Annotated in this window: 40 protein-coding genes and 1 pseudogene; 17 read left to right on the forward strand and 24 right to left on the reverse strand. The window is 65.0% G+C overall.

Annotated features, from left to right (window positions below):
• The 5 genes and pseudogenes from AC3WT0_RS17975 to AC3WT0_RS17995 all read left to right on the forward strand — a co-directional run.
• A pseudogene (locus AC3WT0_RS17975) lies at window positions 1-174 on the forward strand (S-(hydroxymethyl)glutathione dehydrogenase); the annotation flags it as partial.
• Window position 175: 1 nt separating this feature from the next.
• Entirely contained in the window at window positions 176-1,039 is an 864-nt protein-coding gene (purU, locus tag AC3WT0_RS17980) for a formyltetrahydrofolate deformylase (protein ID WP_492754801.1), read from the forward strand.
• A gap of 8 nt (window positions 1,040-1,047) precedes the next feature.
• A complete protein-coding gene (gene fghA, locus AC3WT0_RS17985) occupies window positions 1,048-1,881 on the forward strand; it encodes an S-formylglutathione hydrolase (protein WP_492754802.1) in 834 nt (277 codons plus the stop codon).
• Window positions 1,878-3,104 (forward strand): NAD(P)/FAD-dependent oxidoreductase, encoded by a 1,227-nt coding sequence (locus tag AC3WT0_RS17990; RefSeq protein WP_492754803.1) that lies wholly within the window; start codon window positions 1,878-1,880, stop codon window positions 3,102-3,104. The genes fghA and AC3WT0_RS17990 overlap by 4 nt, the downstream gene beginning before the upstream one ends.
• A gap of 4 nt (window positions 3,105-3,108) precedes the next feature.
• Window positions 3,109-3,633, forward strand: coding sequence for a dimethylsulfonioproprionate lyase family protein (locus AC3WT0_RS17995; RefSeq protein ID WP_492754804.1), 525 nt, complete (start codon window positions 3,109-3,111; stop codon window positions 3,631-3,633).
• Here AC3WT0_RS17995 and AC3WT0_RS18000 read toward each other — a convergent pair.
• The 5 genes from AC3WT0_RS18000 to AC3WT0_RS18020 are packed head-to-tail and all read right to left on the reverse strand — an operon-like array spanning window position 3,630 to window position 9,579.
• Complete coding sequence (locus AC3WT0_RS18000; RefSeq protein ID WP_492754805.1) at window positions 3,630-4,133, reverse strand: hypothetical protein; 504 nt, start codon at window positions 4,131-4,133, stop codon at window positions 3,630-3,632. The two genes, AC3WT0_RS17995 and AC3WT0_RS18000, sit on opposite strands and share 4 nt — an antisense overlap.
• The gene (locus AC3WT0_RS18005; RefSeq protein WP_492754806.1) at window positions 4,126-6,936 is read right to left on the reverse strand and encodes an FAD-dependent oxidoreductase; all 2,811 of its coding nucleotides are present in this window, start codon (window positions 6,934-6,936) and stop codon (window positions 4,126-4,128) included. The genes AC3WT0_RS18000 and AC3WT0_RS18005 overlap by 8 nt, the downstream gene beginning before the upstream one ends.
• Entirely contained in the window at window positions 6,933-7,214 is a 282-nt protein-coding gene (locus tag AC3WT0_RS18010) for a sarcosine oxidase subunit delta (protein ID WP_492754807.1), read from the reverse strand. Before AC3WT0_RS18010 ends, AC3WT0_RS18005 begins: the two co-directional genes overlap by 4 nt.
• Window positions 7,214-8,473, reverse strand: a complete 1,260-nt coding sequence (locus tag AC3WT0_RS18015) for a sarcosine oxidase subunit beta family protein (protein WP_492754808.1) — start codon at window positions 8,471-8,473, stop codon at window positions 7,214-7,216. Before AC3WT0_RS18015 ends, AC3WT0_RS18010 begins: the two co-directional genes overlap by 1 nt.
• The gene (locus tag AC3WT0_RS18020) at window positions 8,470-9,579 is read right to left on the reverse strand and encodes an aromatic ring-hydroxylating oxygenase subunit alpha (protein WP_492754809.1); all 1,110 of its coding nucleotides are present in this window, start codon (window positions 9,577-9,579) and stop codon (window positions 8,470-8,472) included. Before AC3WT0_RS18020 ends, AC3WT0_RS18015 begins: the two co-directional genes overlap by 4 nt.
• A 125-nt stretch (window positions 9,580-9,704) precedes the next feature.
• Between AC3WT0_RS18020 and AC3WT0_RS18025 the strand changes: the two genes are divergently transcribed.
• The 6 genes from AC3WT0_RS18025 (at window position 9,705) to AC3WT0_RS18050 (ending at window position 18,230) form a co-directional block, all read left to right on the forward strand.
• Window positions 9,705-11,318 (forward strand): phytoene desaturase family protein, encoded by a 1,614-nt coding sequence (locus AC3WT0_RS18025; protein WP_492754810.1) that lies wholly within the window; start codon window positions 9,705-9,707, stop codon window positions 11,316-11,318.
• Window positions 11,318-12,763 (forward strand): APC family permease, encoded by a 1,446-nt coding sequence (locus tag AC3WT0_RS18030; protein WP_492754811.1) that lies wholly within the window; start codon window positions 11,318-11,320, stop codon window positions 12,761-12,763. The genes AC3WT0_RS18025 and AC3WT0_RS18030 overlap by 1 nt, the downstream gene beginning before the upstream one ends.
• A gap of 39 nt (window positions 12,764-12,802) precedes the next feature.
• Window positions 12,803-13,438, forward strand: coding sequence for a TetR/AcrR family transcriptional regulator (locus tag AC3WT0_RS18035; RefSeq protein WP_492754812.1), 636 nt, complete (start codon window positions 12,803-12,805; stop codon window positions 13,436-13,438).
• Between the two features lie 73 nt (window positions 13,439-13,511).
• The gene (locus AC3WT0_RS18040; RefSeq protein WP_492754813.1) at window positions 13,512-14,684 is read left to right on the forward strand and encodes an aromatic ring-hydroxylating oxygenase subunit alpha; all 1,173 of its coding nucleotides are present in this window, start codon (window positions 13,512-13,514) and stop codon (window positions 14,682-14,684) included.
• Window positions 14,681-16,291, forward strand: a complete 1,611-nt coding sequence (locus AC3WT0_RS18045; protein ID WP_492754814.1) for a phytoene desaturase family protein — start codon at window positions 14,681-14,683, stop codon at window positions 16,289-16,291. Before AC3WT0_RS18040 ends, AC3WT0_RS18045 begins: the two co-directional genes overlap by 4 nt.
• A gap of 52 nt (window positions 16,292-16,343) precedes the next feature.
• Window positions 16,344-18,230 carry a tetratricopeptide repeat-containing sulfotransferase family protein gene (locus AC3WT0_RS18050; protein WP_492754815.1) on the forward strand — a complete coding sequence of 629 codons (1,887 nt, stop codon included), beginning with the start codon at window positions 16,344-16,346 and terminating at the stop codon, window positions 18,228-18,230.
• A 95-nt stretch (window positions 18,231-18,325) separates the two neighbouring features.
• Here the strand turns inward: AC3WT0_RS18050 and AC3WT0_RS18055 are convergent, their stop codons facing one another.
• Window positions 18,326-20,485: a CocE/NonD family hydrolase gene (locus AC3WT0_RS18055; protein WP_492754816.1), complete on the reverse strand. Its 2,160-nt coding sequence runs from the start codon at window positions 20,483-20,485 to the stop codon at window positions 18,326-18,328.
• Window positions 20,486-20,558: 73 nt separating this feature from the next.
• A complete protein-coding gene (locus AC3WT0_RS18060; RefSeq protein ID WP_492754817.1) occupies window positions 20,559-21,464 on the reverse strand; it encodes a LysR substrate-binding domain-containing protein in 906 nt (301 codons plus the stop codon).
• Between the two features lie 105 nt (window positions 21,465-21,569).
• Between AC3WT0_RS18060 and AC3WT0_RS18065 the strand changes: the two genes are divergently transcribed.
• The 5 genes from AC3WT0_RS18065 to astD are packed head-to-tail and all read left to right on the forward strand — an operon-like array spanning window position 21,570 to window position 27,622.
• Window positions 21,570-22,577: a 2-oxoadipate dioxygenase/decarboxylase family protein gene (locus AC3WT0_RS18065; protein WP_492754818.1), complete on the forward strand. Its 1,008-nt coding sequence runs from the start codon at window positions 21,570-21,572 to the stop codon at window positions 22,575-22,577.
• Window positions 22,574-23,974, forward strand: coding sequence for an FAD-binding oxidoreductase (locus AC3WT0_RS18070; protein WP_492754819.1), 1,401 nt, complete (start codon window positions 22,574-22,576; stop codon window positions 23,972-23,974). Before AC3WT0_RS18065 ends, AC3WT0_RS18070 begins: the two co-directional genes overlap by 4 nt.
• Window positions 23,974-25,173 carry an aspartate aminotransferase family protein gene (locus tag AC3WT0_RS18075; RefSeq protein WP_492754820.1) on the forward strand — a complete coding sequence of 400 codons (1,200 nt, stop codon included), beginning with the start codon at window positions 23,974-23,976 and terminating at the stop codon, window positions 25,171-25,173. The genes AC3WT0_RS18070 and AC3WT0_RS18075 overlap by 1 nt, the downstream gene beginning before the upstream one ends.
• Window positions 25,173-26,180, forward strand: a complete 1,008-nt coding sequence (locus AC3WT0_RS18080) for an arginine N-succinyltransferase (protein ID WP_492754821.1) — start codon at window positions 25,173-25,175, stop codon at window positions 26,178-26,180. Before AC3WT0_RS18075 ends, AC3WT0_RS18080 begins: the two co-directional genes overlap by 1 nt.
• Entirely contained in the window at window positions 26,177-27,622 is a 1,446-nt protein-coding gene (gene astD / locus AC3WT0_RS18085; protein WP_492754822.1) for a succinylglutamate-semialdehyde dehydrogenase, read from the forward strand. Before AC3WT0_RS18080 ends, astD begins: the two co-directional genes overlap by 4 nt.
• On the opposite strand, the gene AC3WT0_RS18090 is transcribed toward astD, so the two are convergent.
• The 6 genes from AC3WT0_RS18090 to AC3WT0_RS18115 form a co-directional block, all read right to left on the reverse strand.
• Window positions 27,619-28,761 (reverse strand): alpha-hydroxy acid oxidase, encoded by a 1,143-nt coding sequence (locus AC3WT0_RS18090; protein ID WP_492754823.1) that lies wholly within the window; start codon window positions 28,759-28,761, stop codon window positions 27,619-27,621. The two genes, astD and AC3WT0_RS18090, sit on opposite strands and share 4 nt — an antisense overlap.
• A complete protein-coding gene (locus AC3WT0_RS18095) occupies window positions 28,746-29,426 on the reverse strand; it encodes a Fe2+-dependent dioxygenase (protein ID WP_492754824.1) in 681 nt (226 codons plus the stop codon). The genes AC3WT0_RS18090 and AC3WT0_RS18095 overlap by 16 nt, the downstream gene beginning before the upstream one ends.
• Before the next feature lie 79 nt (window positions 29,427-29,505).
• Complete coding sequence (locus tag AC3WT0_RS18100; protein ID WP_492754825.1) at window positions 29,506-31,905, reverse strand: TonB-dependent receptor; 2,400 nt, start codon at window positions 31,903-31,905, stop codon at window positions 29,506-29,508.
• A gap of 342 nt (window positions 31,906-32,247) precedes the next feature.
• A complete protein-coding gene (locus AC3WT0_RS18105; protein ID WP_492754826.1) occupies window positions 32,248-33,492 on the reverse strand; it encodes an adenosylmethionine--8-amino-7-oxononanoate transaminase in 1,245 nt (414 codons plus the stop codon).
• Window positions 33,489-34,112, reverse strand: a complete 624-nt coding sequence (gene bioD / locus AC3WT0_RS18110; RefSeq protein WP_492754827.1) for a dethiobiotin synthase — start codon at window positions 34,110-34,112, stop codon at window positions 33,489-33,491. Before bioD ends, AC3WT0_RS18105 begins: the two co-directional genes overlap by 4 nt.
• Window positions 34,112-35,251 (reverse strand): 8-amino-7-oxononanoate synthase, encoded by a 1,140-nt coding sequence (locus AC3WT0_RS18115; protein WP_492754839.1) that lies wholly within the window; start codon window positions 35,249-35,251, stop codon window positions 34,112-34,114. Before AC3WT0_RS18115 ends, bioD begins: the two co-directional genes overlap by 1 nt.
• Before the next feature lie 352 nt (window positions 35,252-35,603).
• Between AC3WT0_RS18115 and AC3WT0_RS18120 the strand changes: the two genes are divergently transcribed.
• Window positions 35,604-37,025, forward strand: coding sequence for a tyrosine-type recombinase/integrase (locus AC3WT0_RS18120; protein ID WP_492754828.1), 1,422 nt, complete (start codon window positions 35,604-35,606; stop codon window positions 37,023-37,025).
• A gap of 48 nt (window positions 37,026-37,073) precedes the next feature.
• On the opposite strand, the gene AC3WT0_RS18125 is transcribed toward AC3WT0_RS18120, so the two are convergent.
• The 11 genes from AC3WT0_RS18125 to AC3WT0_RS18175 form a co-directional block, all read right to left on the reverse strand.
• Window positions 37,074-37,817, reverse strand: a complete 744-nt coding sequence (locus AC3WT0_RS18125; protein WP_492754829.1) for an HAD-IIB family hydrolase — start codon at window positions 37,815-37,817, stop codon at window positions 37,074-37,076.
• A 170-nt stretch (window positions 37,818-37,987) separates the two neighbouring features.
• On the reverse strand, window positions 37,988-38,395 hold the full coding sequence (locus AC3WT0_RS18130; RefSeq protein WP_492754830.1) for a hypothetical protein: 408 nt from the start codon (window positions 38,393-38,395) through the stop codon (window positions 37,988-37,990).
• Between the two features lie 53 nt (window positions 38,396-38,448).
• The gene (locus AC3WT0_RS18135) at window positions 38,449-38,937 is read right to left on the reverse strand and encodes an SRPBCC family protein (protein ID WP_492754831.1); all 489 of its coding nucleotides are present in this window, start codon (window positions 38,935-38,937) and stop codon (window positions 38,449-38,451) included.
• A 21-nt stretch (window positions 38,938-38,958) separates the two neighbouring features.
• Window positions 38,959-39,258 carry a TFIIB-type zinc ribbon-containing protein gene (locus AC3WT0_RS18140; RefSeq protein ID WP_492754840.1) on the reverse strand — a complete coding sequence of 100 codons (300 nt, stop codon included), beginning with the start codon at window positions 39,256-39,258 and terminating at the stop codon, window positions 38,959-38,961.
• Window positions 39,259-39,296: 38 nt separating this feature from the next.
• On the reverse strand, window positions 39,297-40,235 hold the full coding sequence (locus tag AC3WT0_RS18145; RefSeq protein ID WP_492754832.1) for a cation diffusion facilitator family transporter: 939 nt from the start codon (window positions 40,233-40,235) through the stop codon (window positions 39,297-39,299).
• Between the two features lie 37 nt (window positions 40,236-40,272).
• Window positions 40,273-42,765, reverse strand: a complete 2,493-nt coding sequence (locus AC3WT0_RS18150) for a heavy metal translocating P-type ATPase (protein WP_492754833.1) — start codon at window positions 42,763-42,765, stop codon at window positions 40,273-40,275.
• Between the two features lie 206 nt (window positions 42,766-42,971).
• Window positions 42,972-43,442 (reverse strand): SRPBCC family protein, encoded by a 471-nt coding sequence (locus tag AC3WT0_RS18155; RefSeq protein WP_492754834.1) that lies wholly within the window; start codon window positions 43,440-43,442, stop codon window positions 42,972-42,974.
• Between the two features lie 126 nt (window positions 43,443-43,568).
• Window positions 43,569-43,913, reverse strand: coding sequence for a DUF190 domain-containing protein (locus AC3WT0_RS18160; protein WP_492754835.1), 345 nt, complete (start codon window positions 43,911-43,913; stop codon window positions 43,569-43,571).
• 11 nt (window positions 43,914-43,924) lie between these two features.
• Window positions 43,925-47,167, reverse strand: a complete 3,243-nt coding sequence (locus AC3WT0_RS18165) for an efflux RND transporter permease subunit (RefSeq protein ID WP_492754836.1) — start codon at window positions 47,165-47,167, stop codon at window positions 43,925-43,927.
• 3 nt (window positions 47,168-47,170) lie between these two features.
• Window positions 47,171-48,334, reverse strand: coding sequence for an efflux RND transporter periplasmic adaptor subunit (locus tag AC3WT0_RS18170; protein WP_492754837.1), 1,164 nt, complete (start codon window positions 48,332-48,334; stop codon window positions 47,171-47,173).
• A gap of 226 nt (window positions 48,335-48,560) precedes the next feature.
• On the reverse strand, window positions 48,561-49,871 hold the full coding sequence (locus AC3WT0_RS18175) for a TolC family protein (protein WP_492754838.1): 1,311 nt from the start codon (window positions 49,869-49,871) through the stop codon (window positions 48,561-48,563).
• Window positions 49,872-50,114: the final 243 nt, after the last annotated feature.

Genomic DNA, 50,114 nt, shown 5'->3' on the forward strand with positions numbered 1-50,114 from the left:
GCGTTCGGCGGCGCCAAGGGCCGCACCGACGTGCCGAAGATCGTCGACTGGTACATGAACGGCAAGATCGAGATCGATCCCATGATCACTCATGTCCTCACCCTCGACGAGATCAACAAGGGCTTCGATCTCATGCACAAGGGCGAATCCATCCGATCCGTCGTGGTGTATTGAGGTGCCGCACAGCGGGTGGACTCTAACGCTGTCCTGCGAGGACAGGGTCGGGATCGTCGCGGCGGTCACCGGCCGGCTCGCGGGGATCGACGGCTTCATCCTCGATAGCCAGCAATATGCCGACCTGGAGACCGGCCGCTTCTTCATGCGCATCACTTTTATGGGAACGGGCACGGAGTTCCCGGACAGCGAGGAGGGGCTGCGTGCGGTGCTCGCGCCGGTTGCCGAAAATTATGTGCTCGACTGGGACCTGTGCTGCATCGACCATCGGCCGCGCCTGCTGATCGCGGTGTCGAAGGGGTCGCACTGTCTGGCCGACCTGCTCCACCGCTGGCGGAGCGGGGTGCTGCCCGTCGACATCGTCGGGATCGTCGGCAATCACCGCGATCTCGAGCCGATCGCCAACTGGTATGGCGTGCCTTTCCATTATCTGCCGGTCAGCGCGACGACGCGGGACGCGCAGGAGCAGGCGATCATCGAACTGTTCGAGCGCGAGCGCGCCGAACTGCTGGTGCTCGCGCGCTATATGCAAATCCTGTCGCAGGAGCTGGTCGATGCGCTTGCCGGGCGCTGCATCAATATCCACCACAGCTTCCTGCCGAGCTTCAAGGGCGCCAAGCCTTATGAGCGTGCGCATGAGCGCGGGGTGAAGCTGATCGGCGCGACCGCGCATTTCGTGACCGGAGACCTCGACGAAGGCCCGATCATCGAGCAGGCGGTGGAGCGCGTCGATCATCGCGCGACGGCGGTTGACCTTGCGCGGATCGGCCGCGACATAGAGGCGCAAGTCTTGGCGCGCGCGGTCGGCTGGGTAGCCGAGCGCCGCGTTTTCCTGAATGGGCGACGGACCGTCGTCTTCCGATAGGTGACTGAATGGACGTGATTTCGACCAACCGGAGCCATGGCGGGGTTCAAGGCGTCTATCGCCATGCCTCGACTGCGACCGGGACGGATATGACATTCTCGGTGTTCGTGCCCGATCATGCGCCGGGCGCGGTTCTACCGGTCGTCTGGTATCTGTCGGGGCTTACCTGCACCCACGCCAATGTGACCGAGAAGGGCGAGTATCGCCGCGCCTGCGCCGAGCATGGCCTGATCTTCATCGCGCCTGATACGTCGCCGCGCGGCGACGACGTGCCTGACGACGAGGCCTATGATTTCGGCAAGGGCGCGGGCTTCTATGTCGACGCCACCCAGGCGCCCTATGGCCGCAACTACAGGATGTGGAGCTATGTGACCGACGAGCTTCCCGCGCTTGTCGCCGCCGAATTCCCCGTCGATATGGGGCGGCAGGGCATCACCGGCCATTCGATGGGCGGGCATGGCGCGCTGACCATCGGGCTCAGCTTTCCCGAGCGCTTCGCTTCGATCTCGGCTTTCTCGCCGATCGTCGCGCCTTCGCAGGTGCCTTGGGGCGAAAAGGCGTTGGGGCGTTATCTGGGCGATGATCGCACGGCGTGGCGGCGGCATGACGCCACTGCGCTGATCGAGGATGGGGCGCGCGCAAAGGCGCTGCTCGTCGATCAGGGCGAGGCGGACCAGTTCCTTGCCGAGCAGCTCCGTCCGCAACTGCTGGCCGATGCCTGCGCAAAGGCGGGTATCGATCTGACCTTGCGGCTGCAGCCGGGCTATGATCACAGCTATTATTTCATCTCGACCTTCATGGACGATCATCTGGCCTGGCACGCAGCGAGGCTGAAGGCATGAGCGAGCGCGCCGATATCGTCATCGTCGGCGCGGGGCATGGCGGCGCGCAGGCGGCGGTCGCGCTGCGGCAGGCCAAGTTCGCGGGCACGATCGCGATGGTCGGCGACGAACCCGAGCTGCCTTATGAGCGGCCGCCGCTCTCCAAGGATTATCTGTCGGGCGAGAAGGCGTTCGAGCGCATATTGATCCGCCAGCCGGCCTTCTGGGAAGAGCGGCAGGTGCGGATGATGTCGGGCCGGCGCGTGGTCGCGGTCGATCCGGCGGCGCACGAACTGAGCTTCGCGGACGGGGCGACGCTTGGCTATGGCAAGCTGATCTGGGCGACGGGGGGAAGTCCGCGTCACCTGAGCTGCGATGGGCATGATCTTGCCGGCGTCCATGCAGTGCGCACGCGCGCTGACGTGGACCGGATGATCGCCGAGCTTCCGACGGTCGAGCGGGTCGTCGTGGTCGGCGGCGGCTATATCGGGCTCGAAGCGGCGGCGGTGCTGCGCAAGTTCGGCAAGCAGGTAACGGTGTTGGAAGCGCTCGACAGGGTGCTGGCGCGCGTCGCGGGCGAGCCGCTTTCGCGCTTTTTCGAGGACGAGCATCGCGCGCATGGTGTCGATATGCGGCTGGGCGTCGCGGTCGAGGCGATCGAGGGCGATGGCGGGCGCGTGACCGGCGTCAGGCTCGGCGATGGCGAGGTGGTGCCGGCCGACATGGTGATCGTCGGCATCGGTATCGTGCCTGCGACCGAACCGCTGATCGCGGCGGGGGCAGAAGGGAGCAATGGCGTACTCGTCGACGCGCAATGCCGAACGTCGCTGCCCGACATCTATGCGATCGGCGACTGCGCCGCGCATGCCAATCGCTTTGCCGACGGCGCGGTGATCCGGCTGGAATCGGTGCAGAATGCCAATGATCAGGCGACGATCGCGGCCAAGTCGATCCTTGGCGAGGATGTCGCCTATGATGCGGTGCCGTGGTTCTGGTCGAACCAGTATGACATCCGCCTGCAGACCGTCGGGCTTTCGACCGGGCATAACAGCGCCGTGCTGCGCGGCGATCCGGCGACAAGGAGCTTTTCGCTCGTCTATCTGAAGCAGGGGCGCGTGATCGCGCTCGACTGCGTCAACGCGACCAAGGACTATGTCCAGGGCCGCAGGCTGGTCGTCGAAGGCCTGTCGCCCGACCCGTCGGCGCTGGCCGATGCGGCAACGCCGCTCAAGGAATTGAGCTGAGCCGATGGCGGCCGACCGTCAGGCGGCGCTTGCGGAGCTGCTGGACGGGGTGAGCCAAGCGGCCGCCAACGCGGCGCAACCCGAGGTGCGTCGGATGGCGGCGACCGTTCGCCTTGATGTGGGCGATATGCGCGACGACACATTTGCGTCGAGCGTCGCGCCGCTGTTGACAGGGCTTGAACAGGCAGGCGGCGTCGCGGCGGCCTTCGCCGCGCTGGCGCCCTGCCTCAAATGGTATCCAGGCGACGCCGGCTATGCGACGGCGGACATCGTCGGCGATGACGGCATCGCCGCCGGCGAACGGATTTGGTTCGGCGCGACGGCGATGGCGCCGGGGAGCCTCTATCCGCTCCACCGCCACGCGCCCGAGGAATTGTATCTGTTCCTCACCCCCGGCGCCTTCCGGGGCGACGATGAAGTCTGGCAGGATATTCCGGCGGGCGGAGCGGTCTATAATCCCCCCTGGCGGACGCACGCGTTGAAGGCCGGCAGCGCGCCGCTGGTCGCGCTCTGGTTCCTGACGCTTTAGCGCTCTCCCGTCTGGTCGACCGCGCACCAGCGCTCGACGAGCCATTGCCGGACATATTCGGCATAGGAGCGATCGACGAAGAGGCGCACCGCCGACAGCTCGGCATCGTGCCAAAGCACGGTCATCCGCAGCGCGGCGAGGCGTGTCACGCGCGATGCGAGGCCGGGGGCGGGGCGGTCCTGCCCGAGGCGCGTGCGCAGCTCGCTGCCGGTGAGGTCGAAGGCCATGATGCCGGCGGCGGCATCGCCGAGCAGCGCGGGGCGGCCGACGATCGCGGCTTCGAGTGCGGCGCGCCTGTCGCCGAGGCCGGCGATCAGATAGTCGTTCGGCCCCTGCCAGATGATCAGCAGACCGGCACGCGTTGGCCGGTCCGCAGTCGGCAACGGTGCGCCGAGCAGATCGGTGAGGTGCTGCGTGAAAGCGGGGTCGCGATCGGGATCGAAGGTCAGGCGGTACAGCTCGCCGGGCTCGCCCATGCGGAAGCGGATGATGTCAGACATTGAGCCTTGCCCCTTCCGGGTCGAAGAAGCGGGGCGAAGTGACGCGTGCATGCCGCTCCACGCCGCCTGACCAGATGGTCACCGTCTCGCCATGGCGCTTGCGTCCATCGGCAAGGAGACCGAGCGAAATGGCGCGATCGAGCGTCGGGCTGAAGCAACTGCTCGTCACGAAGCCCTGACTGGGATGCGGTGCGCCGCCGACGATGTGCCCCCCAACGGGCAGGGGGCGCTGGTCGTCGAGCGGTTCGAAACCGACCAGCTGGCGGCGGCCGGGCGCGGTCGCGCTGGGGTGAAGCAGCGAGCGCTTGCCAAGATAGTCGCCCTCGCGCCGGCCGAGCTTGCCCCAGCCGATGTCGGCGGGGATCGATGCGCCGTCGGTATCGGTGCCGATATGGATGAAGCCCTTCTCGATGCGCAGCACATCGAGCGCCTCGAGCCCGAAGGGAATCATGCCGAAGAGCTGGCCAGCGTTCCACAGGATATCCGCCAGCTCGTTTGCACGAGGCGCGGAAACCGCGATCTCATAGCTCAATTCGCCGGTGAAGCTGACGCGCTGGACGCGAACGCGGTGGCCGCCGATCGCGGTCTCGCATAGCGACAAATGCGGGAAATCGTCGGGCATGCTGCAGCCGGCCGCTTGCAGCACGTCGCGGGCGCGTGGGCCGGCGACGGTCAGTACCGCCCATTCCTCGCTGACGTCGCGCGTCACGAAATCGAGCGGCCATTGGCACTGATGCCAATCCTCGATCCAGCCGCGCACGCGCGCGGCATGGCTGCTGCTGGCGTTGAGGAGGAAATGATCCTCGCCGAGCCGCGCGATAACGCCGTCGTCGAGGAGGATGCCAAGCTCGTCGCAGAGAAGATTGTAGCGCGTCTTGCCGACGGGGATCGTGCTCGGCCGCCCGACCGAGATGAGATCGAGAAAACGCCCGGCCTCTGGGCCTTTCAACTCGATCTTGCCGAAGGAGGAGGAGTCCATCATCGCAACATTGCTGCGCACGGCGAGCGATTCACGGTGCGACGCGGCCTCCATCGTCTCGCCGGCGAGCGGATAATGCGAAGGGCGCAGATAGCCGAAATCCTCGAACTCGGCGCCGCGCGCGACATGCCAGTCGTGCGCGGGCAGATGCTGCCAGCTGTGGAACAGCTTGCCGTTGGGGCGATCTGCAGCGAGCGTGGCGATGGCGACGGGCGCGAAGGGCGGGCGGTATTTGGTGGTGCCGAGGCGGGCGGGATCCTCGGCGCGGATCTGCGCGAGTGCGGCGACGCCGTTGCTGCTGCTGAGCCGCCCCTGATCGACGCCCATGCCCCAGACGGTGTAGCGTTTCACATGTTCCACCGAGCGATAATTCTCGCGCGTCGCCTGTTCGAGATCGGCGAGCGAGACGTCGGTCTGCATGTCGATGAAGACGCGCTTGGGCTTGGTGGCGCGCGGCAGAGTGGGGAAGGCTGGGCCGGACAGGGGAGCGACAGGCGAGGGAGCATCGCCGCGTGCTGCGGCGGTGCCTGCAGCATAGCCGCTGGCGACAGCGTCGTTCAGGTCGCGGATGCCGGCGGCAAGGCCGCAGATGTGCGTCGCCTGCGCCGCGCGATCGGGAACAAAGCCGCCAAGCGCCGGATCGTAGCGCGTCGTTCCGCCCGACTGGCTGAAGAGCTGGACGGCAGGCGACCAGCCGCCCGACGCGGCAATGAGATCGCAGGCGATGCGCCTTTGGCCGGCGGCGCCCTCGATCAGCGCGGCGCGGACGCACGACGATCCGATCGCCTCGCGGATGTGGCTTTGTTCGTGGAGTGCGATGCCGCGCGCGCGCGCTTCGCCGGCGAGGGCAGCGGAAGCGCGGCGCGGATCGACGATGGCGCGCACGGCGAGCCCGGCATCATGTGCGGCGAAGGCCGCAGCATAGGCGGTGTCGTCGATCGCGGCGAACAGCGCCTCGCGGCCCGGCGCTACGCCGTAGCGCCGGACATAGGTGTCGACCGCGCTCGCAAGCATCACGCCGGGCAGGTCGTTATTGGCGAAGAGTTGAGGTCGCTCGAAGCCGCCGGTGGCGATCACGACCTGCTTCGCGCGGAATTTCCACAGGCGCTGGCGCAGCGCACCGCTGCCTACGTCCTCGACCGCAGTGACGAAATTGCCGTCATAATAGCCGAGCGCGGTGGTTCGGGTCAGCACCGATATGCCGGCCGGCGCGTCATGCGCGAGGTGAGTATCGGCTTCGATCAGCGTTACTTCGGCGCCGGCCGCTGCCGCTGCTTCGGCTGCAGCGAGGCCCGCGGGACCGCCGCCGATGACGAGGATGTCGACATGGCGTTCGAGTGCTTCGTAACGGTCGGGATCCGGCAGGGCGGGCGCACGGCCGATGCCTGCGGCGCGGCGGATGACGGGTTCGAACAGGTGCCAGTTCGGCCAGATGAAGGTCTTGTAGTAGAAGCCGGCGCTCAGCAGCGCCGAGAGCCTGTCGTTGATCCGCCCGAGGTCGAAGCGCGTCGAGGGCCAGCCGGTGGGGCTTTCGGCGACCAGCCCGTCGCGGAGGGGGGCGAGCGTCGCCGGCATGTTGGGGATGAGGCGATCGCCCTCGCCAAGCTGGACGAGGGCATTGGTCTCGGCGAAGCCGGTGCCGACGATGCCGCGTGGGCGATGATATTTGAAACTGCGCCCGACGACGGAGACGCCGTTGGCCAATACTGCCGAGGCGAGCGTGTCGCCTTCGAAACCGCGCAGCGTCCGTCCGTTGAAGCGGAAGGAGATCGGACGCGCGCGGTCGATACCCGATCCGCCGCATTCAAGCCTGAAGCCACTCATGCCTTCATGTCCGGGCGGGGCGCATCGGGGCGGTAGGTGGCGAGGATGCGGTGGCTGGCGGTGTCGCGCAGTGCGTGGAACCAGCGGCGGCAGCCATAGCTGTGAACCCAGCGTTCGGCGAGCAGGCCCTTGGGATTGTCATGGTAGAACAGATATTCGGCCCATTCGTCTTCTGAGATGGTTTCGGGCGGCTCGGGCCGGTCGATATGCGCGTCGCCGCCATTGACGAATTCGTCCTCGTCGCGGCGGCCGCACCAGGGGCAGTCGATCCACAGCATCAGTGCGAAATCCCGGCGGCGGCCGCTTCGTCGACCAGCGCGAGATCGCGGAAACGGTCGAGCGAGAAGGCACGGATCAGCGGATGGGGCTCGCCCGTCGCGATCGTGTGAGCGAAGGTCTCGCCCCCCGCAGGAATAGCCTTGAAGCCGCCGCCGCCCCAGCCGCTGTTAAGAAAGAGGCCGGGCACGGGGCTTTTGCCGAGTACCGGCGAGCTGTCATAGGCATAGTCGACGATGCCCGACCATTGGCGCAGCAGGCGCACGCGGCCGAAAGACGGTATCAACTCGACGAGTGCCGAGAGGGCCGCTTCCATCGTCGGCAGGTTTCCGCGCTGGGCATAGGAAGCATAGGCGTCGGCGTGGCCGCCGATCACCAGGCCGCCCTTGTCCGACTGGCTGACATAGCAGCCGAGCAGGTTTGACGAAGCGATGGTGTTCAGCACCGGCTTCATCGGTTCGGTCACAAAGGCCTGGAGCGCATAGCTGCGCAGCGGCAGGCGGAAGCCCGCCATATCGGCGAGCACGCTCGAATGACCCGCGACCGCGACGCCGACACGGTTGGCGCGGATCGCCCCGCGCGTCGTCTCGACCCCGGTCATGGCGCCCGTCACGGGATCGCGGCTGATGCCGGTGACCGCGCATTGCTGGATGATGTCGACGCCGAGCCGGTCGGCGGCGCGGGCATAGCCCCAGACGACGGCGTCGTGGCGCACCGTTCCGGCGCGGCCCTGCCACATGCCGCCGAGGATCGGATAGCGCGCGTCGGGCTTGTCGTTGAGGATCGGGCAGATGCGATAGCATTGCTCGCGGCTGAGCAGCTTCATGTCGACGCCGTTTAGCGCCATCGCGTTGACCAGCCGGCGCTGGAAATCCAGCTCGTGTCGCGTGTGCGCGACGACGAGCTGGCCGCGCTGGCTGAACATGATGTTGAAGTTCAATTCGCGCGACAGGCCTTCGTAGAGGCGGAGCGAATGATCGAAGAAGGCGGCGCTCTGGGGATAGTAATAATCGGACCGGACGATGGTGGTGTTGCGGCCGGTATTGCCGCCGCCGATCCAGCCTGCCTCGAGCACCGCGACATTGGTGATCCCGTGGCGTTTGGCCAGATAATAGGCCGTCGCGAGGCCATGGCCGCCGCCGCCGATGATGATCGCGTCATAGGCGGGCTTTGGCTCGGGGGATCGCCATGCTTCCGGCCAGTCCTTGTTGCCGGTCAGAGCGTGGCGCGCGATGGCGAGCGCCGAATAGCGTCCCTTCATCCGCCCTGGCGCTCTGCCACATAGCGACGGATATCGAGGCTGTAATCCTCGATCGGCGAATAATAGCCATGGGTGTGGACGCCGGCCGCGATGCCCGACTGGACGCGCTCGCACACCGCCCAGTCCTGGCGATTGACCAGATCCCAGAAGTCGACGGCGTCAGAAGGATCGAAATCCGGCTTCGCCATTTCGTCCTTGTGGAAGAGAAAGCGGCATTCGACGACCGTGCGATCTGCGGCGACGGGCCAGAGCAGGAAGGCCGCGGCGTGATCCATCGACACGCTGAACATCAGATTGGGATAAAGCAGCTCGCCCTTGTGGCGGACCTGCTCCTCGTCGGAGAGGCCGGGGAAGGGAGCGCGGCTGGTCGTGCCCGTGGCGGTGTAGGTGACCGCGCCCGCGCGGTGCGGGATGCCGGCTTCCCAGTCGAGATCGATGCCGCCGCGTTCACGGAAGGCGGGGACGACCTCGCACAGCTCCGGATGGACGCCGGGGCAGTGGTAGCATTCATTATAATTTTCGAGGATGATCTTCCAGTTGGTGGCGAGCTCATAGCGAAGCGTCTTTGCGGTCCGCAGGTCGGCGAGCGGATAATTGCCGAGGCGGCGGGGCGCCTCACCCAGGCTCGCCTCGAAATCGGGCGCGCTTGCGGGCGTGAGATTGAGGAAGATGAAGCCGCCCCAGGTCGCGACGCCGACGGGATAGAGCGAATAGTCCGCCTTGTTGAAGCCCGGCGCGTCCTGCAGGTGCGGCGCGGCGAGGAGGCGCCCGTCGAGTGCGTAGGACCAGCTATGATAGGGGCAGCGGATCATGTTGCGCGCAACGACGCCGGCATCGAGCTTCACGCCCCAGCGCGCATCGTTGCCGGCATCGCACATGCGCGCGCCGCGGTGGCGGCAGACGTTGTAATGGGCGTGAAGCGCGCCGTCGCGGGCGCGGACCAGCAAGATATTCTCGCCCGTGACGTCGAGCACGAGATGGTCGCCGGGTTCGGGCAGCTCTTCCTCACGGGCGGCGCAGAACCAGTCGCGCGTAAAAATCGTTTCCTTGTCGCGTGCGAAGGCCTCCGGCGTCAGATAAGCGGCGCTGTCGAGCGAGCGTTCCATGGCAACATTGCTCTCCGGCTCAGTCATTGTCGTCGAGTCTCCGAGGTTGTTATTAGACACTTGCCTCATAAGAACCTTTCGGGCAAGCCATGTCGTGATGAGTTTATGACGGAGCGGATGATCGCATGGCGGGGCAGAGGAATCACTATGATGCGATCGTGGTCGGGGGCGGGCATAATGGCCTGACGGCGGCGGCCTATCTGGCGCGTGCCGGGCGATCGGTGCTGGTGCTGGAGCGACGTGAGATCGTGGGCGGTGCCTGCGTGACCGAGGAAGTGATTCCGGGGCACCGCGTGTCCTTTACCTCCTACATCGCATCGATGCTGATGCCGACGGTGATTCGCGATCTCGATCTGGGGTCGCACGGCCTGAAGATGGTCGCCTGCGATCCGATCCTCACCGTGCCGCTGGGCGACGGGCGGATCATTCGCTGGTGGTCCGATCCGCAGCGGACGGCGGAGGAGATCGGCCGCTTCTCGAAGAAGGATGGCGCGGCGTTCCTCGAGGTTGACCGCAAGCTCAAGGCGCTGGCCGCCTATCTCCAGCCCTTCTTCCTCCAGCCGCCGCCCGATCTTGCCGCGAAGGGTTTCGACAAGCTCCGCGAGGGGCTGCGCATCGCGAAGCGTTTCCGTAAAATCAGCGGCGGCGAGATGGGCGAGATGGTGACCTTCCTCACCGGATCGCTGGGCGATTTCCTCGACCGCCATTTCGAGGCCGAAGAAACCAAGCGAATGATCCTCGCCAACAGTGTCTACGGCAAGCATGGCGGCCCTTATGAGCCGGGCTCGGCGGTGGGCATGGTGTTTCACCTGCTGTCGGGCGGCGATCACAGCATCCAGGGCTTCAACGGTCATGTGATGGGCGGGATGGGGGCGATCAGCGCCGCCATCGCGGCCGCCGCGCGCGGCTTCGGGGCTGAGATACTGACCGAGGCGCCGGTTGCGCGGATCGATGTCGATCGCGGGCGCGCCAGGGGCGTGACTCTGGCCGACGGGCGGCGCTTCACTGCAGATGCGATCCTGTCCAATGCCGATCCCAAGCGGACGTTCCTCAGCCTCGTCGATCCCGAGCATCTGCCGGAGGATTTCCGGCGCGACATCGAGGCGATCAAGATGAGCGGGCCGGCGGCCAAGCTCAATCTGGCACTGTCGGGCGAGCCTACGGTCATCGGGCGCGGCAGGGATGCCGGGCCGCTCGAACGATCGTTGCTGTCGATCGCGCCGACGCTGGAAGGCGCGCAACGCTGCGCCGACATCGCGCGCTTCGGCGACATTCCCGAGCAGCTCTGGATCGACTGCGTCATCCCCAGCCTGGTCGATGACAGTCTCTGCCCGCCGGGCCATCATATGATGACCTGCTTCATCCAGTTCGTGCCCTATCGCCTGCGCGAGGGAACATGGGATGATCATCGCGAGGCCTTCGCCGATTCGATCATCCGCCAGATCACGCGGCACATGCCCGATCTGCCGGAGAAGATCATCGGCAGGACGGTGCTGACGCCGCTGGATCTGGAGCGGACCTACGGGCTGACGGAGGGCAATATCTTCCACGGCGATCTCCATCCCGGCGCGCTTTTCTCGATGCGTCCGGTGCCGCGCTGGTCGCAATATCGCATGCCGGTGAAAGGGCTTTACCTCTGCGGCGCCGGCGCGCACCCGGGCGGCGGTGTAACGGGAGCTCCGGGGCATAACGCCGCGATGCAACTGCTGCGCGACACCAAGGGGCGGCGAGCAGCCTGATGGCGGGAGGTGCGCACAACCCGCCCAAGGTCATGGGCATCGCGGACCTCGCGCTCTTCTACATTGTTACCGGCGTCAGCCTTCGCTGGATCGCGACTGCGGCGGCGATGGGGCCAAGCGCGATCTTCGTGTGGATCGGCGCGCTGATCGGCTTTTACCTGCCGCTGGTGCTGGCCATCGTCGAGCTGTCGTCACGCTACCCGCAGGAAGGCGGGCTCTACATCTGGACCAAGCAGGCCTTCGGGCCCTTTGTCGGCTTCATGGCGGGGTGGAGCTATTTCACCTCCAACCTGCCCTATTTTCCGGCTGTCTTCTATTTCGACGCGGGCAACGCGCTGTTCATCGGCGGCGACAAATTCCTCCATCTTCATAACAACGCCATGTTCTTCGTCGGCTTCTCGCTGATCGCGCTCGCCTTCATCACATGGCTCAACATCGTCGGGCTGCGTTTCGGCAAATGGATGCACAATGTCGGCGCGGTCGGCATGTGGCTGCCCGTACTGGTCGTGGTCGTGCTGGCGACACTCGTGTGGAGCCGGTTCGGCTCGGTGACGCAATTCTCGGCCGCCGCAATGGTGCCGACCTTCGACATCCAGCACATGATCTTCTGGGCCTCGATCGCTTTCGCGCTGTCGGGCGCCGAGACGGCATCGTTCATGAGCGGGGAGATCAAGAATCCAAGGCGCACCATTCCACGCGCCTTGCCGATCGCGGGCGTGGTGATCGTGCTCTGCTATATATTGGGCACGCTCGCGGTGCTGGTCGTGATGCCGTCGTCCGAGGTGAACAGCCTGCAGGGGCTGATCCAGGCCGGTGCTGTGGCGGCGGACAAGCTCGGCATCGGCTGGCTCGTCATTCCCGTGGCGCTGCTGATCACCATCGGTAATCTGGGGGCGGCGAGCGGGTTCCTGTCGTCCTGCGCGCGCATTCCCTTCTCGGTCGGCATCGATCGTATGTTGCCGCCGGTCTTCGCGCGCGTGCATCCGCGTTACGGCACGCCCTATGTCGCGCTGCTGCTGCAGGGCGCGCTGGGGGCGCTGTTCTGCATATTGGGGCAGGCAGGGACGGGGGTGAAAGGCGCTTATGACGTGCTGGTCAGCATGGGGATCATTGCCGCCTTCCTGCCCTTTGCCGGCATCTTCCTTTCGGTCATCCGCCTCCAGCGCGAACCGGCCGGCCCCGAAGTGACGCGCCTGCCGGGAGGGAGCGCGACATCGATCGCCATCGCCTGCGTCGGGCTGACGACGACGCTCGTCGCGCTCGTTCTGGCGGCATTCCCGGCCCCCGACGAGGCCAACAAGCCGCTCGCCATCGCCAAGATCATCGGCATGACGGCGATCCTGCTGGGGACGGGCGCGCTCGTCTACTATTTCGGCCGCCGCAGCGCGCGGCGAGCCAGTGACTTCCACAATGGGGAAGCGGTCCCTATCTGCTCTATGGATTAGCGTCGGGGCAGTTGGGCCCCTGTGCCGGGGGATGAGTTGATGATCGAGACCGATATCGTCGTCGGAGATGGTCCGAAGCGGATCAGGGCGAAGCGCCAGCCGCCGCTGGAGCGGCGGCAGGACCTGCTGGCGGTGACGGTGAGCTGTCTGGCCCGGCTTGGGCCGAAGGGGACGACGGGGCGCGAGATCTGCCGGCAGGCCGGCGTTTCGCACGGATTGCTGCGCCACTATTTCCGCAATCCGGACAATCTGCTCCTCGAGACCTACGAACTGCTGTGCGAACAGCTGATCACGCATCTTGAAGCCGAGATCGGCGAAATCGGCGATGACCCCGGCGCCGCGCTCACGCGCTTCTTCAGCGCCGCTTTCTCCAAGGAGTGGGCGAGCCCCGACGTGATCGGTGCATGGATGGTCTTCTGGCAACTTGTGCGCAGCCGCGAGGATTTCGCTCAGGTCAGCGTCAACTTCAACCAGCGCCAGCGCGTGTTGATGGAGCGAGTCGTCAGCCGGCTTCCGCAGAGCAAGGGTGCGCCGCCCATGGCCGATTCGATCGCGATCCTTTCGGCGGTGCTGGATGGGCTGTGGATCGAATTCTACCTGTCCGAAGAGCGCACGCCCAAGGAGCGCTGCATAGCGCTATGCCAGGAAACGGCGGCACGCCTGTTCAATTGCTGAATCGAAGAGCGTGCTTGCACACCCCTGATTCTTGTTATACGAGTGTCTAACAAGGCATGGGGAGTATCGCACAATGGCGCTCGCGCAGATTCGGCAGAATGTGGATCCGGACGAGGGATGGAGTCTCCCGGCCTGGACCTACTCGGATCAGGATTTCTTCAACGCCGAGATTCAGCAGATCATGCGCCCGTCGTGGCAGGTGGTTTGTCATCTCAGCGACATTCCCAACCACGGCGACTTCCACACGCTGGAATATATCGGCGAGAGCATCGTCGTCGTCCGCACCAAGGAAGGCGGCGTCAACGCCTTCACCAATGTCTGCCGCCATCGCGGCGCGCGTCTGGTCGACGGCCCTTCGGGTTGCGCGAAGAAGCTGATCTGCCCCTACCATGCCTGGGCTTATGAGCTCGACGGCCGCCTGACCGGCGTACCGATGCGTGAGACCTACGGCATCGACATGACCAAGCACGGCCTGACCCCGGTCGAGCTGGAAATCTGGCGCGGCTTCATCTTCGTCCGGCTGGAAGGCGGCGGGCCTTCGATCGCCGAGATGATGAAGCCCTATGATCATGAAGTGGAGCCTTACCGCTTCGAGGATCTGCGCGCCTTCGGCCGCGTCACGCTGCGCCCGCGCCGCGTGAACTGGAAGAATGTCGGCGACAATTATTCGGACGGCCTGCACATCGCGGTGGCGCATCCGGGGCTGAAGCGCCTGATGGGCAACGGCTATGGCGTCGAGGCGACCGAGCACGTCGACAAGATGTGGGGGCCGCTGGTCGACCGCACGTCGAACAATGCGTCGGAGCGCGCCTATCAGCGCTACCTGCCGCATGTCGACCATCTGCCCGAGGATCGCCAGCGGCTGTGGACCTATTTCAAGCTGTGGCCGAACGTCGCGTTCGACATTTATCCCGATCAGGTCGATTTCATGCAGTGGCTGCCGATTTCGCCCACTGAATGCCTGATCCGCGAAATCGCCTATGCCGTCCCCGACGATCGCCGCGAGATGCAGGCCGCGCGCTATCTCAACTGGCGCATCAATCGCCAGGTCAACGCCGAGGACACGACGCTCATCGAGCGCGTGCAGGACGGCATGTCGTCCGAGAGCTTCTCGGTCGGGCCGCTCAGCCAGGACGAAGTCGCGCTTCGTAATTTCTGCCGCAAGATTCGCCACGCCATCCCGGAAGCGCGCCAGCATCGCGCGCCCAAGCCGGGCTGGAGCCATGCCTACGGAGCCGCCAAGTGACCAAGAAATATGATGCAGTGATTATCGGCGGCGGCCACAACGGGCTTGTCTGCGCCTATTATCTGGCGCGCGCCGGCAAGTCGGTGCGCGTGCTCGAACGCCGCCCGATCGTCGGCGGCGCGGCGGTGACCGAGGAGTTTCATCCGGGCTTCCGCAATTCGGTGGCGAGCTACACGGTCAGCCTGCTGCAGCCCAAGGTGATCCGCGACATGAAGCTGGCCGAACGCGGCCTGCGCATCGTCGAGCGCCCGATCTCCAACTTCCTGCCGCAGGAAGACGGGCGCTATCTGAAGCTGGGCGGCGGACTGGAACGGACGCAAGCCGAGTTCCGTCGCTTCTCGCAGCATGATGCTGATGCGCTGCCGGGCTATTACGAGACGCTCGATACGGTGGCGGACGTGCTACGCGACCTCGCGCTCCAGTCGCCTCCCAATATCGGCGACGGCATCCACACGCTGATCGCGGCCGCCAAGCAGGGCCGGGGGCTGACCAAGCTCAGCCTCGCGCAGCAGCGTGACGTGCTGGAGCTCTTCACCAAGTCGGCGCGCACTTTCCTCGACAGCTGGTTCGAGAATGAAGCGGTCAAGGCCGCGTTCGGTTTCGACGCCGTCGTCGGCAACTTTGCCAGCCCGGATACGCCCGGTTCGGCCTATGTGCTGCTCCACCACGTCTTCGGCGAAGTGAACGGCAAGAAGGGCGCATGGGGCCACGCCATCGGGGGCATGGGCGCGATCACCCAGGCGATGCGCCAGGCGTGCGAGGAACTGGGCGTCGAAATCACGATCGAGGCGCCGGTCGCACGGGTGCTGGTCGATGGCGGCCGCGCGGTGGGCGTGAAGCTCGAGAGCGGCGCCGAGGTGATGGGCGACGCGGTGATCTCCAACGTCGGCCCACGCCTGCTCTACGACAAGCTGATCGCCGCGAGCGACCTCGCTCCTGAATTCCGTCGCCGCGTGAAGGCGTTCAAGGTCGGCTCCGGCACCTTCCGCATGAACGTCGCGCTGTCGGAGCTTCCGCGCTTCTCGTGCCTGCCCGAGCCGGGCGAGCATCTCCAGTCGGGCATCATCATCGCGCCGACGCTGGACTATATGGACCGCGCCTATACCGACGCGAAGCAGACCGGCATGTCGAAGGCGCCGATCGTCGAGATGCTGATCCCGTCGATCGTCGACGACAGCCTCGCGCCTCCGGGGCAGCATGTCGCCAGCCTCTTCTGCCAGCAGTTCGCGCCCGAACTGCCCGACGGCCGGAGCTGGGACGATGCGCGCGAGGAAGCCGCCGACCTCATCATCGATACGGTCGAGCGCTGGGCGCCGGGCTTCAAGGCTTCGGTCATTGCGCGGCAGATCCATTCGCCGCTCGACCTTGAGCGCAAGTTCGGCCTTACCGGCGGGGACATCATGCATGGCAACATGTCGCTCGATCAGTTGTGGGCGGCGCGCCCGATCCTCGGCAACGGCGCCTATCGCGGCCCGCTTAAGGGGCTCTACATGTGCGGTGCAGGTGCGCATCCGGGCGGTGGGGTGACCGGCGCTCCGGGCCACAATGCGGCGCGCGAGATCCTCGCCGATCGCGGTCTGTGGCGCAGGCTGACGCGCGCGGCTTGAGCCGGGCGGGACAATCGGTGCAGGATCGACGCCTGTCCGACAGGGAGCAGGCATGACGACGGCGACGACGACTTCGATCGAGCAGGCATTGGCGCATGCCCGTGGCCTGCTCGCACGGTCGCCGTCGCTCGCCGTCGAGCAGGCGACCGAGATATTGCGCTTTGCCCCTGGCCATGCGCCGACGCTGGCGCTGCTCGGCAGCGCCTTTGCCGCGCAGGGCAAGGTCGGCGAATCGATAAGCGCGCTGCGCGAAGCGGTACGGTGCGATCCGGCGGGCGTCGAAAGCTGGCGGCTGCTCGCGGCGCAGCTTGCGCTGGCGGGCGACATGAAGGGCATGGAAGCCGCGCAAGCAGGCGAGATGCGCGCTTCCGTCCATCATCCGCGCCTCCAGCAGGCGGCGCAGGCGCTGGTCGCCAACGATATCCCGGTCGCCGAGCGGCTGCTCAAGGCGCATCTGCGCGAGGATGACGGCGATATCGCCGCATTGCGCATGCTGGCCGAGGTTGCGGGACGGATCGGTCGCTATGACGATGCGCGGGTGCTGCTCGAACATGCGCTGGCGATTTCGCCGGGCTTTGCGCCGGCACGCTTCAATCTCGCGCTCGTCCACTACCGCCAGCACCGCCCGGCCGAGGCGATCGCGGAGCTCGATCGGCTGATCGAGCAGGAGCCCGCAAATCCCGCCTATGGCAATCTGAAGGCGGCGGCGCTGACGATGATCGGCGAGACCGACGCGGCGGTCGACCTGTTCGAGCAGGTGCTGTCCGCACGCCCGGCCCAGCCCAAGATCTGGATGAGCTATGGCCACAGCCTCAAGACCGTAGGCCGACAGGGCGACAGCATCGCGGCCTATCGCCGCGCGATCGATCTCGAGCCCCGGCTGGGTGAGGCGTGGTGGAGCCTCGCCAACCTGAAGACGGCGCGGTTCGACGCGGACGATGTGCAGGCGATGGAAGCGGCGCTGGGACGCGGCGATCTGGCGGCCGAGGATCGCTTCCATCTCCATTTCGCGCTAGGCAAGGCGCTGGAGGATGCGAGCGACTGGGAAGGCTCGTTCCGCCATTATGCCGAGGGAAATCGCCTGCGCCGCACAGAGATCGACCATGTGCCGCCGACCGCGCGCGTCGAGCGATCGCGGGCCTTGTTGACGAGCGAGGTTTTTGCGGAGCGTGCCGGGCAGGGTGAGCAGTCGCGCGATCCGATTTTCATTCTTGGCATGCCGCGATCAGGATCGACGTTGATCGAGCAGATATTGTCATCGCACAGCACCGTTGAAGGCACGCAGGAACTGCCCGATATCCGCGCCCTCGCGCGCGATCATGCCGGGGGCGAGCGTGACGATTATCCTGCCGGACTGCTCGATCTGGGCGCGGAACAGCTTGCGGCGATCGGCGCCGAATATCTCGATCGCACGCGCGTGCAGCGGCGCACAGCGCGGCCGCTATTCATCGACAAGATGCCGAACAACTGGCTGCACGTGCCGTTGATTCACATGATCCTGCCCAATGCGACGATCATCGATGCGCGCCGTCATCCGCTCGCCTGCTGCTTTTCCAACTTCAAGCAGCATTTCGCGCGCGGGCAGGCCTTCTCCTACGATCTGGCCGAGATGGGCCGCTATTATGCCGACTATGTCGCGCTGATGGCGCACGTCGACGCGGTGCTGCCCGGGCGCGTCCACCGTAGCCACTATGAGGCGATGGTTGCCGACACCGAGGGTGAGGTGCGGCGTCTGCTCGATCATATCGGGCTGCCGTTCGAGGAGGCGTGCCTGCGCTTCCACGAGAATGACCGCGCGGTCCGCACCGCAAGCTCCGAACAGGTGCGCAGGCCGATCTTCCGTGAAGGGCTCAACCAGCACACGCATTTCGAGCCCTGGCTCGGGCCGCTCAAGGAAGCGCTGGGTCCGGTGCTGACCGACTATCCCTATCCCGTCTGATCTTTATCGCGCGCGTAGCGAAGCGATCCAGAATCTCGGGCATCGAAAACTGGATTGCTTCGTCGGCTCCGCCTTCTCGCAATGACGGTGGGCGGTCAGACGAGATTGCGCGGGATGGCCTTTTCCCAGCGCTTGTCGAAGACCTTGGCGTCGCCATCCCACGCCTCGAACGTCTCCTCGCAGAGGAAGGCGGTGGGGGTCGATCTGGTCCGCGACCAGGCGCGCAGCTTGATGCGCCAGTCGCCGCGCCGATAGGTGTTGAAGCCTTCGGCTTCGATCTCGGCGCTGTTGGGATCGTCCTCGCGGATCGTGCGGCGCATGCGATAGGCCTGGCCATAATAGGTGTCGGGGCCGGGGACGAACTCTTCCTCGATCTTCGTCGATCCTTCCTCGATCACGAAGAGGCGCCTGCCGGGCTCGCCGCTGACCGCGACGCCGCCGAGGCGGTCGAAATAGGGAGCCTTCTCGGCACCCGGCGTGTCGTACACCTGACGAAGCACGGCGAAGGGCAGGGCGTCGTCCTCGGTTGCGGGACGGACGGGCAGCAGCAGATGCGAGATGCCGGCCGTGATATCGAGCGCGACCGGTTCGGGAGAGGGCCATGCGACGGGCCACCATGTCTCGCTGAGCGCGATGCGGATGCGGTTGCCGGGCGAGAAGCGGTGGCAGGCGAACTGGCCCTTCAGCGTCACCTCATAATCGCGGCCCGGTTCCAGCGGCGTGGGGTTCTCGTGGCTATCGCGGTGGGTGAGGTTGAGCAGCGCGTAGGTGACGAAATGCGATTTGCCGTCGGGCGTCACTTCGGTGAGCCGCGCATTGAGCTTTGCGACTGGCTTGTCACTGCGGACTCGCAGTTTCAGGACAGGTTCGCCCATAATGTCGAGCGTTTCCGCGAGCGGCGCGGAATCGAAACAGAGCGAAAGCGCGTCGTCGCCCGATTGTTCGCGCCAGCAATCGCCGGGCGCGCCGCCGCTGCATGAGGTGCGATTGGCGAAGCCGATGGTGAGATTGGTCGCGTGGCGCAGCAGCTTTGGTTCGCCCGCAGCGTCGCCGAGGCCGTCGGCGTTGAGGTGGAAGCGCCGATGCGCAATGCGCGGCGACGGCCAGTTTGCTTCGGAAACGAATGTACCGATCGTATCGCGCGGGTAGCTGTAGCCCTGCGGCATATCGGCGCGGAACGCCCAGAAGCGCGGTTCCTCCATGATCCCGTTGGCCTCGCCGTTCAGCCAGTGACGCCACCAGCGTGCCTCCACGGGGAGCCAGTCGACGCCGGGGCCGGGGACGCCATTGGCGTTGAAGGCGGGCTCGCCCTTGTGATCGGGGGCCTGCGCATAACCCGGCCAGCTATGCGCCCAGGGGCCGATCAGTGCCTTTTGCGGCGCCTGCGGCGCGCGCTCCATCATGCGCGTCGCCGAAGGCAGATAGGAATCGAGCGTGCCGGCGAGGTTGAAGACGGCGGCAGTGATCTTGCCATAGTTGGTCGTCGACCCGCTTTGCCACTTGGCGTCGTTGGTCTGGTGCGCGTTCCAATCGATGCTCACCGGTCGGGTGACCGCCAGCCGGTCCATCCACATGCTGCGCCACTTGTCCTCGCCCACGATCTGCGGATCAGGGGGCGCGCGCATCACCACCTGCCATTCCATCGCCCAACCCCACTGGTCCTGGATCAGGCAGCCGCCGCGATAATGGACGTCGTCGAGATAGCGCTGCTCCGTCCCGCAGGAGGAGACGATCGCCTTGAGTGCAGGCGGGGCCTTCGAGATTGCCTGCAGCCCGGTGAAGCTGCTGTAGGATATGCCGCGCATGCCCAGATTGCCGTTGCACCAGGGCTGGCGGCCGATCCACGCGATCATGTCGAGCGCATCGGCCTGCTCGATCGGCATATATTCGTCGATCATCACGCCATCGGAATCGCCCGTGCCGCGAATGTCCACATGGATGAAGCCAATACCGCGCTTTGCGAGCGCCGGCCCGACGAAATCGTCGCGCGACCGATAGGCCTCGCGTTTGCGATAGGGGAGATATTCGATCACCACGCCGCACGGCTTCGCATCGGCATCGGCGGGCAGGAAAAGACGGGCGGCGAGGCGCGCGCCGTCGGGCATCGGGATCCAGATATTCTCGACGATGCGGATTGCGGGATCGTCGAGCGCGACGGGGACGGACAGCGGCGGCTCTTGCCTGGACTTCGCCAGCGCCGGCGCGGCCGGAGCCGCCGCCATCATGCCTAGTATCGCCCGCCGCGTCGTCGCCATGCCGTCTCCGATCATCTATTGGACATTCGTCTCATGATCGGAGGCGGCTGTCCAGCCGATGATTTGCAGCAGCTTAAGATGCGTCGGCGTGCGCTTCCCCAATCATCCACGCGCTGACCTGCGCCAGCGCGGGCGAGGTCGGCCGGTCGTCGGGATAGACGAGATAATAGGCTTCCTCGTTACTGAGCGAGACGGGCAAGGGCGAGACGAGTGAGCCCGCAGCAAGCTCCGGCTCGATCAGGAAGCGCGGGATCAGCGCGATGCCGCTTCCCGCTGCCGCAGCCTGCGCGAGCATCAGGAAATGCTCGAACGAGCCGCTGGGCGCGGGTGGTTCGGCGTCGGCGCCCGCGACGCGCAACCACTGGCTCCATGCGGAGCGGCGTGAGCTTTGGACGAGAAGCGGCCAGGAAAGGATGTCTTCGGGCTTTGCGATCGGCTGCTCGGCAAGGCGGGCGGGGGCGCAGACCGGGATAGCCTGTTCGCGGAACAGCAGTTCGTGGCGCGCGCCGGGCCAGTCTGGCAACCCGAAATGGATCGCGGCGTCGAAGGGCTCGTCGGCGAAGCTGAAGGGGAAGGAACGCGCGGCGAAGTTCACGACAACATTGGGGTGGCGTTCGGTAAGGCGTGGCAGGCGTGGGGCAAGCCAGCGCATGCCGAAGCTGGGCAAGGTCGCGATATTCAGCTCCTTGTCGGGCTGGCGCGCGATGGCGGCGGCGGTCGCCGCGCGGATGCGGTCGAGCGCCGGGGTGATCGCGTCGGCATAGGCACGACCTTCGGGGCTGAGCGTCACGCGCCGTCCGCTGCGCTGGAACAGGCTGATCTGGAGCCAATCCTCAAGCGTTGCGATCTGGCGACTGACGGCGCTTTGCGTCAGCCCGACCTCGTCGCCTGCGCGTGAGAAACTGTCATGACGCGCTGCGGCAACGAAACTCGCAAGTGCGCCCATGGGCGGCAGGAGTCGACGGCGACTGTCGCTCATTACATATTCCGATTCGTCATCAACAGATGAAGTCATTATGTTTGTGTTGGTCGCCTGTCCAATCCAAAAGCACGGTCCTCAAGATCTTCATCGAAGGAATGGGACATGGCAGTCATCGAACGGCTGGTGCAGGGGCGGATTGGCGCGGAGGCGGCGGAGCGGCTGCTGGCGACGATCGTCATCGACGACGCGATCGTCGCCGAACGCGACGGCCAGGTGACGCGTGCGGGCTTCGCGACCGCGCTGGGCGTATGCCTGTTCGATGCGCTGCTCAAGGTCGTGCCGACCGGCGCGGCCTATGTCGCCGATCGCATCGCCGCAGGCGAGCGCGTCAACTTCGATCATGGCGCCATCCGCACCATCCGTTTCCTCGACCGGCCGACGGGCGCGCTGCCTGGCGGGCAGGATGCCTTCCGCCGCATTCTGGAGCCGCTGGGCTATGCGGTGGCCGGCACTTATCCGTTGCCGCGCCTCAAGATGACCGGCCGCGCCTATTGCCACCGCGACTATTCCGAGGCGATCCCGCAATATTTCCTGAGCGAGCTGCATGTCGACCAGTTCGATTCGGCCTTCGGCGCTGCGGCAGACCGCGTGTTCGGCGCATCGCGCGATCCGCTCGGCGCGGCGGCGCTCAGCATGCTCAATCTCTTCTCGGCCGGGCAGGATGCGCCTTTCGCGCTGGCCGAGGTCGCGCTGCCCGAGATTCTCGCGGCGTTCGATCGCCAGCATGTCGAGCCGACCATCGCCGACTATGAGGCGCTGCTGGCGCAATCGCCCGAGGCGGCGTGGATCGCGACCGAGGGCAATGCCTTCAACCATGCGACCGATCGCGTCGCGGATGTCGAGGCGCTGGCCGATCGCGAGCGCGCGATGGGGCGCCCGATCAAGGACCGTGTCGAAGTCTCGACCAGCGGGCGCGTGCGCCAGACCGCCTATCGCGCCGATCCGGTGCTGCGGAGCTTCCGGACCGCGACGGGCGCCGAGAAGCGCGAAGTGCCGGGTTCCTTCTACGAATTCATCACGCGCGAGATCGACCCGGCCACAGGTGCGCTCGACCTCGCTTTCGACAGCGGCAATGCGACGGGCATTTTTGCGATGACCAAGGCGGCATGACGCTCGACGCGTTCGCGACGATCGTCGGCGATGCGCAGTTGCTGCGCGCGCCCGACGATCTCGCGCGTTACGACAATGACGGACGACAGGGCGGCGGCGCGGCGCTGGCAGTCGTGCGCCCGGGGTCGACGGCTGAAGTCTCTGCGCTGATGCGCGTGGCGGCGGCCGAAGGAATCCGGCTGGTCCCGCAGGGCGGGCGCACGGGACTGGTCGGAGCGGGGCTGGCGAAGGGCGAGGTGGTGTTGAGTCTGGAGCGGCTCAACCGCGCGCCGGTGATCGATGCGCTCAATCGCAGCGCCGAGGTTGATGCGGGCGTCGCGCTCTCGACGCTCAACGAAGCTGCGGGGCGCCACGGGCTGTTCTTCCCGATCGATCTGGGCGCGGATCCCTCGATCGGCGGGATGGTCGCCGCCAATACCGGCGGTGCGCGGCTGCTGCGCTACGGCGACGTGCGGCGCAACCTGCTGGCCGCCGAAGTCGTGCTGGCCGACGGGCAGGGGACGATCGTCGAGCTTGGCCGCGCCTTGTGGAAGGACAATAGCGGGCTCGACCTGAAGCAGCTTTGGGTCGGCGGCGCGGGATCGCTGGGTATCGTGACGCGCGCGACTCTGGCGCTCCAGCCGCGCCCGACGGCGGTGGTGACCGCGATGCTCGCTCTCGACCGGCCCGAGGTGGCGATCGAGCTGCTCGAAAGGCTCGAGGCCGATTTCGGCACGTTGCTGACCGCGTTCGAGGGCATGTCCCATGCCGCGCTCGATGCGGCGTTCGGGCATGTCGCGCGGCTGCGCAATCCTTTTGCGGCGGGTGTGCCGCGCTATGCGGTGTTGATCGAGCTGTCGGCGGGCGGCGCGTTCAGCGAGGATATGCTTGAGGAGGCGCTGGCGGCGAGCCTTACCCCCTACATGGACGGCGACGACGCCCCGGTCAGCGATGTCGCGATCGACCGGCGCGAGGGGCTGTGGGCGATCCGCCATGCCGTTCCCGAAGGGCTGCGCGCCAAAGGCAAGGTGATCGGCTGCGACATCGCACTGAAGCGCGGTGACGTGATGCGGTTTCGCGCAGACGTCGCGGCGCGGCTTGCGGCGGCCGCGCCAATTCTCGAGCTTCATGATTTCGGGCATATCGGCGACGGCGGGCTCCATTATAATCTCGTCTGGCCTGCCGGCGCCGGGGCGTTCGATCCCGTCGTGGCCGAGCGGGCGCGCGCGATCGTTTTCGACGCCGCGTGCAACGATTATGGCGGCAGCTTCAGCGCCGAGCACGGGATCGGCCCCGTCAATCTCAACTATTATGCGAGGCTTGTGCCGGCGGCCGAACGCCGCCTTGCGGGCCGCATCCAGACGCTGATCGCGCCGCAGCGCATCGGCCGCGTCGATTTCGGAACGGAGGAAGAGTGATGACCGACGATCGCATCATGGGCGTCTACAGCCGCGCGCCAGTGGCGGTGGAAAAGGGTGAGGGCGTCTGGCTGACCGACGCCGAGGGGCGTACCTATCTCGACTGCGTCGGCGGGATTGCGACCGATGCGCTGGGCCATGCCCATCCGAAGCTCGTCGCCGCGCTGACCGAGCAGGCGAACAAGCTGTGGCATGTCTCCAATATCTTCCGCATCCCCGGCCAGGAAGAACTGGCGCGGCGGCTGACCGACGCGACCTTCGCCGACGTCGCCTTCTTCGGCAATTCGGGATCCGAGGCCGTCGAATGCGCGCTCAAGACCGCGCGGCGCTATCATTCGGTGGGCGGCCAGCCCGAGCGGATCGACGTGATCGGCTTTGCCGGATCGTTCCACGGCCGCACCTATGCGGCGATCAACGCGGCCGGCAATCCTTCCTATGTCGAGGGTTTCGGCCCGCGCCTGCCCGGTTACGTCCAGTTGACCATCGACGACGAGGATGCCATCGCCGAGGCGATCGCGCGCCCGACGACGGCGGCGCTGATCGTGGAGCCGGTGCAGGGCGAAGGCGGCGCGCGTGCGCTGACCGGCGAATGGATGCGCCGCGTGCGCGACCTGACGCGCAGGCATGGTGTGCTCCTGATCCACGACGAAGTGCAGAGCGGCATGGGGCGCACCGGCAAGCTGTTCGCGCATGAATGGTTCGAGGACGCAGCGCCCGATATCATGACGACGGCCAAGGCGCTGGGCGGCGGCTTTCCCGTCGGCGCATGCCTTGCGACGGCGGAGGCCGCGCGCGGCATGACCGTGGGCGTCCACGGATCGACCTTCGGCGGCAATCCGCTGGCGATGGCGGTCGCGAATGTCGCTTTCCAGGAAATCGCGAAGGAAGAGACGCTGGCCAATGCCCGCGCGGCCTCGGCCGATTTCTTCCTCCGCCTCGAAGAGTTGCGGGCGCGCTATCCCGACGTGATCGTCGACATTCGCGGCAAGGGGCTGCTGATCGGCATCAAGCTCGTCCCCAACAACCGTGCCTTCATGGGCATTGCGCGCGATGCGGGCCTGCTGGTCGCGGGCGGCGGCGAGAATATCGTGCGGCTCCTGCCCTCGCTGCTCATCACCCATGCCGAGATCGAGGAAGCGGTGAGCCGCCTGGCGACGGCGTGCGAAATGGCGCGGGCGTCGCTGCTGCAGGCGGCCTGATGCTCGCTGTCCGCGCCGCCGGGCCGTCCGACATCGATGCCTTGATGGAGCTCGCCCGGCTGTCCGGGCGGGGCTTCACCAGCCTGCCCGAGGACAAAGCGACGCTCGCCGACAGGCTCGACCTGTCGGCGGCGAGCTTTTCGGGCGAGGTCGCGCCGGCCGAGGCCTGGTACACCTTGTTGCTGGAGGATGCAGGGACCGGAAGGATCGACGGGGTCGCGGCGGTGCGCGCGGCAGTGGGGCTGAAACGGCCGCATTTCTCGTTCCGCGTGATGACGCTGGCCCAATATTCGCCGGCCATCGGGACGCGTTTCGATCATCAGGCGCTGGTGCTGGTCAACGAATGCGGCGGGTGGAGCGAGGTCGGATCGCTGTTCGTCCGCGCCGAACGCCGTGCGGGTGGCGCGGGGAGCCTGCTCGCGGCCTCGCGCTACATGCTGATCGGCGCCGATCCGCTGCGCTTCTCGGAAACGGTGATGGCCGAGCTGCGCGGCTGGTTCGGGCAGGACGGCGCATCCTGCCCCTTCTGGGACGGCGTGGCCTCGAAATTCTTCCGCCTGCCATTCGACGAGGCGGATGCGATGGTGATGTCGACCGACGGGCAGTTCATCCTCGATCTCGCGCCGCGGCACCCTATCTATCTCGAACTGATCGCGCCCGAAGCGCGCGACGCCGTTGGCCGCGTCCACCGCGACGGGCAGGCGGCGCTCGCGATGCTGGAACGCGAGGGTTTCGCGCTGTCGAGGCTGGTGGATATTTTCGACGGCGGTCCGACGGTGACGTGCCGGCGCGACCATATCGCCAGCCTGCGCAACACGCGCGCCTTCGCGGTCTCGGTCGCCGATCGGGTGGAAGGCGCGCCGCGCTTGCTGTCGACCGATTCGATCGGTGCGTTCAGGGCGGTGCGCGCGGCGGTGAGCCTGAGCGAGGATGGCGCGACGATCGACGCGGAAGCGGCGCGCGCGCTGAAGGTTGAAGACGGCATGATTGTCAGGGTGAGATTATGAGCGAGCTTTATATCGGCGGGGCCTGGGTTGCAGGCGAAGGCGAGGCGCTGACCTCGACCGATCCGGCATCGGGCGAGATCGTCTGGCAGGGTGAGGTCGCCAGCGCAGCGCAGTGCGAGGCCGCGGTTGCGGCGGCGCGGGCGGCGGCGCCGGGCTGGGGCGCCCGGCCGCTCGGAGAGCGCATCATGCTCGCCCGCCGTTATGCAACGATTCTCGGAGAGCGTCGGGAGGCGCTGGCCGAGGCGCTGTCGCGCGAGACGGGCAAGCTGCTGTGGGAAACGCGGGCCGAAGTCGCGTCGATGATCGCCAAGGTCGAGGTGTCGATCAGCGCGCACGCTGAACGAACCGGCGAGCGCGACGGCCTCCAGCCCTTTGGTCGCGCGGTGCTGCGCCATCGCCCGCACGGCGTGATGGCCGTGCTCGGCCCGTATAACTTCCCCGGGCATTTGCCCAACGGGCATATCGTGCCCGCGCTGCTTGCCGGGAACACGGTGGTGTTCAAGCCGTCGGAAAAGACGCCGCTGGTGGGCCGTCTGATGGTCGAGGCGTGGATCGCCGCAGGGCTGCCCGAAGGCGTTCTCAACCTCGTGCAGGGCGCTCGCGAGACCGGGGCGGCGCTGGTCGCGGCGGATATCGATGGGCTGCTGTTCACCGGCTCCGCAGCGGCGGGCGCTCATTTCCGGCGTGCCTTTGTCGATCGCCCGCATGTCATCCTCGCGCTCGAACTGGGCGGCAACAATCCGCTGATCGTCTGGGATTCGCCTGCCGATGCGGCATCAATGGTCATCCATTCGGCGTTCATCACCACCGGTCAGCGCTGCTCGTGCGCGCGCCGGCTGATCCTGCCCGAAGGTGCGACCGGCGATGCGGTGATCGAGCAGGTCGTGGCGCTTACCGATCAACTCAGGATCGCGGCGTGGAACGAGGAGGGCGAGGCCTTCATGGGGCCGCTGGTCGACGCAGGGGCTGCGCGCGTGGCGCTCGACGGCGCGGCGGCGCTGGTGGCGCGCGGTGCGCGCGTCATCCGCCCGTTCGCGCCGGTTACAGGACGCTCCGAAGCCTTCGTCCGGCCGGGTATCGTCGACGTGACAGGCGTCGCGGTTGAGGATGCCGAGCTGTTCGCGCCACTGCTCCAGATCATGCGCGTGCCCGATTTCGACGCCGCCATCGCGGCGGCCAACGCGACGCGCTTCGGCCTGTCCGCCGGGCTGGTCAGCGCCGACGAAGCGCTGTGGCAGCGTTTCGCCGCCCATGCGCGTGCGGGCGTGGTCAACTGGAACCGCCCGACCACGGGCGCGGCGGGCAACATGCCTTTCGGCGGGCTCGGCGATTCGGGCAATCATCGCCCCAGCGCTTATTATGCCGCCGATTATTGCGCTTATCCGGTCGCGAGCTTCGAGGCGACCGCTCCCCAGCCCATAGCGGTGCCGGGCATCGCCTAGCGCGGCGGGGTGAAGAGCCGGTCGCCGGTGAGGCTGGACGGGTCGGGACAGCCGAGCTGCGCCATCGCCACTTCCAGCTCCACACGCAGTATCTGGAGCATGTGCGCGACGCCGGGCATGCCGGCGACGGCAAGCGCGTGGATCTGGGGGCGGCCGACGAGGACGGCGCTGGCGCCGAGGCAGAGCGCCTTGACGATATCGACGCCGGTGCGGACGCCGCCGTCGATGAGGATGGGGATGCGGCCGGCGACCTGATCGCGCACGGCCGGCAACAGGTCGACGCTTGTCGGCAGACCGTCCAGCACGCGGCCGCCATGGTTGGAGAGAATGAGACCGTCGATGCCTTCGTCGATCATCCTGTCGATATCGGCGCCAATCGCCATGCCCTTGACGATGATAGGCAGGCTCGTCGCGCTGCGCAGCCAGGCGAGATCCGCCCAGCATGGCATCGCGTCGACCATCGGCGTTCCGAACAGAAGGCCGCTTGCGGCATGGGCGACATGGCGCGCGCGCGTCATGCCGGCGAGATTGGCGGCGTCTACGCCCGGCGGCAGGGTGAAGCTACTGCGCTTCAGGCCGGCATCGATCGTCAGGACGATCGCTTCATAGCCTGCTTCCTCGGCACGCCGGACCAGCGCCAGATTGTCGGACCCTTCGGGCTGCAGATAGAGCTGGAACCACAGAGGAGCGTTTGGCCTGCGCAATTCGCGGCTGGCGGCGCGGCCGGCCGCTGCGACCGATTCCAGCGCTATGCCCGAAAGCGTGCTGAGCACCATGCCGACCTCGAGCGCGGCCGCCGCGCGCGCGACGGCAAGTTCGCCTTCGGAATGCGCCAGAGTTTGGTAGGCGACGGGGGCAAGGAGGATCGGCGCGGCATGGCGGCGGCCGAACAGGTCGATCGCCGTATTGCCCCCGCGCAGATCGGAGAGCGCACGCGGAACCAGGCGCAGCTGATCGAAGGCGGTGCGATTGTCGGCCAGCGTCAGGCACGCCCCCGATCCCTCCTGGACATGCATCCAGCTTGCCGGCGGCATGTGCGCTTCGGCGCGCTTCTCATAATCGGCAAGGTTCAGCAGATCGGCGGGGATGGCCGAAAGTGGCGGCAGCGGTCCCATCATGTCGCTCAGGTCGTCGACCATTGGCGGAGCAGGTTATGATAGACGTTGGTCAGATCGTCGACCGAAGCATGATCGGGATGATCGGCGCTCAGCGACTGGATCGCATTGTCGAGCTGGAACAGTGTGCGCCGGCGCTCGTCGGCGGCGACGAGGCTCTGCGTCCAGAAGAAGGCGGCAAGGCGCGTGCCGCGCGTCACCGGCGTCACGCGGTGAAGGCTGCTGCCGGGATAGACGATGAGATGGCCGGCGGGGAGCTTTACACGTTGTTCGCCGAACGTGTCTTCGATCACCAGTTCACCGCCGTCATAGTCATCGGGATCGCTGAGGAACAAGGTCGATGAGATGTCGCTGCGGACATGCTGCATCGTGCCGGGGACCGGGAAGATCGCGTTGTCAACATGGTTGCCGTAAGTGCCGCCGTCTTCGTAGCGGTTGAACTTGGGCGGCAGGATACGCAGCGGCAGCGCCGCCGCGATGAACAGCGGCGTTCGCGCCAGCCGGTCGAGGATGAGGTTGGACAATCGCTGCGCCACGGGATTGTCGGGCGCGAGCTGGCCGTTGCGCTTCACGTTGCGCGCGCGGTGCCCCGCGGTCGCGCGGCCGTCCACCCATTCGGCCGCCATCAGCGCGGCATGCGCTTCGCGCACCTCCGCCTGAGTGAGCAGTTCCGGTATTTCGATGACCATGGCGCTATTTTGCGGACCAGCGCGACGCTGGCAAGGCGGGTGGGTGGAGAGAGAGGATTTCCCTCTCCACCCGGGGACGTCAGAAGCGGGCGTTGAGGGTGAACACGGCGGAGCGTGCGTCGCCCGGCGTGGCCCAGCCATTGTTGCGGATGCGGGTGTAATATTTGGCGTTAGTGAAGTTCTTCACATTCACCTGCAGCGAGATCTTCCGCGTGATGTCGTAGGAGAAGAACGCCTGATGCACCCAATAATCCTTCGAGAAGGCGACAGTCGGCGCGGCAAGCGTCGGCGTGCCGAAGGCGAAGCGGCCCTGATAGGTCGCGCCATAGCCGACCGAGAGACCGAAGGGCAGGCGATAGGTGGTGAACAGACTGCCCGAATGCTTGGGCGTGTTCGCCAGTTCGGCCCCGCGCGCCGGATCGGGGACAGCGCTGCTGTTGCCGCAGCCGGTAGCACCCGGATTGGCAAGGCAGTAATCCGACACCGACTGGCGCAGTTCGCCGTTCAGATAGGTGTAGTTGGCGACGATCTGCCACGCCGGGGTGATCTTGCCCGTGGCGCTGAGCGAGATGCCGTCGACGCGCGAATGGCCGTCGAGCACCTGATCGGGCACGGTCGGATCGTTCGAGGCGACGCGATATTTATCGCGCTCGTTGCGGAAAGCCGCAGCCGCGAGCAGCAGCCCGCCGTCGAACAGTTCGGCCTTGGCGCCGATCTCGTAGTTGCGCGCGGTTTCCGGATCGACGTTGCAAGTCGCATCGGTGCACGATCCGTTGACGCTGGATTTCGACGGCGTCTGCGAATTGCCATAGGCGACGTAGAGGCTGACATTCTCGATCGGCTTGTAAGTCAGGCCGACGCGATAGGAGACAAGCGTGTCGGCATTGCGGAATACCACGCCGCGCGTGACCTGGCCGAGCGTCGCAGTCGTGGTCGAGACGGTGTCGGCCCGGTAGCTGCCTTTGTTGCGCTCGACGCGGACGCCGCCGCTGAACTCGATCTTGCCGAGCTTCATCGTGTCGAACAGATAGGCGGCATAGTTGGTCTGCTCGCCCGCCTGGCGCGCGCTCTCGATATAGTTGAGCGGGCCAGTCCAAACATTGCTTCCGTAGACGCCGCCGGGCACCGACGGGCCGGTCACGACATTATTGGGATCGGCAATGTTGATATAGGGCAAGTGAGCGTTGGCGCTCGGTGCTGCCGGGTTGAAGGCGAATGGATTGCTTCCGTCCGCCGCGCGCAGCACGTTGCCGGTCGAAAGATCGAACTTCTCCCAGGTCGCGGCGCCGCCGAAATCGATCGTGTGCTCGATGGGGCCGGTGTTGAACACCGCCTTCAGATCGACCTGGTCGAACATCAGCTGGTTGCGTGTGTCGCGCGTGTTGCCGCGCGGGCCGGACGGCAAGTAGAAGCCTGCAGGCACGGTGATGTTGAACACCTGCGTCGCGCCGGTGCGCGTGTCGAGATCGACCGTGCACGAGCCGCCGGTCGGGGTCACGCCACTCGGCAGGCACCAGGTGCCCTGGGGCGGATCGACCACCGAATATTGCGTCACATCCTGGAAGCGCGCGAGGTTGCGGATCGACACTTTGTCGCTGAAATCATGCTCGAACGTCGCGGTGAGCTGATTGACGTTGATCCGCTGCGTGTCGACGTTGCGATAGCCGTAATAGCTGCTCCGATCGACGCCGGGCACCGCACCGCCATAATAGGGCACGCCATATTGCGGGACGTTGCGATCTTCCTGATGCAGATACTGGACGGTCAGGCGGGTGGGGCTGTCGATGCCGATGGTGACGGCGGGCGCGACGCCCCAGCGCTTATACTTCTCGACATCGCGGCCAGGCACGTCGTTACGATGGATCATCGCGTTGAGGCGGAAGGCGATCAGATCGCTGACGCGGCGGTTGATGTCGGCCGTGCCACGATAATAGTTGTCGGTCCCGACGCCGCCGGTGACGAGCGCCTGATCGTCGGCCAGGGGCTTCTTGGTGACGAGGTTGATGTTGCCGCCGACCGAACCCGCGCCCGAGATCACCGAGTTGGCGCCGTTGGTGACTTCGATCTGCTGGAGATTGAAGGGATCGGTGCGCGTATATTGCGCACTGTCGCGCACGCCATCGACGGTGATGTCATTGTTGGCGCTGTAGCCGCGGAAATTGATGCTGTCGCCATAGCCGCCGCCGCCTTCGCCGGCGCCGAATGTGATGCCGGGCAGGGTGGACAGCACGTCGCGTAGCGTCAGCAGATTCTGCTGCTCGATCACTTCGCTGGAGAGGACGGTGATCGTCTGCGGCGTATCAAGCACCGAACGCGTCCGCTTCGGCGATTCGAGCGTCCTGCCCGGCGTGTCGTCGATCGCGGTGTCCGTCACCGTCACGCCGCCGAGGGTTCGTTCCTCCTGCGCGGCAGAAGAATCCGTAGCCTGCTGCGCATGGACGGCCGTCGGCGCCAGCGCTGCGGCGCTGATGCAGGACATGGCCAGAAATTTCCGATGCCGGTTGATAGATGTCGCAGCAGTTCGTTGCATGACCGTTCCCTGGTTGTGAGCTTCTTGTTGTCGCTCGCTTATTGCGACGCATTATCATGTGCAATAGAAAATATGCGGCGCTGGTGCTTTTATTGCCGGTGAGGGGTGCGGCCCATTGACGGAGTTGCGGCGCTTTCGGGGCGGCGCCCGCGACGCGGTGCGGCCATATGCTGCGCTATGCGGACAGCACTATCACGATGCGCGCGTCTGAAACCGCGCCGGTTCGGGGTCGAAAGCGTTTTCGACACCCGGCACCCCGCGAAGCGCGCAAGCATGCGCCGCACTCGAGGTTCAGCTGGCGACGGCGGCGATCGCTTCGTAAATGCAGTCGAGGTCGGCGTCGTCGATGCAATAGGGCGGCATGACGTAAATCGTGTTGCCGAGCGGCCGGAGCAGAAGATCGGCCTGCACGAAGCGGGCGAGCAGCCGGGGGCCGAGATCGGACAGATAGTCGCCGTCCGGCGCGTCGAGTTCGATGGCCGTAATCGTGCCGAGGGCGCGCGGATTGCGGACGCGCGGCAGCGACGCCAGCGCATCAAGCCGCCGGCGCTGGCGGGCGGCAAGGTCTGCGATGCGCTCGATCACCGGCTCCTCGCGCCAGATGGCGAGATTGGCGTTGGCTGCCACGCAGGCGATGGGGTTGGCGGTATAGCTCGAGGAATGGAAGAACATTTTCGCGCGATCGGTCGACCAGTGCGCGTCATAGATGGCATCGGTCGCCATCGTCACCGCCAGCGGCACCGCGCCGCCCGTCAAACCTTTGGACAGACATAATATGTCGGGGACGATATCGGCCTGGCTGCACGCGAGCAGGCTGCCTGTGCGGCCCCACGCCGTCATCACTTCGTCGGCTATGAACACTATCCCGTGGCGCGCGCAGATCGCACGCATCTCGGCGAGCAGGCGGGGCGCATATATCAGCATGCCGCCGGCGCCGAGGATCAGCGGCTCGACGATCAATGCGGCCGGTTTCGCGTGGCACGCGGCCTCCAGCGCGTCGAGCGTCGCCTGTTCGGAACCTTCGACGGGGAAGGGAATGGTCCCGGTGTCGAAAAGCAGGGGCGTGTAGGCTGCGTTGAACACCCCGCGCGCGCCAACCGACATCGCGCCGATCGTGTCGCCATGATAGCTATGCTCCAGGACGAGGATCCGGTGGCGCGGCTCGCCCCGGTGGAGCCAGTAGCCGAGCGCCATCTTGAGCGCGACCTCGACGCTGGTCGATCCCGAGTCCGAGAAGAAGACATGCGAGAGCGCCGGGGGCATGATCGCCGTCAGCCCGCGCGCCAGCATCTCCGCCGGCTCGTGCGTCCAGCCCGCAAAGATGATCTGATCGAGCTTTTCGGCCTGCGCCGCGATCGCCGCCATGATCCGGGGATGGCGATGGCCGTGGGTGATGACCCACCAGGACGATATGGCGTCGACGATGCGGCGGCCGTCGGCAGTGTGGAGCGCCGCGCCCTCGGCCCGTTCCACGAGCGGGATCGCTTCCTGGAGCCCGTGCTGGGTGAAGGGATGCCAGACGGGAGAGCGCGTCACCGGAAATCCGCCAGGTTGAAATTGTCGTGGAAGGCGCGCGCGAGCGTGGCACGATCAAGCGGTTCGACCCATGGCAAACGACCGAGGCGTTTGATCCCGCCGATCGCGGCGACCGTCGCTTCACTGTCTTCGGCGGGATCGCCGATGAAGGCGATGCCGAGCAAGGGGGCGCCGCGCGCGCGCAATGCCTCGATCGTCATCAGGCTGTGGTTGATCGTGCCGAGCCGGGTGCGCGCGACGATGGCCACCGGCAGTCGCCAGCGCGCAAACAGATCGGCGAACAACAGGTTGCGCGTCACGGGAACGAGCGCGCCGCCGGCGCCTTCGATCACCAGGGGACGCACGGGGGGCGGGGCCAGCCGATCGGCATCGATCATCACATCGTCGATCTCGGCGGCGCAGTGCGGCGAGCAGGGCGTGGTCAGCCGATAGGCCTCGGGAAGAATATGGTCGTGCGGCACGCCCGAAAGCGCGGCGACGCACTCGGCATCGCTGCCATCTTCCAGGCCCGCCTGCACGGGCTTCCAATAATGTGCGCCGAGCGCGCCGGTAAGCGCGGCGGCGAAGACGGTCTTGCCGATATCGGTGTCGGTGCCGGTGACCACGATTGCGTCGGCCATCAAAGCAGCGCCGCCAGTGCAGCCGCGAGTGCCGCGACGTCGTCGGACGAGGCGTTCAGCGTTAGCGAGATGCGCAGCCGCGACGTGCCCTGAGGCACTGTGGGCGGGCGGATGCCGCGAACGTCGAAGCCCCGATCCCGTAGTCCGGCGGCGATCGCCATCGTTCGGGCGTCGTCGCCGAGGATTACCGGCTGGATCTGCGAACCACTGGGCGTGACGCCCAAGGGGGTAAGGAGCCGCGCGGCCTCGGACACCAGCATCGCAAGCCGCTCACGGCGCTCGGGCTCGTCGGCAAGCATATACAGGCTGGCGCGCACCGCGGCGGCCATCAACGGGGACGGCGCGGTCGAGAAGATGAAGCCGCGCGCGCGATTGACAAGGAAGTCACGCACGACGCGCGGCGCGCAGACCAGCGCACCTTCGCAGCCCAGCGCCTTGCCGCACGTCCGCAGCGTGATGACGTTGGGTTCGCCGCCGAGGTATGCTGCGAGGCCGCGCCCTCCTTCGCCGAACACGCCCGTGGCATGCGCTTCGTCGATCAGCAAAATGGCGTCGTGGCGGGCGGCAACGGCCGCGATCTCGGCGATCGGCGCGCAATCACCGTCCATGCTGTACAGGCTTTCGACTGCGATCCAGGGACGTCCTGTCGTTCCGCCGGCGCGCCAGCGTTTGATCGCATCCTCGATTCGCGTGGGATCATTGTGCCCAGCCGAAACCGATGCCGCACGGCTCAGCCGTAGCCCCTCATGCGCGCTGGCATGGATCAGATCATCATACACGATCAGGTCTGATTTCTGCGGGAGCGTGGCGAAGAGGGCGGCATTCGCAGCATAGCCCGTCGGGAAGAACAGCGCTGTCTCGCTACCGAACCAGGCGGCGGCTTCGGCCTCGAGCGCCTCATGTTCCGGATGGTTCCCGCGCAGCAGTCGCGAACCGCCCGAACCGATCGGCACGCCGCGCGCGATCGCATCAGTGACTGCCATGCCGAGGCGCGAAGAGGCCGCGATGCCGAGATAGTCGTTCGAGCTGAAGTCGATGCCCCGGCGCGGGCTCAGCCGGCGCAGACGGTGGCGCTGTTCAAGTTGGGCGAGGTCGGTGGTCAGGGCAGTGAAGGGCGCGTGCGGGCGCGACCATGGCATATGCTCGGCGAGGCGATTCATGCGCGCCTGATGTCGATCCCTGCACCATCGGGCAAGGGGCTTCTGCTGTCATGTGCGGCGACATAAAACCGCACTTGGCGAAGCATGCGACAATGATTTGGGAGAAATGGTGGACGCACTAGGGCTCGAACCTAGGACCCGCTGATTAAGAGAAATTGGATTCGGCGTCTCATCGAGGAAATTGGGGGTGGTTTATGTCATCCCGCGTCTCCTGTAAGTCACTATATTTCCTTGATTTACTGGCTCGTCTGTGCCATTCTTCTGAATACGGAGGAAACTGGCATCACCTCCGATTTGTAGCGCAATTTGTAGCGCAAAAATCGAGATAAATATGGCGACCAAGAAGTTTTCTGATCCTTGGCTCCGCGGATTGAAGGCCGCAGCGGAGGGTATGCGCGACGAGTGGTATGACGAGGCCGAGACGGGCTTGTTGGTCACGGTTAATCCCAAGCGCCGTGTGACATTCTGGTTGTATGCACGCTACCCGAAGGGAGGCGGCACATTCGGCGCTCCTAGTCGCCGTGTGCTTGGCGACTATAGCCCCGCCGATTCCAAGGACCGTATCTTCAAGGTCAAGAAGGGGGTTCCCGCTCTTACGCTGGACGAAGCGCGACAGACGGCGCGGGAATGGAAAGCGGTGATCGCCGCCGGGGTTGATCCTGGCAAGCCCGCCGACAAAGTTGGCGAGGTTGAGCCGGAAGCGGAGCCCGACACCATTGCGACGGTGTTCGCCGAGTATCTCAAGCGTCATGTGAAGAAGGAGGGGCAGAAAGATGGCCGAGGCAAACCACTTGCGCCGCTGCGTTCAGCTTCAGAAATCGAGCGGATCTTCGATCACTATATCTTTGCAGATCTCGACGGCAACGAGCGGTGGCGCAACCGTTTGATTGCTTCGATTACGCGGCGTGATGTGACCGAGCTGCTCGACACCATCCAGGATGCGAATGGTGCCACACAGGCTGATGCCGTGCTCGCTCAACTCAGTTCCATGTTCAACTGGCACGCGGCGCGTGGCGATGATTTCGTGTCTCCTATCGTGCGGGGAATGAAGCGGAGCAAACCCTCCGAGCGCAAACGCAAGCGTATCCTGAACGATGAGGAAATCCGGATATTCTGGGAAGCGTGCGATGCGCAGGATACCTTCGGGACGTTTTGCCAAGTACTGCTACTCTCGCTCCAACGGCGTGAGAAGCTGCGGCTAATGCACCGCGATCATGTCACGCCCGACGGCTTATGGACAATCCCGACCGAGGATCGCGAGAAGGGTAATGCCGAGTACATCCGCTTGTCCCCCTTGGCCATGCGGATCATCGATAAGCAGCCAACGACCCCAAGCAGGCCATATATTTTCCAGGGGCGCCTTGAAGGCCCGATCAACGGCTTCACAAAGGACAAGGCCGCGCTTGACGCTAAGATGGAGGAAATCGCCGGTCATCCCATTCCGCATTGGGTTTTGCACGACCTGCGCCGGACCGGAAAGACGCTGATGATCCGCGCAGGCGTCTCGCCGCATGTCTCCGAACGAGTGCTGGGGCATGTTATTCCGGGCGTGGAAGGCGTTTACGACCAGCACGACTATCTGGCCGAAAAGACAGCTGCCCTCCGGAAGCTGGCGATTCTCGTGACTCGGATACTTGATCCCAGGAACAATGTTGTTCCAATGAAGCCCAGAACCCGCCCTCGCGCGACTGCAGGTGAAACTAAAGGTGAACTGCGTCGAGGCGCAGCCACGGTCACAGCTGAAGCGTCATAGCCGCTCGGCCGCATGGCTTGACGATCTCGAACATGCAATGCCGAGCTGCTATTTTTGGCATGCAATAATCGTTGCGATGGCAGTGAGCGTCTCAGCTGGATTGCGCACTGACACCGTATCCAAACCCAATTCCTTCGCAGCATAGTCATTTCCACCCGGAAAGATTGCGTCGCCTACGAACATGATCGTGTTCAGCGGAAACCCGCTTTCCACACTCAGCTTCTTCAGTCCGTAAGCCTTGTCGACGCCGGCACGGGTGACATCAATCGAGGTCGTGCCGCCGAGTTTGATCGACAGCTCCGGCAGGCGTCGCTGCAAATCAGCCTGGATCACTTTCCGCTTGGCAAAGTCGGGATCCCATTGCTCTTTAGCCTTCAGCGGCGCTTGCTGTCCCAGCGCCGAGAAGGTGATTTGACTGCCACGATCCTCTACAACCTGCCCCCAAGTCTGTTCGGATCGGAATCCCGTGGCTTCCAGCGCAGCATCGAATGCCGCCAGAATTGCCTCTTTCTGGTCCTCGTCGAACAGTTCCGCATACACCGCGCGCCATGCGCCATCATAACGATAGAGCTTGGTCCCTGTCGTGGGCAGCAGCCACAGTTTCGTTTGATCGGCATATGCGGGCAACCGGCTCGCGACCTGTTTCTCGAACTGAGGCCAATCGCCGCCCGAGATGACCGCGACATGCATAACGGCCAAGAGGTTCGACAGCGCATCTGCCATATCTGGCTGTAGCGGTTGCTTGCTTTCCGCAAGCGTGCCGTCGAGGTCAAAGGCTACAAGCAACTTCATCAAATGCTCCCGGATTGCGAAGCTCCGGCACCGTCTCAGTCGAGATGCATCGCTCTCTTGCGGTTAAATTCCGGAGGAAATTCAATATTAAACGGCCTATCCAGTGGCTTGCAGGCGACAAGCGCGCACGCAGGATCGCTGTAGGCCCTCTCGCCGATCGAGGGACCAACTCAGACAAGGCACAGCTTCCTGAGGAAATTCGAACCGAGCAGAATATAGGCCATCACACCCAGGCTGATTTCGATGGCATATATGGGCAGTTCGCCCTTCTCACCGGGCGTGCTGCTGCGGATGACGGCGATCATGGTCTTGGCGAGAAGGATGACAAGGCCCGTTCCGATGACCAACAGCGCACCGCCGACGGTTCGGGCGATCAGTCTCGGTGCGCATATGGCGAAATGCGGATGTGCAGCGTTGACGATGCCGAACAGGGCGAAAGGTATCGGGGCCAAAGCAATCCAGATCATTGGCAGCATCCGACGCTCAAATCGGCGACGTTCGAAGGCCTCGCGTCTGGCCTCCCGCTCAGCCAGCGTCTCCTGGATGCGCTTATGGCGGGGTGGCTTGCTGCGCGGCATCACTATTTTTCCTACTAATCGACAGACGGGCACTCCAGATTATGCGGTACGTTTCATGACCGATCCGGACGAAATCCCTTCCGTACCTTCCGCTTTGCCGGCATTTGTTTGGAACGGGCCCGGCTTAAATGGCGCTGCAACATACGGTCCATCACCTCGAGCATTGCTCGGAAGTTCCGCTGCATCTTTTTCATAGGTAATTTGGAGACCAGGCCGGTGCATCGAAAGCTGTGGACCAACTTCGATCCAACCGGATCGGTATGGATCGTGTAACTTTCCTCTAACGACATAAACCATCCGAACCCGAACTGGAAAACCAGTCGCGTGTGCGGATCGTAGGCGGTCAGCTTGGCGTCAACCGTCCAGAAGCGCGCCTTCTTCGGATTCATCCGGAAAGAGTATTCAACCACGGCCTCGGGCGCAGTCGGTCCGCTTGGTCGCACATAGGGATTCCAGCGTTTGAACTCATCAAAGCTACTCAGCACCGTCCAGACCCTCGGCGGCGATGCATAGAGTATCGTCTCGTTGCGCACCTCGAACACGCGACTCTCCCGTGCGTTGGATTAGTCGAACAAGTCGGAGAGGAAGCTTCGCCGGCGCTTATGCCCATGATGACCCGAGCGCCCATGATCGCCATAGCCATAGTCCGATTGCTCACGTCGCGACCTGGCATCGGTGTCGGATCGCGATGGTGCTGTGCTCTCCGACCGCTCGATGATCTTGTCGAGCTCGCCGCGGTCGAGCCACACGCCGCGGCATTGTGGGCAGAAATCGATTTCAACGCCCTGTCGCTCAGACATGGAAAGGGCTACGCGACAAACGGGACAAAGCATGCCCGGTGTCGAAGATGTCGAGGAATTCATCATCAATCTCCTCTTCCGCTACGGACTTCGTTTCACATTTAGAGATGGAGAGGCTCGGCCTCGGAACAGGGTCTCGTCTCGGTTTGGATCGTGGCGTGCTCGATGGCGAACGCCTGGGCGAGCTTCGCCGCCACTTGCCTTCTGATGGCCTCGGCGTTCGCATCAGCATCGACCATAATGTGGACCGAGCAGCTGATGCTGTCGCTCGTGATCGACCAGACATGGAGGTCGTGCGCGCCGCGAACCCCATCGACCCCAAGAATCGCAGCCCGCACGTCAGCCAGCGAAAGGCCACGCGGCACGCCTTCGAGCAGGACATTCGCGGTGTCGCGAAGCAGGATCCAGGTCCTCGGCAGGACCCAGAGGCCGATGCCTACGGCCACAACCGGATCGATCCAGCTGATGCCGGTGAAGCGAATGGCGAGCGCGCCGGCGATCACGCCGATAGAGCCGAGCATGTCTGCCCATACCTCGAGGTAGGCGCCTTTGAGGTTGAGGCTCCGGTCCTTGCCAGACATGAGCAGGCGCATCGACACCAGGTTCACGACGAGGCCGATGATTGCGACAATCAGCATCCCGGTCGACTGGACAGGCTCTGGATCACGGAAGCGGTTTACGGCTTCGACCAAGACATAGATGGCGACGGCGAACAGCATGAGGGCATTGAAGGCAGCTGCAAGGATCTCGAACCGGCGATAACCGAAGGTCCGCTGATCATCGGCTGGCCGGGCTCCGATCCGGATCGCCAGCAGCGCAATGGTCAACGCCGCAACGTCGGTCAGCATATGTCCGGCGTCGGAAAGCAGCGCGAGGCTGTTGAAGACAAAGGAGCCGACGACTTCGGCGATCAGGAATGTGCCGGTCAGAAGAAGCGCGATCAGCAAAACCCTGCTGTTGGCGGTCTTCGCATGATCGTGAGCGGGCTTGGCGGCGACGTTCGGCTTGGCCTTCGCCTGTTCGACTAAAGGCTCGGACATGGGTTTGCTCCTTTCCGGCGGATCAGGATTCTAACCATCATGCGATCTCCTCCGTGTCGCGGTAGGCAAGGAGCCGCAGCGCATTGAGCACGACCAGAAGCGTCGATCCTTCGTGGACCATGACGGCCGGGCCTATCCCCAGGCCGAGGATCGTTGCCGGCACCAGCAGCGCGACCACCCCCAGGCTGACGACGAGATTCTGCCGGATGACCCAGCGGGTTCGACGACTGAGTCCGACGGCGAACGGAAAGTGCGCGAGATCATCCGCCATGAGCGCGATGTCGGCCGTTTCGAGCGCGACGTCGGATCCGGCAGCGCCCATGGCAATGCCGACGGTCGCATTCGCCATCGCAGGAGCGTCGTTCACGCCGTCACCGACCATTGCCACGGGCATTTCGTTACGAAGCCGCTTGATGGCATCGACCTTCTGCTCGGGCATGAGGTCGCCCCAGGCCTCGCCGATGCCGACTTCGGCGGCAATCGATTCTGCGACCCGCTGATGATCGCCCGAGATCATGATCATGCGGCGGATCCCCAGGCGCTCGAGCCGCGCGATAGCTGTCTTAGCGGCAGCACGCGGCGTATCCATGAGGCCGATCACCCCCAGATCGCTTCCGCCGCTGTGAACCACCATCGTGGTTCGTCCCAACAGCCGCAGACGTTCGATCGCTTGCGCCATTTCATCGGAAAGTGAGGGGATCCCGTCGCTTCCGAACATCTCGGCCTTGCCGATGAACACGGTTTCGCCATTAATCTCAGCTTGCACGCCGCGGCCGGTGAGGCTCTTGAGGTCCGCTGCAGTCGGAAGAGGTTCTCCATTGAGATATTGGCGCCCGTCGCGAGCGATCGCGGCGGCAAGAGGGTGATCGCTGAGGCTTTCCACCGCCACCGCCACCGCCATGAGCTGTTCTTTCCTCGCGCCGGGCGCCGGAAAGACATCGGTGATGCGTGGTTTGCCCTCGGTAAGGGTCCCGGTCTTGTCGAATGCGACCGCGGTGAGGGAGCCGAGACTTTCGAGTGGACCGCCACCTTTGATGAGCACGCCGCCACGCGCCGCCCGCGCCACTCCCGAAAGCACGGCGCTTGGCGTGGCAATGGCGAGTGCGCAGGGGCTCGCCGCGACAAGTACCGCCATGGCCCGATAGAAGCTGTCGCGAAATGGTTCGTCGACGACCGCCCAGGCGAAAAGCAGGATCACGACCAGTCCGAGAACGCAGGGGACAAACACGCGTTCGAAGCGGTCGGTGAAGCGCTGGGTAGGGGACTTCTGCGTCTCGGCTTCGCTCACCATTTTCACCACCTTGGCAAGGGTGGTGTCGGCGGCGAGTCTCGTCACAGCAATTTCGATTGCACCGGGTCCGTTGATCGTGCCCGCAAAAACGCGGTGCTGCGCAGGGAGTCTGTCGGGCTGAGCGGCTGCCTGTGCTCGGTCAGGCACTGGTTCCTTGTCGACCGGTACGCTCTCGCCGGTTACCGGCGCCTGATCGACACTGGACCGACCGACGACCACGAACCCGTCCGCAGGCACCCGTTCGTTCGGCTTGATGATTACGGTGTCGTCGATCACCAGTTGTTCCACCGGGAGTTCGCTTACGACACCATCGCGACGAACCATGGCGGTTTGCGGCGCCAGCTCAGCCAGCGCTTCGATGGCCCGCTTGGCACGCCCCATGGCATAATGCTCGAGCGCGTGGCCGAGACTGAACAGGAAGAGGAGAAGTGCGCCTTCTGCCCAGGCGCCGAGCGCGCCTGCTCCGGCCGCGGCGACAAGCATCAATGTGTCGATCTCAAACCGCCTGAGCCGTAGATTCTCGATCGCTTCGCCAAGAGTGAACCATCCGCCGAACACATAGGCCGCGAGGTAACAGACGAGGGAAATCCAAGCGGGAAGGGCCGTCAGTTGCTCGATTGCAAATCCGGTGGCGAGAATAGCGCCGCAGAAAAGTGCGAAGATCAGTTCGGTGTTGGAGCCGAAGATGCCGCCATGGGCATGCTCATGGTCGCCGCCGTCACCTTCCGCGCCATGATCATGGCCGGCATGGTCTTGCGACTCCCGTGACGGTGCGTGTTCGGTTGACGGACCTGTCCGTCGGTGGACGCCCATTTCAGCGAGCGCCTTGCGGACTGCGTCTTCCGTAAGCTCTGCCCGATTGAATTCGACCCGGATCGTGCCTGTGGCGCTTGCTTCGGCTTCGACGACACCAGGCAATTGCCGGAGCTTGTCGCTCACCGCGCGCGCGCGACGCGGGTGGCTTAACCCGTCGACTGGCCAGAGAAGGTGCTGGTACTGCTCGGTCAGTGAGGCTCCCGCAGTTCTCGCGATCTGACGCACGCGTTCCAACGGCAGCACGTCCGGATCATAATGAATGCAGAGTTGCGCCGGGGCATCGCCTTCAGCAGCGATGACATGCGCCTCGTCGATTCCTCGTCGGCCTTTCAGGTCCGAGGTGAGCCGGCCAAGACACTGGTCGGCTTCGTCCTGGACTTCCGGAAGGAGGAGCGGAATATCGAGACGCAAATGCTCTTTCATGCTTCGTTCCCTGGACCGGCGGGTTCATTCATCCGGGATTTCCGCTCCGATGGCGGCTCAATCCATGTTCATTGGTGAGGCGTGGGCGAGATCGAACACCCGCGCCTCATAACGTGACAGCATCGACAACAGCAGAATGGTGGAGGGCGCGGAGGCACTCATCTCCCTTGAGCGACAACCCGCCGACTGGGCGCGGAGCGGTTCTCTTAATGACGCCGACCGACCCGGTGCGAATAGCGCGAGATGGTGGTGCCCCGCTGCAAATAGATCGCCAGCGAATCGTCGATCCTCACGAGGGAACGTCGGAACGCTCGCTTCAGGACCGCAAGTCCGAGCCAAGAACCAATCCCCGAACAGGACAGGCAATGCATGAGTTGGGTGCCCTGATCCGACTTTTCCAAATGGAAGCTTTCCTCGATTTGGAGGACGCCCTTGATTCCTAGCCGCCAGGCAAAATCGGCCTGGCGGTCGAGGCGAACAACGTATCCATCGGCGGAAAACAGCGGAGCCGCACTGTCCGGATTCCTGTAAGTGCAGGAAAGTTTCCTGGGATCCACGGGATCGTTCTTGAGCGTAATGTAAGGGTGCCAGTCGCGATAGCGGTCTAAATCGACAATCAACTGCCAGACCCGCGCCAGAGGTGCGCACAGCACTATGGTATTTTCTACGGTAAACATGCCTCGTCATCCCGCGAGCAGCACCCGGAACCGCCCATCGGGTGAAGGTCTTGGGCGGCACGATATCGTGCCGCGCCAAACCCAATCCTTCCCCGGCGAGCACCTCGCCTCCAAGTCCGACGGTGCTCATTCGTCGCTATTGAGGACGGCCTGTTGGGCCTTCCCGCCCAGGATCTCGACGGCTTCCAGGGTCACGAGGCCGATATCAGGCACGTCATCCAGTGCCGCGACAAACGCCCTCAGCTTGGCATCCTCGTCAACGATCTCGATGACCACGGCGCGATCGCTTTCGAGCACGTGACGGCGATGAAAGTGGGCTGAACGGCCGAAGCCGATCAATGCTTCGAGCACCGTAACGCCCGCCAACTTCTGTTCGCGCGCGAGCGAGGCGACGTATTCGAAGACCTTTCGGTCGCCCATATAGGCGGACTCGTCGGTATAGATCCGTAGCAATTTGACCGAATTGCCCATATTTCTCTCCTTCACTCGCTCACGGGGGCTTCAGGTTCGCTCGGCAGCTCATCTGCACGACGCCAGCGCCATTTGACGCTCAGCACCACCTTGGCGATGGCGGGGAGCACGAGCAGCGTCAGGATTGTCGCAGCGATGAGACCGCCGATGACCGTCGTTGCCAGAGGCTTTTGGACCTCGGCGCCCGTGCCGTGTGCGAGTGCCATCGGCACGAAGCCGATCGCCGGCACGAACCCGGTCATCACCACTGCGCGCATCTTCTCGGCCATACCCTCCCGGATAGCCTCGGCCAGCGGCAGCCCGTTCTCGAGCCGTTCGCGGATCGCGGTCATCACAACCAGGCCGTTCAACACTGCCACACCGGCCAAGACGATGAAGCCGACGGCCGCCGAGACTGAGAAGTTGATGCCGGTCATGGCGAGCGTGAACACGCCGCCGGCAAGCCCGAGCGGTATCGCCAGATAGACCGCCAGTGCTCGGCCGACTCCTCCCAAGGCCATGTAGAGCAGCACGAAGATGACCGCGAAGCACAGGGGCACCACGATCGACAGCCGCTGAGACGCCGCCTGGAGACTCTCGAACTGGCCGCCCCATTTGAGGTAATAACCGGCGGGCAGTTTCACCTGCGCGATCTTGGCCTGCGCTTCCTGCACGAACGACCCCGCGTCACGGCCTTCCAGATTGACCTGTACGGCGATCCTTCGTTTGCCGTTCTCACGTCTGACTTCATTCAGACCTTCGGTGAACTGGATCTGCGCGACCTGTGCGAGTGGGACCTGCCGCCGCGCATCGACGCTGTCTTGCGGCAGCAGCACCGGGAGAGAACGGATATCGTCGAGATTGACCCGCGTCGCATCCGGCACGCGAACCGTGATATCGAAGCGTCGGTCACCTTCGTAGAGCAACCCGGACTCGCGGCCGCCGAGGGCTGCCGCGACCGTGTCCGCCACCTCCTGTACGGTCAGTCCGTAGCGCGCGATCATCGCGCGATCGAGTTTAACGTCGAGCATGGGCGCGCCGCCGACCTGGTCCGCCTTCACGCTGGCCGCGCCCGGGATCGACTGCAGCACACGCACCATTTCGTTGGCCGCTCGTGACATCTTGTCGAGATCGTCGCCGTAGAGAAGGATCGCCACGTCGCCGCGCACGCCGGCGATAAGTTCGTTGAAGCGCAGCTCGATCGGTTGACTGACTTCGTAGAGCTGGCCGAGCTGCCCGCGGGCCGCCTTCTCGATGCGCTCGACCACGTCGGCCTTCGTTTCGCCCGCCGGCCATTCATCCTTAGGCTTCAGGATGACGAAGCCATCGGAAATATTGGGCGGCATGGGGTCGGTGGCGACCTCGGCAGTACCTGTCTTGGAGAACATCAGCTCCACCTCGGGCAGCTTCTTGACCGCCTCCTCGACCTTGCGCTGCATCACCAGCGACTGCTCAAGGCTGACCGATGGAACTCGCGTGGAGGCGAGCGCCACATTCTTTTCGTCGAGTTGCGGGATGAACTCTGATCCGAGCAGGCCAAAGGCCGGAACCGCAGCGAGGAAGAAAGCCAGCCCGCCAAGAATGAACGGCCAGGGGCGCGTGATAGCTTTCTCAAGGAGCGGCAGATATCGATCCTTGGTCTTGCGGATCAGCCACACTTCCTTTTCGGCAACCCGCCCGCGGATGAGCAGCGCTACCAGCGCTGGCACCAGCGTAAGCGTAAGAATGAACGCGGCGACCAGCGCCAGCATGATGGTGATCGCCATTGGCGAGAAGGTCTTGCCCTCGACGCCTGTGAACATCAGCAGCGGCGCGAAAGCGAGAAGGATGATCGCCTGCCCGAACACGGTCGGCTTGATCATCTCCTGTGAGGCATGCATCGTCTCCTCGAGCCGCTCCCGGAGCGTCAGCAGCCGCCCTTCATGCTCCTGCCGGTGCGCAAGGCGCGCGAGACAATTCTCGATGATGATCACCGCACCGTCGACAATCAGGCCGAAGTCCAGAGCGCCAAGGCTCATCAGGTTGCCCGGCACCCGAAACGCATTCATCCCCATCGCCATCATCAGGAAGGAGAAAGGGATGACGAGGGTGGCAATGATCGCGGCGCGCCAGTTGCCAAGTAGCAGGAACAGCGATGCGGCGACGAGCAGTGCGCCTTCGGTCAGATTGCGCTCGACCGTCCCCACCGTCGCGTTGACGAGACTGGCGCGATCGAGAACGACCTTCACTTCAATGCCGGGCGGCAGCGTCTTCGAAACCTGATCGAGCTTGGCGGAGACGTCCTGCGCCACGGTGCGGCTATTCTCGCCGATGAGCATCAGGACAGTGCCGATCACGGCTTCTTCGCCGTTCACGCTGCCAGCACCAGTGCGTAGGTCGCCGCCAATCCGAACGTTTGCGATCTGGCCGACTGTCACGGGCACGCCGCCGCGGGTTGCCACGACGGCATTTCTGATCTCGTCAACCGAGCGCACGCGCGCATCGACGCGGACGAGATAGGCCTCGCCAGACCGGTTATAGTAATTTGCGCCGACAGCGAGGTTGGCCTTCTCGAGCGCTTCACCTAGCTCGCTGTAGGAGATGCCGAAGCTCGTCAGCTTGGTCGGATCGGGTTCGACTACGAAGGTCTTGGCGTAGCCGCCGATCGAATCGACTCCCGCGACCCCTGTAACCGCCTTCAACTGGGGGCCGACGATCCAATCCTGGACGGTTCGAAGATAGCCCGACTTCTCAACTTCGTCCGTGAGCAGTTCGCCTTCGGCCGTGAGATAGCTGCCGTCAGGCTGCCAGCCCGGTTGCCCGGCGACCTTCTTGGCACCCTTGCCGTCGGGATTTTTGTAGCCGACGGTATACATGACGACCTCGCCGAGACCGGTAGTGACCGGCCCGATCTGCGGCTGAACACCGTCCGGCAGTTTTTCGGTCGCCTGACGCAGACGCTCCCCGACTTGCTGGCGGGCAAAATAGAGGTCAGTGGATTCCGAGAAGATCGCGGTAACCTGGCTAAATCCGTTGCGCGAAACCGAGCGCGTCGTTTCGAGGCCCGGTATGCCCGCGAGGGAGATTTCAACGGGATAGGTGACGAGCTTCTCGATCTCGACCGGCGAGAGACGCGGGTCGATCGTATTGATCTGCACCTGCTTGTTGGTGATGTCGGGGACCGCATCGATCGGCAGTTTGGTCAGCTGCCAGACGCCGAGACCGGCGACGAGCAGAAAGAAGAAAAGAACCGCCCAGCGTGCGCGGACGGAAAGCGCGATAAGGCTTGCAATCACGGCTTATTCCTCCTCGCCCGCGCCCTTGCCGAGCTCGGCCTTGAGCAGGAATGCGTTTTTCGTTGCGATCATCTCGCCGGGCTTCAGACCGGAGATGACTTCAACCCTACCGGCGCTGCGCTGGCCGAGCGTGACGGACTGTGCGCGAAAGCCCTGCTTGGTTCGCACAAACACCACGTCACGGCCTTCCAGCGACTGAAGCGCTTCATCAGGCACGATGATTGCCCCAGAAACGTCGCCCCGGCTCGGCTTCAGGCGTACGCGAACCGCAAGGCCGGGGACCAGGCCGGCGTCACTGACGTCCAGCACCGCAGTGGCAGAGCGAGTCTCGCCACTGAGCGTGGGCGTAACCGACCGCACGCGCGCATCGATCGTGCGGCCGTCGGGAAGCTCAACGATCGCCGTGTCACCAGCAGCGAGACGCTGCGCATCGAGCGGACCAACGGCCGCCTCGATCTGGATCTGCCGAGGATCCGCTACACGGAACAACTCGGTTTCGGGCTGCACGAACGCTCCCAGGCTGACGCGTGCGGCGGTGACCCGGCCGGAGATCGGGCTGGCGACGATTGCACCACTGCCATCGCGTGTGACGTTTGCGGCACCTGCCGCGACCTGGGCTCGCCGGGCTTCAGCCGCGGCTGCCGCGGCTTCCGCCTGCGCCTGCTCATAATCGACGCGGGCTGAGACTTTCTGCTCATAGAGGTGGCGTTCCCGCGCAAGGTTGCGCTGGGCAAGAACCGCGCGCGCGTCGGCCGCCGTTCGATCCGCTGCGATCTGGGCGGCATCTCGGCTCTGCACGACGGCAAGCGTTTCGCCGGCCTTTACTGGATCGCCGAGCCGCTTGAACACGCGGCTGACCGCGCCGCCGGCACGCGCGGTGACGATCGCCTCACCGGTCGGCGAAGCCGTGACGGTAGCCTGGGCGAGAATTTCGGATCCAAGTCCGCCGGAACGGACCGCTTCAACGGCGATGTCGGCCGCACGGATCGCCTCTGCCGTCATCGCTAGGCTGCTCGGCGGGGTTTCCGCGCTTTCCTCTCCGGCCTTCTCCTTCTGTGTTTCTGCGGCTGGGTCTGCGGTGCAGCGGGCAACCGTGAAGCCGCCAACGGCCGCAAGCAGCACGGCGCCAGCCACGCCCCCGAGGAGTCGTTTATCCTGCGTGATCATTTAGCATCTCCGAATTTCATCTGGGCTGCCCGCGCAGGGTTGCGCGTTGCTGCGAACCGTGAGGCAAGGGCTTTGGAAGAGAGTGCTGCGGACCAAGCTGCCGGGGTCACAGCGGGCTTGGCGCTCTCTCGATCGGGTCCGGCGCCAACTTCTTCAGCGCGATCGTCTCTAAGAGAAGCGGCCGCCGGTGATAGCGATGGAATGTCATTCCTTGAGCCAGATGGTTTCATTGGCCTGTGTCCACGTCACTGGCGGCTGCTGCCTGCCGCGCCAGAGTCGCCTGGGCTTCCGCCCGGGCACGTCGCGCCGCGATGAGTTCCGCTTGAGTTGAGGCATAGGCCTGCTGGGCGTCGAGCAATTCGATCAGCGAGGATTTGCCCGCCCGATAGGAGAGCTGCGCGAGCCGCAAAGCCTCGCGTGCCTGGCCGATGCCGCTGCCTTCCAAGGCCGCGACGCGTGCTTCGGCAGCGGCGAGCGCGGAACGGGCGTTGGCGATTTCGGCCTGCGTGTTGGCGAGGGTGCTGTTTCGGCGCGCCTCAGCGGCCTGCGTGCCTGAACGCGCTGCCGCCACATTCCCTTGATTGCGATCGAACACGGGGAGCGGGATGGACAGACTTGCGACTAGCGCCCGATCGCCGGTTTCGCGCAGTTGGCGCATGCCAACGCCCACGGACGGATCAAGGCGGCCCTCGGCCCGCGCCTGGCGCAGCTGCGCCTCAGCAATCACGCGCTCGGCTTCGGCAAGCCTCACGTCGAGTGTGGCCATGGCGTCAACCGACGCGGGCGGCGACAGCATGTCACTGCCAACAAGCTCAGCCGGCGGAATGTCGACGCCGAACAGCGCCGCGAGCGAGCGCCGGGCGGTGACCTCATCGGCTTCAGCGGTGCGTAGAGCCGCGGTCGCTTGGGCCAACGCCGCTTCGGCTCTTAGCCCACGAAGCGGCGGTTCCTTTCCAGCATCGACGAGCTCGCGTGCGATGCGCGTCAGCTCGCGCGCGCGTTCTTCATTTTCTCTGGCGAGGGTCAGATTGTCGCGCGCAGATACACCGAGCGCAAACAGGTTACGGACCTGTTGCCCAAGATCAGCGCGGGCGATCGCGAAGCGATACTCCTGGGCGGCGAACTCGGCTTCGGCAAGCGTCATGCGGGCCTTGCGCCGCCCGCCGATATCGAGCCTCTGATTGACCGAGACCGTCGTTTCGGTCCCATTGAAGCCCGAATAGGGGCCCGTGCCGGCGAAGTTCTCGACCTCCACGTTCAGGACTGGATTGAAGCGGAATTTCGCCTGGCGCAGCCGACCACGCGCGGCATCGACCTCGGCTCGTGCGGCTGCAAGGGCAGGGGAGCGCGCTTCGGCTTCGTCCAGCGCCTGGCTGAGGGTTAGCCTTGCAGGAAGCGGCCCCGTGCGAATCTGCGGCGTGGTCGATGATGCAAACGGCCCTGCCATATCGGGCATTGTCGCCTGCGCGGCAGCGGGCGTGGCTGCAAATGCGGCCACGAGCGCCGCAGCCGTGGCGGCGGCAGATATGCGATGCATGAAGAAAGAACTCCTGACAATCCAAAGATGTGCGCCTGATTCCGGTCAGGCGCAGCCAATTTGGCTGTCAGGCGATTGGAGGGCGGAAGGTGCCGATGAATGTTGGCGGCGCAAGGCCGGTGCTTGGTCCTGCGGGCAGGATTTCGACCTTTGCCAACTCGGCTTTACCTGTCTTATTCACCGCGGCGGGTGAGAGGGTTGGCGGGAGTGGCGTAAGCGATTGCTTTGCAGTAGGAAAATGGG

The organism is Sphingomonas sp. EU05-FHT14C10, assembly GCF_058790595.1.

Bases quoted from the DNA above. Each gene is read 5' to 3' on its own strand.
- fghA (WP_492754802.1), top strand. From the start codon at position 1,048: ATGGACGTGATTTCGACCAACCGGAGCCATGGCGGGGTTCAAGGCGTC.
- AC3WT0_RS18125 (WP_492754829.1), bottom strand. From the start codon at position 37,817: ATGAAGTTGCTTGTAGCCTTTGACCTCGACGGCACGCTTGCGGAAAGC.
- AC3WT0_RS18000 (WP_492754805.1), bottom strand. From the start codon at position 4,133: ATGTCTGACATCATCCGCTTCCGCATGGGCGAGCCCGGCGAGCTGTAC.
- AC3WT0_RS18155 (WP_492754834.1), bottom strand. From the start codon at position 43,442: ATGTTTACCGTAGAAAATACCATAGTGCTGTGCGCACCTCTGGCGCGG.
- AC3WT0_RS18140 (WP_492754840.1), bottom strand. From the start codon at position 39,258: ATGAATTCCTCGACATCTTCGACACCGGGCATGCTTTGTCCCGTTTGT.
- bioD (WP_492754827.1), bottom strand. From the start codon at position 34,112: ATGGCCGACGCAATCGTGGTCACCGGCACCGACACCGATATCGGCAAG.
- astD (WP_492754822.1), top strand. From the start codon at position 26,177: ATGAGCGAGCTTTATATCGGCGGGGCCTGGGTTGCAGGCGAAGGCGAG.
- AC3WT0_RS18170 (WP_492754837.1), bottom strand. From the start codon at position 48,334: ATGATCACGCAGGATAAACGACTCCTCGGGGGCGTGGCTGGCGCCGTG.
- AC3WT0_RS18055 (WP_492754816.1), bottom strand. From the start codon at position 20,485: ATGGCGACGACGCGGCGGGCGATACTAGGCATGATGGCGGCGGCTCCG.
- AC3WT0_RS17995 (WP_492754804.1), top strand. From the start codon at position 3,109: ATGGCGGCCGACCGTCAGGCGGCGCTTGCGGAGCTGCTGGACGGGGTG.
- AC3WT0_RS18035 (WP_492754812.1), top strand. From the start codon at position 12,803: ATGATCGAGACCGATATCGTCGTCGGAGATGGTCCGAAGCGGATCAGG.
- AC3WT0_RS18090 (WP_492754823.1), bottom strand. From the start codon at position 28,761: ATGGTCGACGACCTGAGCGACATGATGGGACCGCTGCCGCCACTTTCG.
- AC3WT0_RS18015 (WP_492754808.1), bottom strand. From the start codon at position 8,473: ATGAAGGGACGCTATTCGGCGCTCGCCATCGCGCGCCACGCTCTGACC.
- AC3WT0_RS18025 (WP_492754810.1), top strand. From the start codon at position 9,705: ATGGCGGGGCAGAGGAATCACTATGATGCGATCGTGGTCGGGGGCGGG.
- AC3WT0_RS18030 (WP_492754811.1), top strand. From the start codon at position 11,318: ATGGCGGGAGGTGCGCACAACCCGCCCAAGGTCATGGGCATCGCGGAC.
- AC3WT0_RS18065 (WP_492754818.1), top strand. From the start codon at position 21,570: ATGGCAGTCATCGAACGGCTGGTGCAGGGGCGGATTGGCGCGGAGGCG.
- AC3WT0_RS18060 (WP_492754817.1), bottom strand. From the start codon at position 21,464: ATGAGCGACAGTCGCCGTCGACTCCTGCCGCCCATGGGCGCACTTGCG.
- AC3WT0_RS18010 (WP_492754807.1), bottom strand. From the start codon at position 7,214: ATGCTGTGGATCGACTGCCCCTGGTGCGGCCGCCGCGACGAGGACGAA.
- AC3WT0_RS18145 (WP_492754832.1), bottom strand. From the start codon at position 40,235: ATGTCCGAGCCTTTAGTCGAACAGGCGAAGGCCAAGCCGAACGTCGCC.
- AC3WT0_RS18005 (WP_492754806.1), bottom strand. From the start codon at position 6,936: ATGAGTGGCTTCAGGCTTGAATGCGGCGGATCGGGTATCGACCGCGCG.
- AC3WT0_RS18040 (WP_492754813.1), top strand. From the start codon at position 13,512: ATGGCGCTCGCGCAGATTCGGCAGAATGTGGATCCGGACGAGGGATGG.
- AC3WT0_RS18080 (WP_492754821.1), top strand. From the start codon at position 25,173: ATGCTCGCTGTCCGCGCCGCCGGGCCGTCCGACATCGATGCCTTGATG.
- AC3WT0_RS18160 (WP_492754835.1), bottom strand. From the start codon at position 43,913: ATGGGCAATTCGGTCAAATTGCTACGGATCTATACCGACGAGTCCGCC.
- AC3WT0_RS18115 (WP_492754839.1), bottom strand. From the start codon at position 35,251: ATGCCATGGTCGCGCCCGCACGCGCCCTTCACTGCCCTGACCACCGAC.
- AC3WT0_RS18070 (WP_492754819.1), top strand. From the start codon at position 22,574: ATGACGCTCGACGCGTTCGCGACGATCGTCGGCGATGCGCAGTTGCTG.
- AC3WT0_RS18100 (WP_492754825.1), bottom strand. From the start codon at position 31,905: ATGTCCTGCATCAGCGCCGCAGCGCTGGCGCCGACGGCCGTCCATGCG.
- AC3WT0_RS18130 (WP_492754830.1), bottom strand. From the start codon at position 38,395: ATGCCGCGCAGCAAGCCACCCCGCCATAAGCGCATCCAGGAGACGCTG.
- AC3WT0_RS18150 (WP_492754833.1), bottom strand. From the start codon at position 42,765: ATGAAAGAGCATTTGCGTCTCGATATTCCGCTCCTCCTTCCGGAAGTC.
- AC3WT0_RS18120 (WP_492754828.1), top strand. From the start codon at position 35,604: ATGGCGACCAAGAAGTTTTCTGATCCTTGGCTCCGCGGATTGAAGGCC.
- AC3WT0_RS18095 (WP_492754824.1), bottom strand. From the start codon at position 29,426: ATGGTCATCGAAATACCGGAACTGCTCACTCAGGCGGAGGTGCGCGAA.
- AC3WT0_RS18175 (WP_492754838.1), bottom strand. From the start codon at position 49,871: ATGCATCGCATATCTGCCGCCGCCACGGCTGCGGCGCTCGTGGCCGCA.
- AC3WT0_RS18020 (WP_492754809.1), bottom strand. From the start codon at position 9,579: ATGGAACGCTCGCTCGACAGCGCCGCTTATCTGACGCCGGAGGCCTTC.
- AC3WT0_RS18050 (WP_492754815.1), top strand. From the start codon at position 16,344: ATGACGACGGCGACGACGACTTCGATCGAGCAGGCATTGGCGCATGCC.
- AC3WT0_RS17990 (WP_492754803.1), top strand. From the start codon at position 1,878: ATGAGCGAGCGCGCCGATATCGTCATCGTCGGCGCGGGGCATGGCGGC.
- AC3WT0_RS18075 (WP_492754820.1), top strand. From the start codon at position 23,974: ATGACCGACGATCGCATCATGGGCGTCTACAGCCGCGCGCCAGTGGCG.